This window comes from Pseudomonas mandelii (assembly GCF_006438925.1).
Taxonomy (GTDB): Bacteria; Pseudomonadota; Gammaproteobacteria; order Pseudomonadales; family Pseudomonadaceae; genus Aquipseudomonas; species Aquipseudomonas mandelii_C.
Genome location: NZ_RCZA01000024.1, coordinates 1 through 44,155, shown reverse-complemented (window position 1 = coordinate 44,155; position 44,155 = coordinate 1). Strand labels below are relative to the sequence as shown.

42 protein-coding genes, 2 rRNA genes and 1 pseudogene are annotated in these 44,155 nt (G+C 59.7%); 17 read left to right on the top strand and 28 right to left on the bottom strand.

Translation table 11 applies throughout. From position 1 onward, the window contains the following. The coding region (locus EAH74_RS31715) for a transposase domain-containing protein (protein WP_140683574.1) at positions 1 to 249 on the top strand (249 nt) is incomplete at its 5' end. A 186-nt stretch (positions 250 to 435) separates the two neighbouring features. Then, positions 436 to 771 carry a hypothetical protein gene (locus EAH74_RS31710; RefSeq protein ID WP_140684230.1) on the top strand — a complete coding sequence of 112 codons (336 nt, stop codon included), beginning with the start codon at positions 436 to 438 and terminating at the stop codon, positions 769 to 771. 485 nt (positions 772 to 1,256) lie between these two features. Here the strand turns inward: EAH74_RS31710 and EAH74_RS31705 are convergent. The 7 genes and pseudogenes from EAH74_RS31705 to EAH74_RS31680 form a co-directional block, all read right to left on the bottom strand. Further along, positions 1,257 to 1,715: pseudogene (locus EAH74_RS31705) on the bottom strand (VanW family protein); the annotation flags it as partial. 316 nt (positions 1,716 to 2,031) lie between these two features. Then, a complete protein-coding gene (locus EAH74_RS31700) occupies positions 2,032 to 2,610 on the bottom strand; it encodes a hypothetical protein (RefSeq protein ID WP_140684228.1) in 579 nt (192 codons plus the stop codon). An 87-nt stretch (positions 2,611 to 2,697) separates the two neighbouring features. Continuing rightward, positions 2,698 to 2,865, bottom strand: coding sequence for a hypothetical protein (locus EAH74_RS33165; protein ID WP_170206238.1), 168 nt, complete (start codon positions 2,863 to 2,865; stop codon positions 2,698 to 2,700). A gap of 11 nt (positions 2,866 to 2,876) precedes the next feature. Beyond that, positions 2,877 to 3,119: a hypothetical protein gene (locus EAH74_RS31695; protein WP_140684226.1), complete on the bottom strand. Its 243-nt coding sequence runs from the start codon at positions 3,117 to 3,119 to the stop codon at positions 2,877 to 2,879. Positions 3,120 to 3,181: 62 nt separating this feature from the next. Beyond that, positions 3,182 to 4,246 (bottom strand): lipocalin-like domain-containing protein, encoded by a 1,065-nt coding sequence (locus EAH74_RS31690; protein WP_140684224.1) that lies wholly within the window; start codon positions 4,244 to 4,246, stop codon positions 3,182 to 3,184. Further along, a complete protein-coding gene (locus EAH74_RS31685; protein ID WP_140684234.1) occupies positions 4,236 to 6,707 on the bottom strand; it encodes an ABC transporter permease in 2,472 nt (823 codons plus the stop codon). Before EAH74_RS31685 ends, EAH74_RS31690 begins: the two co-directional genes overlap by 11 nt. 1 nt (position 6,708) lies before the next feature. After that, entirely contained in the window at positions 6,709 to 7,377 is a 669-nt protein-coding gene (locus EAH74_RS31680) for an ABC transporter ATP-binding protein (protein WP_140684222.1), read from the bottom strand. Between the two features lie 165 nt (positions 7,378 to 7,542). Between EAH74_RS31680 and EAH74_RS31675 the strand changes: the two genes are divergently transcribed. Both EAH74_RS31675 and EAH74_RS31670 read left to right on the top strand, forming a co-directional pair. Continuing rightward, the gene (locus tag EAH74_RS31675; RefSeq protein ID WP_140684220.1) at positions 7,543 to 7,836 is read left to right on the top strand and encodes a type II toxin-antitoxin system RelE/ParE family toxin; all 294 of its coding nucleotides are present in this window, start codon (positions 7,543 to 7,545) and stop codon (positions 7,834 to 7,836) included. Positions 7,837 to 7,838: 2 nt separating this feature from the next. Then, entirely contained in the window at positions 7,839 to 8,147 is a 309-nt protein-coding gene (locus EAH74_RS31670) for an addiction module antidote protein (protein WP_008153842.1), read from the top strand. A 13-nt stretch (positions 8,148 to 8,160) separates the two neighbouring features. Here the strand turns inward: EAH74_RS31670 and EAH74_RS31665 are convergent, their stop codons facing one another. Then, on the bottom strand, positions 8,161 to 8,973 hold the full coding sequence (locus EAH74_RS31665) for a class I SAM-dependent methyltransferase (protein WP_140684218.1): 813 nt from the start codon (positions 8,971 to 8,973) through the stop codon (positions 8,161 to 8,163). A 56-nt stretch (positions 8,974 to 9,029) separates the two neighbouring features. Next, positions 9,030 to 9,926, bottom strand: coding sequence for a LysR family transcriptional regulator (locus tag EAH74_RS31660; RefSeq protein ID WP_140684216.1), 897 nt, complete (start codon positions 9,924 to 9,926; stop codon positions 9,030 to 9,032). A 158-nt stretch (positions 9,927 to 10,084) separates the two neighbouring features. Here EAH74_RS31660 and EAH74_RS31655 point away from each other — a divergent pair, with 158 nt between their 5' ends. Both EAH74_RS31655 and EAH74_RS31650 read left to right on the top strand, forming a co-directional pair. After that, positions 10,085 to 11,104 (top strand): alpha/beta hydrolase, encoded by a 1,020-nt coding sequence (locus EAH74_RS31655; RefSeq protein ID WP_140684214.1) that lies wholly within the window; start codon positions 10,085 to 10,087, stop codon positions 11,102 to 11,104. Positions 11,105 to 11,182: 78 nt separating this feature from the next. After that, on the top strand, positions 11,183 to 12,619 hold the full coding sequence (locus tag EAH74_RS31650) for a mechanosensitive ion channel family protein (protein ID WP_140684212.1): 1,437 nt from the start codon (positions 11,183 to 11,185) through the stop codon (positions 12,617 to 12,619). A gap of 90 nt (positions 12,620 to 12,709) precedes the next feature. Here the strand turns inward: EAH74_RS31650 and ycaC are convergent, their stop codons facing one another. From ycaC to EAH74_RS31610, 6 genes are all read right to left on the bottom strand, one after another. Next, the gene (ycaC, locus tag EAH74_RS31645) at positions 12,710 to 13,336 is read right to left on the bottom strand and encodes an isochorismate family cysteine hydrolase YcaC (protein ID WP_008032694.1); all 627 of its coding nucleotides are present in this window, start codon (positions 13,334 to 13,336) and stop codon (positions 12,710 to 12,712) included. A gap of 69 nt (positions 13,337 to 13,405) precedes the next feature. Further along, positions 13,406 to 15,244, bottom strand: coding sequence for an amidohydrolase (locus EAH74_RS31640; protein ID WP_140684210.1), 1,839 nt, complete (start codon positions 15,242 to 15,244; stop codon positions 13,406 to 13,408). After that, positions 15,244 to 15,834 carry an antibiotic biosynthesis monooxygenase gene (locus EAH74_RS31635; protein WP_140684208.1) on the bottom strand — a complete coding sequence of 197 codons (591 nt, stop codon included), beginning with the start codon at positions 15,832 to 15,834 and terminating at the stop codon, positions 15,244 to 15,246. Before EAH74_RS31635 ends, EAH74_RS31640 begins: the two co-directional genes overlap by 1 nt. Beyond that, positions 15,827 to 16,243, bottom strand: coding sequence for a DoxX family protein (locus EAH74_RS31630; RefSeq protein ID WP_140684206.1), 417 nt, complete (start codon positions 16,241 to 16,243; stop codon positions 15,827 to 15,829). Before EAH74_RS31630 ends, EAH74_RS31635 begins: the two co-directional genes overlap by 8 nt. 758 nt (positions 16,244 to 17,001) lie before the next feature. Beyond that, positions 17,002 to 17,922: a LysR family transcriptional regulator gene (locus EAH74_RS31615; protein WP_140684202.1), complete on the bottom strand. Its 921-nt coding sequence runs from the start codon at positions 17,920 to 17,922 to the stop codon at positions 17,002 to 17,004. A gap of 45 nt (positions 17,923 to 17,967) precedes the next feature. Further along, positions 17,968 to 18,951: an MBL fold metallo-hydrolase gene (locus tag EAH74_RS31610; RefSeq protein ID WP_140684200.1), complete on the bottom strand. Its 984-nt coding sequence runs from the start codon at positions 18,949 to 18,951 to the stop codon at positions 17,968 to 17,970. Positions 18,952 to 19,159: 208 nt separating this feature from the next. On the opposite strand from EAH74_RS31610, the gene EAH74_RS31605 reads away from it, so the two are divergent. After that, positions 19,160 to 19,600, top strand: coding sequence for a helix-turn-helix domain-containing protein (locus EAH74_RS31605; RefSeq protein ID WP_140684198.1), 441 nt, complete (start codon positions 19,160 to 19,162; stop codon positions 19,598 to 19,600). Between the two features lie 209 nt (positions 19,601 to 19,809). Here EAH74_RS31605 and EAH74_RS31600 read toward each other — a convergent pair whose 3' ends face one another. Together EAH74_RS31600 and EAH74_RS31595 are read right to left on the bottom strand one after the other, a co-directional pair. Continuing rightward, complete coding sequence (locus tag EAH74_RS31600; RefSeq protein ID WP_140684196.1) at positions 19,810 to 20,634, bottom strand: alpha/beta fold hydrolase; 825 nt, start codon at positions 20,632 to 20,634, stop codon at positions 19,810 to 19,812. A 31-nt stretch (positions 20,635 to 20,665) separates the two neighbouring features. Next, entirely contained in the window at positions 20,666 to 21,241 is a 576-nt protein-coding gene (locus tag EAH74_RS31595) for a flavodoxin family protein (protein WP_140684194.1), read from the bottom strand. 410 nt (positions 21,242 to 21,651) lie between these two features. Here EAH74_RS31595 and EAH74_RS31590 point away from each other — a divergent pair, with 410 nt between their 5' ends. Beyond that, the gene (locus tag EAH74_RS31590) at positions 21,652 to 24,456 is read left to right on the top strand and encodes an ATP-binding protein (protein WP_140684192.1); all 2,805 of its coding nucleotides are present in this window, start codon (positions 21,652 to 21,654) and stop codon (positions 24,454 to 24,456) included. Here EAH74_RS31590 and EAH74_RS31585 read toward each other — a convergent pair. Then, positions 24,421 to 25,905, bottom strand: coding sequence for an ATP-binding protein (locus EAH74_RS31585; RefSeq protein ID WP_140684189.1), 1,485 nt, complete (start codon positions 25,903 to 25,905; stop codon positions 24,421 to 24,423). The two genes, EAH74_RS31590 and EAH74_RS31585, sit on opposite strands and share 36 nt — an antisense overlap. Before the next feature lie 179 nt (positions 25,906 to 26,084). Next, entirely contained in the window at positions 26,085 to 27,035 is a 951-nt protein-coding gene (locus tag EAH74_RS31580) for a GlxA family transcriptional regulator (RefSeq protein WP_140684187.1), read from the bottom strand. A gap of 347 nt (positions 27,036 to 27,382) precedes the next feature. On the opposite strand from EAH74_RS31580, the gene EAH74_RS31570 reads away from it, so the two are divergent. Next, on the top strand, positions 27,383 to 28,105 hold the full coding sequence (locus tag EAH74_RS31570; RefSeq protein ID WP_140684185.1) for a pirin family protein: 723 nt from the start codon (positions 27,383 to 27,385) through the stop codon (positions 28,103 to 28,105). A gap of 99 nt (positions 28,106 to 28,204) precedes the next feature. Here the strand turns inward: EAH74_RS31570 and EAH74_RS31565 are convergent, their stop codons facing one another. After that, positions 28,205 to 29,080 (bottom strand): LysR family transcriptional regulator, encoded by an 876-nt coding sequence (locus EAH74_RS31565; RefSeq protein WP_140684182.1) that lies wholly within the window; start codon positions 29,078 to 29,080, stop codon positions 28,205 to 28,207. A 124-nt stretch (positions 29,081 to 29,204) separates the two neighbouring features. Between EAH74_RS31565 and EAH74_RS31560 the strand changes: the two genes are divergently transcribed. Both EAH74_RS31560 and EAH74_RS31555 read left to right on the top strand, forming a co-directional pair. Then, positions 29,205 to 30,404 (top strand): YbfB/YjiJ family MFS transporter, encoded by a 1,200-nt coding sequence (locus EAH74_RS31560; protein ID WP_140684180.1) that lies wholly within the window; start codon positions 29,205 to 29,207, stop codon positions 30,402 to 30,404. Positions 30,405 to 30,462: 58 nt separating this feature from the next. Continuing rightward, on the top strand, positions 30,463 to 31,461 hold the full coding sequence (locus EAH74_RS31555) for an NAD(P)H-quinone oxidoreductase (protein ID WP_140684178.1): 999 nt from the start codon (positions 30,463 to 30,465) through the stop codon (positions 31,459 to 31,461). Here the strand turns inward: EAH74_RS31555 and deoC are convergent, their stop codons facing one another. Continuing rightward, positions 31,462 to 32,145, bottom strand: coding sequence for a deoxyribose-phosphate aldolase (gene deoC, locus EAH74_RS31550; protein ID WP_140684176.1), 684 nt, complete (start codon positions 32,143 to 32,145; stop codon positions 31,462 to 31,464). A 121-nt stretch (positions 32,146 to 32,266) separates the two neighbouring features. Here deoC and deoR point away from each other — a divergent pair, with 121 nt between their 5' ends. Further along, entirely contained in the window at positions 32,267 to 33,037 is a 771-nt protein-coding gene (deoR, locus tag EAH74_RS31545) for a DNA-binding transcriptional repressor DeoR (RefSeq protein ID WP_193560165.1), read from the top strand. Here deoR and EAH74_RS31540 read toward each other — a convergent pair. The 3 genes from EAH74_RS31540 to rbsK are packed head-to-tail and all read right to left on the bottom strand — an operon-like array spanning position 33,030 to position 36,397. Continuing rightward, positions 33,030 to 34,088: an aldose 1-epimerase family protein gene (locus tag EAH74_RS31540; RefSeq protein WP_140684171.1), complete on the bottom strand. Its 1,059-nt coding sequence runs from the start codon at positions 34,086 to 34,088 to the stop codon at positions 33,030 to 33,032. The genes deoR and EAH74_RS31540 overlap by 8 nt on opposite strands. Further along, positions 34,085 to 35,416 carry an L-fucose:H+ symporter permease gene (gene fucP, locus EAH74_RS31535; RefSeq protein WP_140684169.1) on the bottom strand — a complete coding sequence of 444 codons (1,332 nt, stop codon included), beginning with the start codon at positions 35,414 to 35,416 and terminating at the stop codon, positions 34,085 to 34,087. Before fucP ends, EAH74_RS31540 begins: the two co-directional genes overlap by 4 nt. Before the next feature lie 54 nt (positions 35,417 to 35,470). Beyond that, positions 35,471 to 36,397, bottom strand: coding sequence for a ribokinase (rbsK, locus tag EAH74_RS31530; protein WP_140684167.1), 927 nt, complete (start codon positions 36,395 to 36,397; stop codon positions 35,471 to 35,473). A 554-nt stretch (positions 36,398 to 36,951) separates the two neighbouring features. Here rbsK and EAH74_RS31525 point away from each other — a divergent pair. After that, positions 36,952 to 37,908: an alpha/beta hydrolase gene (locus EAH74_RS31525; RefSeq protein ID WP_140684165.1), complete on the top strand. Its 957-nt coding sequence runs from the start codon at positions 36,952 to 36,954 to the stop codon at positions 37,906 to 37,908. 3 nt (positions 37,909 to 37,911) lie between these two features. Here the strand turns inward: EAH74_RS31525 and EAH74_RS31520 are convergent, their stop codons facing one another. Beyond that, on the bottom strand, positions 37,912 to 39,726 hold the full coding sequence (locus EAH74_RS31520) for an ABC transporter ATP-binding protein (protein WP_140684163.1): 1,815 nt from the start codon (positions 39,724 to 39,726) through the stop codon (positions 37,912 to 37,914). Beyond that, positions 39,723 to 40,742: an AraC family transcriptional regulator gene (locus tag EAH74_RS31515; protein ID WP_140684161.1), complete on the bottom strand. Its 1,020-nt coding sequence runs from the start codon at positions 40,740 to 40,742 to the stop codon at positions 39,723 to 39,725. The genes EAH74_RS31520 and EAH74_RS31515 overlap by 4 nt, the downstream gene beginning before the upstream one ends. 165 nt (positions 40,743 to 40,907) lie before the next feature. Here EAH74_RS31515 and EAH74_RS31510 point away from each other — a divergent pair, with 165 nt between their 5' ends. The 4 genes from EAH74_RS31510 to EAH74_RS31495 all read left to right on the top strand — a co-directional run bounded on the left by EAH74_RS31510 (position 40,908) and on the right by EAH74_RS31495 (position 43,515). Continuing rightward, the gene (locus EAH74_RS31510; RefSeq protein WP_076030546.1) at positions 40,908 to 41,759 is read left to right on the top strand and encodes a 3-hydroxybutyryl-CoA dehydrogenase; all 852 of its coding nucleotides are present in this window, start codon (positions 40,908 to 40,910) and stop codon (positions 41,757 to 41,759) included. Beyond that, entirely contained in the window at positions 41,746 to 42,348 is a 603-nt protein-coding gene (locus EAH74_RS31505; RefSeq protein WP_140684159.1) for a TetR/AcrR family transcriptional regulator, read from the top strand. Before EAH74_RS31510 ends, EAH74_RS31505 begins: the two co-directional genes overlap by 14 nt. Before the next feature lie 197 nt (positions 42,349 to 42,545). Beyond that, complete coding sequence (locus EAH74_RS31500; protein ID WP_140684157.1) at positions 42,546 to 42,959, top strand: VOC family protein; 414 nt, start codon at positions 42,546 to 42,548, stop codon at positions 42,957 to 42,959. Between the two features lie 127 nt (positions 42,960 to 43,086). Beyond that, complete coding sequence (locus EAH74_RS31495) at positions 43,087 to 43,515, top strand: hypothetical protein (protein ID WP_140684155.1); 429 nt, start codon at positions 43,087 to 43,089, stop codon at positions 43,513 to 43,515. Between the two features lie 73 nt (positions 43,516 to 43,588). On the opposite strand, the gene rrf is transcribed toward EAH74_RS31495, so the two are convergent. Next, positions 43,589 to 43,704 (bottom strand): 5S ribosomal RNA (gene rrf / locus EAH74_RS31490). Between the two features lie 156 nt (positions 43,705 to 43,860). After that, positions 43,861 to 44,155 (bottom strand): 23S ribosomal RNA (locus EAH74_RS31485); the annotation flags it as partial.

Below are 44,155 nucleotides of genomic sequence, written 5' to 3'. Positions count from 1 at the left end.
GATAACAACAAGGCCGAGCGAGCGGTAAAACCCTTTGTGATTGGTCGCAAAAATTGGATGTTCAGCGACACGCCCAAGGGCGCGACGGCCAGTGCGCAGATCTATAGCCTGGTCGAAACTGCCAAAGCCAACGGCCAAGAGCCCTATACGTGGCTGCGCCACGTACTTGAACGCCTGCCACAAGCTACTTCGGTAGAAGACTTCGAAGCCTTGCTGCCGTGGAACTGTTCCCCGACTATCTCGCGCTAAATGCACACATCGGTTTTTTGCCATGTGTGGTTTATGGGTCGCTTACGATATTCACGGCATTGGACGTGGAGTGGTTTCTGGACTTTATAGAAACGGAACGATTCACATCCGAAGAGGTATTTGTCCTGACGTTGAGCGCGAAAATTGGCTCGCTTGGCGTTCGTCGATATTAAATGAGAACTATACGTGAATAATCACTCGGTCAAAGCCTATGTCACCCAAGCAGATGGGGACTACGTCCTGTTAAAGCTACTTGATACCGAGTTGAAAAATACGTTGCTCGACCTTGGTTTTTTCCAAGAAACTAACGTTGATGAGTACAAAATTTCAAGTTCGGATGATGACATCAAGGCCAACATTTTTGCCAAACTGCGAACCTTGGAAATTTGCTTTGCTCATGGACGTGAGTGGTGCCCTGCTGAAGTTTTTAAACACCTCAGAGATATCGGGCTGCTGAGCGGTGGATTCAGAGTGATCATCTGGACCGGTCCCGGCCGTTACGAGGTGAGGGACGAAAAATAACTATTGGAGTTGCCTCAACGACTGGCAATCAGGCAAACATTAAAGGCTCAGCAGTTTTTGCCAGCACTACGTTCATAATTGCGTCGGCATCAGGCATTGCCACCCGCATCAAAGAAACCGGATACACACCCCCAAAGGAATGAACCCTTGTTTACCATCTCACGACCATTCGCCCTGCTTTTGGCTTTGAATCTTTCCCTTGACGCCGCCGCGCTGTCACTTCGACCAGAAAAGCGCGCACACGGACGGCTTGGGATATTCAACAATCAGGACACCATGTGAACAAACACAGGATCACCCTTTCAAACGGCTGGATCGCGGAATCTGAAAACCAAGGCGAATTCCGAATGTCAGCCGAAAGCTGGAATCTGGTTAACTTCAAGTCAGCAAACTTTCCTCAACCTCATACTTAACCACCACACGATTCTTATAAAGCCGCTCACTCTTCAACACCTGACTCTCCTGTCCCTTGCTCCTGACCTCTCGCACAACAACTCCCCTTCCAACTGTTGCTCGGCGACATTGAGCTTCAACTGAAAATGGCGATCGGTCGGGTTATGCAGCACCAGGTCAATGTAGTTGTAAAAGATCGCAGCCCCGGAGCCGAATGGCAGTACCCGCCCTTCGTCAGGAAAGGGATAGAAGCTGTGGTTCGACCGCTCAACCACGACCAATAGAGAGTGAATCGCCATCCAGTGAATCAGGTTGCTCAGTTGGCAGATTCCGCCGCCAATGCCGCTACGGGTTTCACCAAATGACAGCTCCATGCCTTCGACATAACCACGTTTGCAAAAATACTCGCCATGGCCGATGACGACGCCGTCCATCGAAGCGACGGTCAGTTTCAGGTTGATGACTTTGTTGTGTTGCAGGGCGAGATCGGAGTTGCCGAGTTTGCGGATCAGTTTGGAGGTGTGCTTGAGGTAGCGGAGTGGCAAACGGGAGGCGGTGTTCAGGGGAACAACGTATTGCTGCAAGTGTGTATCGCACGTCGATAAGGTGTTCGCCCAGTGTAATGGCCTGGCAATCCATGCACCGGTAAAGAGCCCTGACACTGGGCGAACGGGAAGTATTTTAATAGAAAGTTTCGAATATGTCCGCGTCTATGAACATGAAATTTATCGAAACAACATTGATTAAATGTCGGCTTAAATACTATTTAAAGACCGCCAAAACTCACCAGTTAGACCATTAAAACTGATTGTTCTTATACAGAAAAGTTGTACAAGAACAATCAACCTATAGAGCTAATACGCAACCTCAGTGCTTGCTGGTCACTGTCAATATGTCGGTATAGGTCACAACGACACTCTGTCCAACTTCCAGATCTTTCAATTTCGCTTGAACTTCGGGTCTTACGACGTCAACAGTCTTGGACTGGCCGGCGGGGTTTTCGAAGGTGACTTGGTTTTTCTTCACGTCGATTTTGGTGATTTTCAGTTGGACCTGCACCTGACGGTAGGCTTCGCCGCCCGGGTTGTCACTGCCGGGGGCTGCGCGGACTTCGCCAGCGCGTTCGACGGTGCCTGGCAGGCCTTTGTCGACATCGGTGTCGAGGTAGGCGGCGACAGCGCTAGTAACCTTGACATCGACTTGGTCGCCGACTTTCAAGTTGCCGAGGTTTTTGGCCTTGTCGGTCAATTGCACATGGACCTGACGACCTTCCGGCCCCTCCAGGACGACCCGGTGATTGGCAGCATCGACCGAGACAACTTTGGTGGTGACCTGATCCGCCTCCACAACGGCAGACAGCGGGATGTCCGCAGCCATGGCGCTAAGGCTGGCGGCAGACAGCAGGGTCGCAAGGGTGATGGCTTTGGTCAGTGCGTGAAGTTTCATAAGCGGTACATTCCCTGTGAATTGGGGGCAGCAACGAGCGCTGAACCACCGTCCAGCGCCCTCTGCGCAGATGAGCATAGACGCTGATCAGGGAGTCTTCGCAGTTTCTTGTGCGGTGGATTCACCGCTGTCTGTGCCCTTGCCGCTTTCCTTGCGCCGGGTCGGATCGGTCGGGCGCAGGGCGTCGTTGTCGCGCTCGACTTCACCCGGTGGCCGCGGTTCGTCAGGGTGCTCAGTGGGGGTCGTCGGTTTCATGTGGGTTCTCCTCAAGCCTCGGGATCGTCGACCTCTTGGGCGACGTTCACGGCAGGCGAATCTTTATGGGATTGATCGGCCTTGACCTTCAAGGTTTGCCACTGCTCCAGGTCAATGGCGCCCTGCCCCAGCAAGTCGTCGGCCACCCGCAACAGTTCGGCGTAATGGGCGTCGGGGGATTGTTGCCAGTAGGCTTTGTCTTCAAACAGGTGCTGCCACGAATCAAGGTCAGGCGGTTTCAAGTCTTCACTCATGGCGGTCTCCGGTGAACGGACTTCTAGAATTAGGAGGCCATCACTCTGGCGAGAGTTCCGACTCAATACCCGGTCATTTCCAGATAACCCTGCCCACCATGGCTGCCGCTCAATTGCACCGGCCCTTCCCAATAGGGAATGCGCAAAGCCATCCAAGCATTGGGGTTGAGCGCGCTGATGGTGATGTCGAGGTGTTTGTCGGGGATTTTGATCGACCAGCGCACCGGCATCGAACGTCCGGCGACGTTGGCGGTGTCTTGCGGCGTAAGGCTGATGTCGGCGGCGTGCAGTAGCTGCGTCTGGCCCTGAGCGTCGATCCAGGTGCCGGTGAGGTAAGGCGCGCCGTCCTTCTGCCGCATGCGGTAGAGCATCACCTGTTCGCCGCTGTCCAGGTGCAGGGAAAACCAGTCCCAGCCGGTCTGGTTGGCGGTCAAGGGTTGGCTGCTCCATTCCCGGTCGAGCCAGGCCGGGCCGCTGACTTGATACGTTTTGCCGTCGATTTCCAGCGTGCCGCTGGCCTGAAAAAATGGCTGGCTGTAGTAGTACGACGCCTGCCCTTGTTCGGATTTCTGACTGAAGCCTTTGTCGCCCTGAAGTACCAAAGGACGTGTGGAGGTCAGCCGCAGTTGATAGCCAAACTTCTTGTCCCGGGCGCTGAGTTGAAGATCCGCCATCGGGTCGGAACCCTGACTGCTGAAACGCCAATCATCAATCCACGCGTTGAAGGGCGCGAGACTCACACCCGCCTGACCAACACCACCCCGGGCGTAACGCTCGGCGGCGTGATGTTCCGTCGCCGACGTCACGGCTGCGTGGCCAAGCCAGATAATTTGATTACCCCAGCCAACTACTTCGGGCGTCGCTTTCAAGGCGCTGCGAAACAATGTCCACTGCGCGCCGAACTCGCGCCCCTGATCGTCCTTGAGGTTGGCGGTGACGTACCACCATTCAATGCGAAAACCGTCATGCGGACCGTGATCCGCCGGAAAGCTGAACACCCGACCGGGCACCACCGGCGTAAACGCGGCGGCCTGATGACCCAGCCCCGCAAAGCCTTTCTCAACGGGCGCCGAGTTATCGCACCCGCTCAATAGCGCCAATAGCAACACGCCGACCTTAATCTTCATGAGCAAACGTCCTCAGCAGATCCGCCGGTTGCGTGCGATACAGCGAGTACAGCGGCCACGCCGACGCCAATAAAGTCGCCAACAGCGCCAACCCCATCAACTGCAACAGCTGCAGCGGAAACACCCGCAGCGGCAAGCGCCAGCCGAAGGCCTGCACGTTGATCACCGTGTCCAGGCACCACGCCAGCGCGATCCCCAACGGCAACGCCAACACCAGGGTCAGCACCGCCAGCAACCAGGTCTGCCCGAGATTGAGCAGCATCAATTGCCGGCGAGTCACGCCGAGCGCCCACAGAGGGGCGAGTTGCCCGAGGCGGCTCTGACTTTGGGTCAACAGGCTGATGAACAGCGCCACGCCCGCCACACAGAGGGTCAGGCTGTTGAGCGCGGCGGTCGCGGCAAAGGTGCGTTCGAACACTTGCGTGGACCAACCCTTGAGCCGGGCCTGGTCGACGATGCGACTGTCCTCCAGCGCGAAGCGTGTTTGCAGTGCTGTCAGGAAATCCGGGATCAACGTCGGGTCGATGCGCAGGTTGAAACGGCTCGGTGTCAGCTGCGGCCAGCCGCGCAGCAGATGGTTGACGTTGACCAGAATGTGGCCATTGGGATTGCCGTAATCGGCGTAGATGCCGACGATCCGCGGCGACCAGGCGCCGTTCGGGGTGGGAATCGTCAAGTGATCGCCAACGCGCACCTTCAGCCGACGGGCCAGTTGTTCGCTGAGCATCAGTGCGTCGTCCTTGGCCAGTCGGTCCCAAGGGTTGTCGCCCAAGGCTTCCAGCAGCGGCCAATGCTGGCGATACGTCGGATGATCGATCACGCCGAAGACGTCCGCCGGCCAGCCTTGCAACTGGATCGACACTTGCCAGTTGGGCAGCACTGCCGTGAGTTCGGGTTGCTGCTTGAGCCAGGTTTGCAGCTCTCTGGCCTGGGCCGGATTTCGCGGATTGACGTACAGTTCGGCGGTCAGGCGTTGTTCGAGCCAATCGCTGAAGGTCTGACGAAAACCGGCCGTCATGCTGCCCGCTCCAATGTTCGCCGCCAGTGCCAACAACAGCGCCATCAGCGCCAGGCTCAGGGCCGGCAGTTGCTGACGGCAGTCGGCGAGAAACCATTGGCCGAGCACCGAGCGACTGCGATGCAGCACCCGGTTCAACACCCAGTTGAGCACCACCGGCAACGCCAGCGCAGCGCCGATCAACAGTGCCACCATCAGCACGAAGCCACTGCTCAGGCTGTCGCCGAAGATCAACGCCAGCACTGCGATCACCGCAGCGATCACGGCAACCCAACCCTGACGCCGCAACCAGCGCGCGTGAGCCTGATGCCAGGCTTGCGGGTCGGCCAGGGCCAGCAAAGGCAGGCGCGCGGCCCGCAACAAACTGTTGGCCCCCGCCAACAACGCGCCCAACAGACTCAGGCCGACGCCGCTGAGCCACCACCACGGACTGAGGCTCAATTGCCCCGCCACTTCAGCGCCGTACAACCCGCGCAGACTCGCGGCGACATCCGGCAACAGCACGCTGGCCAGCAGGTAGCCGCTGGCGACGCCGACCAGTCCGCCGATCAACGCCAGCCCACCCAGTTCAACCGCCAGACAGGCAATCAGCATCCGTGCGCTAACACCGCAGGCGCGCAGGGTTCTGAGCAAGCCACGACGTTGTTCCAGCGCCAGACCGATCGCGGCGTGGACGATAAACAGACCGACCACGAATGATAGAAAACCCAGCGCATCGAGGTTCAGGTGAAAGCTTTCGGTCAGGCGCGACAAATTGTTCTCTTCGCCGCTGGTCTTGAGCTGCAGTTGACCCTTGAATTGATCAGGCAGGGGCGCGGTGAAATCCTTCGGCAGCAGCAGGCGTGACAGCTGATCCGGCAGGCCGAGAATCTGCTGGGCGAAGCCGATGTCCACCAACAACACGCCCGGTGCCATATCGGACTGCGCATGCAGCGGCGGTAATGCCTGCCCACTCACACTCACCGGGCGCTCGCCCTCGTGCAACCCCAGGGCCTGCATCGTCTGCGGCGAAATCCAGGTACTGCCTGGAGGGCTGAAAAACTCGACAACCTGCTCAATCGGCAACGCCTGCCCGGCCACAGAGGAACCGGCGGGCAGCGACACCGGCTCGATGCCCATCAACTGCAAGCGCTGGTCTTCATGACCCTTGAGCGTCACCCGACCTTGCAGGACCGGCGACACCGGCCAACCCAATCGGCGCAGGTCGACAAACACGTGTTGGGAGAAGGTTGCGCCACTGGGTGAACTGAGGCTGGCCTGGGGTTCGCCGCCAATCAACTGACTGGCCCGGGCATAGCTTTCGCGCGCCTGGCTGTTCAGCGCCTGCACGCCGGTCAGCAGGCTGGTGGCGAGCCAGAGCCCGGTCAGCACACTGAAAAACTGCACCGGATGCTGTCGCCAATGACTGAGCAGCGCCCGCAGCGTCTCGCGAAAGACCCGCACTTCAGCGCTCGTCCGCGCCAGCCAGACGACCACCGTGGAGCACCACTTTTTCGGCCAGCCGCGCGGCAACCCGTGGGCTGTGGGTGACCATCAACAAGGTGGTGGGACTGTCGTCGAGCAACTCCAGCAACAACTTCAAGACCTCATCGCTGGTGGCTTCATCGAGGCTGCCGGTGGGTTCGTCAGCCAGCAACAGTTTGGGTTGCGACGCCAAGGCACGGCCCAGCGCAACCCGTTGCTGCTGGCCGCCGGACAGCTGTTCCGGATAACGCTGCAGCAAATCACCCAAGCCCAGACGTTGCACCAGATGCGCTTGCCAGCGCGGATCATGCCGCCCCGCCAGTCGTGCCTGGAACGCCAGATTGTCCTCCACGCGCAAACTGCCGATCAGGTTGAACTGCTGAAACACCAGGCCGATTTCGGTCCGCCGCCAGTTCGCCAGTTGCCCTTCGTTCATCTGCTCCAGCCGATGTTCGCCGCTGCGGATGCTGCCGCGATCGACCTTGTCCAGCCCGGCAATCAGGTGCAGCAAGGTGCTCTTGCCACTGCCCGACTCCCCCATCAACGCCAGGCTGCTGCCGGGTTTCAAGGTGAGGTCGACACCTTGCAGAACCGCTAATGGGCCCTGGGGAGTGGCGTAGCTTTTGAAGACGCCTTGGACCGAAAGCATGGGGAAAACCGTTCGATGTGCGTGGAGCAAGGATAGCGGACGGTAGCGGCACCGCGAATAGACCCGCTCGGATACCCCCATAGCCCACACGCTTAAGGGAAAAAACATACATAACGAAGGAATTGCCTGACTGGTCATTCGTATCCAGATGGATACATTTGAGTAATGAATTATCTTATTCAACAAACTATGATCTTCGCGGCATGGCATGCCTCAATTCGTGACTTGCGGGCGAAGTTAGCCATCGCTCGTCGCATTGATCGTGCCTCTGCGGGTAATCTGGGCGATATCAAACCGGTGGGTGATGGTGTTTCCGAAATGCGCGTGGACGTCGGTGCAGGCTATCGGGTCTACTTCACTATGCGAAATAGCGTCGTCATTGTGCTGTTGGCGGGTGGTGACAAATCTTCGCAAACCGCCGACATCAGGCGGGCGAAAAAATTGGCAAAGGAGGTTTAAACATGAGCCAGACTTTGACTACTTTCGATATGGCGGCTCTGCTGGACAGTGACGAAGCCATCAGCGAGTACCTTTCGCAAGTGCTCGCAGACGGCGACAACGAAGAGTTTCTTCGCGCTATCGGCTACGTGGTGAAAGCGCGTGGAATGACACAAATAGCCAAGGATTCGGGTATGGGCCGCGAAAGCCTGTACAAGGCCTTCGCACCAGGTGCAAAACCACGTTTCGATACGGTTTTAAAGGTCATTCACGCCCTTGGCATTGATCTCTGCGCGCAGCCGGGTCATTCGGTCAATCACTCAACGCTCTAAGAGACTCTTCTGACTAGACTGCTCGCTTCTGTGCAACCAACGTAAAACACAACGGCAGCTGCGCCGTTTGCTGTTCATACCGATCATAGAGCTCCTCGCGGTTGGAATGCGGGTACTCCTTGAAGTGGCTGATCTGCAATCCGGCGTCGATGGCGCCGGTGAAGATGGCGCCCAGGGTGTGGACGAACCAGTAGGACGAAGCGGCCTGCTGGTCGACTTTGCCTTCGTAGACGATCGGCTGGTCCTGCACGAAAGGTTCGCTGCGAAAGTATGAGCTGTCCGGCCGATACGGATCGGCGGACTCGGGGTCGAACATTTCGAGGAAGGGGTGGGTTTCGTACACCACCAGACTGCCACCCGGCTTGAGGGTTTGTGCGACATGTCGGAAGAATTCGCCGATGTCCGGCATCCAGTTCAATACGCCGATGGTTATCAGGGCTACGTCGAAGCGGCCATGAAGTTCAGTCGGCAAGTGATGAATGTCTGCCTCGATGAACTCAGGCGCATGGGGCGAGCGTGACGCCAGTTCCCACGCCTGATCGAGGAAAGCCTCGGACTGGTCGACGCCCACGACGCTGCGCGCACCCAGCGCAAACAACGACAGGCATTCGCGGCCGTTATTGCAGCCCAGTTGCACCACGTCTTTGCCGTCGACACCGACCTGCTCCAGCAAACCTCGGAGGGTGTCGTCCATGCAGCAAAAATCCCTACAACCAACCGCCGTCAAACGGGCCTGCCATTCGGGGGTGTCTTTGTGGTGTCGGGCGGAGTCATTCCAGGCATCGCGGTTGCTGGCGATGGCTTTTTCTTTTGTCGGCAGTTCCATTGCGCGCTCCAGACTGGGGTCTTTCATTAATTGCGTGGGCTGACACCATAACCCCTCTACAACCCATCCTGAGCCCGATCCAACCGTTCACGCAAAAACTCGATCAACGCCTGCACCGGTCGCGATGCTTGACGGTGCTGCGGATAGACCGCCGACAACGTCAGCGGCGGCGGACGAAACTCATCCAGCACCGGCACCAGCCTGCCGTCCTTTAATGCCGAACCCACAATGAAGGTCGGCAAGTAAGTAATCCCCATACCGGCAATCGCCGCGTCCCTGAGCAGTTCACCATTGTTCACCCGCATCCGCCCGGTGACATTGACCACCAACGGCTTGCCCTGCCCTTCAAAACGCCATTGCACCTGACGACCGTGGCCGTAAGGCAGGCAGTCATGGCTGTGCAAGTCTTCGGGTTTGAGCGGCGTGCCGCGCTCGGCCAGGTATGCCGGGCTGGCGCAGTACATCCGCTGGATGGAGGCGATGCGTCGGGCGATCAGCGTCGAGTCCTCCAGAATGCCGATGCGCAGCGCCAGGTCATAACCCTCACTGAGCAAATCCACCGGCCGATCACTGAGGTCGACCTCCACCGTGACATCGCGATAACGCTGCAAAAACACCGGCAGCAAACAGCCCAAATGCGCCACCGCAAACGACAATGGCGCGCTGATACGAATAGTGCCGCGGGGCTCAGTGGTCTGGCCGGCGATGCCCTGCTCGACTTGCTCGACTTCGCCCAGCAGGCGCAAGGCTGACTCGTAATAACTCTGCCCCAGTGGCGTCACGTCCAGTCGCCGCGTGGAGCGATTGAGCAGCCGCACACCCAGACGCTCTTCGAGCTGCATCAACCGCCGGCTGACGAATTGCTTGGACAGGCCTAATTGATCGGCCGCCGCGGTGAAGCTGCCGGAATCCATGACCTGGCAAAAAATACGCATATCTTCGAACGGGTTCATTGTCACGCCTTGGTTGACAGTCAAACATTTTATAGCCGCTTTTTCCTTTTTAGACACCCTATTAATCTGTGTCCACGGTGTTGCTGAGGCCTGAACCACAGTGCTGGCAGCAACCTGAACCTTAGGTAATCAACGTCTAATTAAAAAGGATTTATCCCATGAACATCGTCAAAAAATCCCTGACCGCTTCCCTCCTCGCCCTCGCCGTAGGCAACGCCTTTGCCGCCGGCAGCCCGGGCGTCGAACACAACACGCAAGCCTTCCTCGACGCGCTCGCTGCCGGCGGTGGCAAGCCGCTTGAGCAACTGAGCCCTGCAGATGCCCGTGCGGTACTGACCGGCGCGCAAAATTCGGTGAAGGTTGATCTGTCGGGTGTGGACGTCAGCGACCGTACGATCAAAGTCGATGGGCAAACCATCAACCTGAAAATCGTGCGGCCAGTTAAGGTCAAAGGTGAATTGCCGGTGTTTATGTTCTTCCACGGTGGTGGCTGGGTGTTGGGCGATTACCCGACTCACCAGCGTCTGATCCACGACCTGGTGATCGGCTCCGGTGCTGTCGCGGTGTATGTCGATTACACACCGTCGCCGGAAGCGCACTACCCGACCGCGATCAACCAGGCCTACGCCGCGACCCGTTGGGTGGCAGAGCATGGCAAGGACATCGGCGTCGATGGCAAACGCCTGGCCGTGGCCGGCAACAGCGTCGGCGGCAACATGGCGGCGGTCGTGGCCTTGATCGCCAAGGAGCAGAAAACTCCGGCCCTGCGCTTCCAGCTGTTGATGTGGCCAGTGACCAACGCACAGTTCGACACCGGGTCGTACCAGCAATTTGCTGAAGGCCACTTCCTGACCAAGGGCATGATGAACTGGTTCTGGGACAGCTACACCACCGACAAAGCCGAACGTATTCAGATCCATGCCTCGCCGTTGCAAGCCAGCGCCGAACAGCTCAAAGGCTTGCCTGCGGCCCTGGTACAAACCGCCGAGTTCGACGTGTTGCGTGACGAAGGCGAAGCCTATGCCCGCCACCTCGACGCGGCCGGTGTCCCGGTCACGGCCGTGCGCTACAACGGCATGATTCACGACTTCGGCCTGCTCAATCCGCTGAGCCAGATTCCGCAAGTGAAAGCGGCGGTTCGCCAGGCGGCACTGGAACTCAAGACGCATCTGAACTGAGTTCCCTCGCCTCGCCACACAGCAATGTGGGCGAGGCGGCTACGCGAATCGAAAGCAATCTTTAGCCGGAGTGTCCCCATGTCCTTTTTCCTTGCCCATCTGCTGTCGTGGAGTGCCCTGCTGCTGTTGATCGACGCAGTGCTCTGGCACCTCGCGCCGTTCAAGCATCGCATCACGCGGGTCGGTGTGCGCCTGACGCTGTTCATCATGTTCAGCGCACTCGTGATCAATGCCGGTGTGAGCCCGTTACAGGCGCCACTGTTCACCGAGGATCGCGTAGCGCAATCGGGCGCCACGGCACTGGGGATTCTCTGGTGGCTGTACGCCGCACGGGTGCTCACCGAAGTCATCGGTCTGGTGCTGATGCGCCGCATCGGTCACAGCGGTCGGTTGCTGCAGGATGTCATCGGCGCACTGGTGTTTCTGATCGCCATCGTCGCGGCGGCCGGTTATGTACTGGAGCTGCCGGTGAAAGGTTTGCTGGCGACTTCCGGCGTCGTGGCAATCGTCGTTGGCCTGGCGTTGCAAAGTACCTTGAGCGACGTGTTTTCCGGGATCGTGCTCAACACCACCAAGCCGTATCAGGTGGATGACTGGATCATGATCGACGGCGTCGAGGGCAAAGTGCTCGACATCGACTGGCGCGCTACCCACCTGCTGACCAGTGCCGGCAGTACCGCGGTGGTGCCGAACTCGGTGGCGGCCAAGGCAAAAATCGTCAACCTCAGTCGGCCCAACAACATGCACGGCGTGTCGATCAGCATTCAGGTGCCTAACCACATTCGCCCGCGTCGGGTGCTGGATGCACTGGACCGCACGCTTCAGGGCAGCAGCAGTTTGCTGCTCAACCCCGCACCGAAAGCAGTGCTGAAAGCGTCTGGCGAAACCATGTCCGAATACGTAGCCAGCGGGTTTATCGCCGAGCTGGGTAAAAAAAGCGAAGTGCGCAATCAACTGTTCGACCTGGTGCATCGGCACCTCGAAGCGGCGGGTATTTCCCGGCAGCTCGATGGCGTGATTGAACCAACGACCCGCGCACGGGCGTTGCTGGATGAAGTGAAAATCTTCCGTTCCTTGAGCGAAGATGAGCGTGATCAAATCGCCCAGTCGATGGTCCCGCAGCAGTACGCGGCAGGTCAGGTGGTGCTGGAATTGGGCGACGTGCCGGACAGCTTGATGGTGATCGCCACCGGGGTGGTCAGCGCCACCGTACCCAATGGCACAGGGCAAACCGAAGCCGGGCGTATGGGGCCGAGTGAAGTCATGGGCGAGCAAAGCATTCTCACCGATACACCCTCGCAGGCGACCTTCACCACCTTGACCTCGTGCATCATTTACCGGATCGACAAATCCCTGACCCGTGATTGCATGGAGCAACGCGTCGAAGTGGGTCAGGCGTTGAACAAGCTGCAAGCGGTCAGGCAGCAGAACAGTCGGTTGGCGTTGATGACCACACCGGTGCCGATCAGGAAAAGCGGATTCCTGAGTTGGCTGCAGAAACGCCAACCGGTGTAACGGGGCACACGGTCCAGCTAGCAAAAAGCTCATTCACCAGCCAAAAAAATGCCCGCACATTCGCGGGCATTTTTCTGTGTGATTGCAAACTTACTTCGAAGTCAGCACCGAGTAGCTGTTCATCAAATTGCGGTAGTTCGGAATGCGCGGCGACAGCAGGTTCGCCAGGCCTTCCATATCGTTGCGCCAGTCGCCCTGCAGCTCGCAGGCCACCGAGAACCAGTTCACCAGTTGAGCACCGGCCGCCGCCATGCGCGCCCAGGCCGCTTGTTGCACGGTTTCGTTGAAGGTACCCGAAGCGTCGGTCACGACGAACACTTCAAACCCTTCAGCCAGCGCCGACAGCGTCGGGAACGTCACGCAAACGTCGGTGACAACACCGGCGATGATCAGTTGCTTGCGGCCAGTAGCTTTAACGGCCTTGACGAAATCTTCGTTGTCCCAGGCGTTGATCTGGCCTGGACGCGGGATGTACGGCGCGTCCGGGAACTGCTCTTTCAACTCGGGAACCATCGGGCCGTTCGGGCCGTTTTCGAAGCTGGTGGTCAGGATGGTCGGCAGCTTGAAGAACTTGGCCACATCGCCCAGGGCCAGTACGTTGTTCTTGAATTCGTTCGGCGAGAAATCCTGAACCAGCGAGATCAGGCCCGTCTGGTGGTCAACCAACAGGACAACGGCGTCATCTTTGTTCAGGCGTTTGTACGGAACGTTGCTCATGTGAAACTCCTCGGTGGATGGGTATTACATACGGCGCCGACGCGCAGGGTCGGCGCTTTTTTGTGATCGTCAGAACGCGAAGCACGAGCAGCCGAACGCGCCCCAGAAACCCGCGAAATCACTGACCGGCGCATTCGACAAGCGCGCCTTTTCATGGCTATGGGAATGCACGCCGCACGGCCCGCTGCAATGGTGAACCTGCGCTTGCATCGGCGAAGTCGGACGCCAGTGCCCCGGCACTTTCACCACCGGCGACCAGTCCGGCAGCACCGGTACGCTGGCCGGTCCGAGTTTTTCGAAGTCACCGGCGGCGTACACCACCTTGCCGCCGACCACGGTCAACACCGACTCGATCCACTTGATCGCTTCTTCGTCGACGCTGAAAAAATCCGCGCTCAAGGCCGCGACGTCAGCCAGTTGGCCGACCTTGATCATGCCTTTCTTGCCCTGCTCGGAAGAGAACCAGGCGCTACCGTGGGTGAACAGCTCCAGTGCGGTTTGACGAGACAAGCCCTCGGCATGCAGTTCCAGGCCACCGACCGTGCGGCCGCTGACCATCCAGTACAGCGAAGTCCAGGGGTTGTAGCTGGACACTCGCGTGGCATCGGTGCCGGCGCCGACCGGTACACCTTCGGCCAGCATGCGTTTGATCGGCGGGGTCGCTTCGGCGGCTTTGGCGCCGTAACGCTCGACGAAATATTCGCCTTGAAACGCCATGCGATCCTGAATCGCGATACCGCCACCCAGCGCCCTCACCCGCTCAATGTTCTGCGGTGTAATGGTTTCGGCGTGGTCGAAAAACCATGGCAAACCGTTGAACGGAATGTCGCGGTTAACCTTCTCGAACACGTCGAGCATGCGGCTGATGGATTCGTTGTACGTGGCGTGCAAACGGAACGGCCAGCGCTGCTCGACCAAGTGGCGCACCACCGGCTCCAGCTCGTCTTCCATGGTTTGCGGCAGGTCCGGACGCGGCTCGAGGAAGTCCTCGAAATCCGCCGCCGAGAACACCAGCATTTCCCCGGCGCCGTTGTGCCGCAGATAGTCGTCACCCTGATGCAGGGTCACGCTGCTGGTCCAGTTCTTGAAGTCGGTCAGTTCTTCTTTCGGCTTCTGGGTGAACAGGTTGTAGGCGATGCGAACGGTCAACTGCTGGTCCTTGGCCAACTGCTCGATCACCTGATAATCGTCCGGATAATTCTGGAAACCGCCGCCGGCATCGATGGCGCTGGTCAGGCCGAGACGGTTGAGCTCGCGCATGAATTGGCGGGTCGAGTTGACCTGATATTCCAGCGGCAACTTCGGCCCCTTCGCCAGCGTCGAGTACAGAATCATCGCGTTGGGCCGTGCGACCAGCATGCCGGTCGGTTCACCGTTGGCATCGCGCACAATCTCGCCACCCGGCGGGTTCGGCGTGTTGCGGGTGTAACCGGCCACGCGCAACGCGGCACGGTTAAGCAAAGCGCGGTCGTACAAATGCAGGACAAATACCGGCGTATCCGGCGCGGCCTGATTGAGCTCTTCGAGGGTCGGCATGCGCTTTTCAGCGAACTGGAATTCGTTCCAGCCACCGACCACGCGCACCCATTGCGGCGTCGGCGTGCGGTCGGCCTGATCCTTGAGCATGCGTAGGGCATCGGCCAGCGACGGCACCCCTTCCCAGCGCAGTTCGAGGTTGTAGTTCAAACCGCCACGGATCAGGTGCAAGTGCGAGTCGTTGAGGCCGGGAATGACGCAGCGACCCTTGAGATCGATGACCTGCGTACCCGAACCGCGCAGGGCCATGGCTTCGGCGTCGGTGCCGACCGCGACGAAGCGTCCATTGCTGATCGCTACGGCGCTGGCGCGTGGGTTTTCACGGTCAACCGTATGAAATTGACCATTGAACAAAATCAGATCGGCGTTCATCACGTTTCCTTGGGCTGAGTGGAAGAGGACAGCCAGGGCGCGAACAAGCGCGTCGCCATCGGCATGAACAGGTACACCACCGAAACGACGATGGTTAGCGTGATCAGGAACGTCGCGACCACGTAATTGGACAGGAAGGTATTGAGCTGCAGCAACGGGCCCCAGATCAGCGGCACCAGCAAGGTGTGCGGCAAAATCACCAACAACGTCACCACGGCCTGCTTCCAGCGCGGCGGTGGCGGCGAAGCGGCGTCGGCTTGCGGCGCGAACCAGAATTCGTTGACCGGATTGACCTCGGTCTGGTCGCCGTCAGCGAGCATCGGTGTGGCTTCGTTGACCAGTTCCAGCCGTTGCGGTGAATCGAGCCAGCGTTGCATCGATTCGGTGGAGCAAAAGCGCAGCACGCAGGTGTACAGGTCAAGGCCGGCGCTCTTGCCGCGAATCACATCGACGCCCAAGTGCCCTTCCTGCTGCCCGGCAATGCTGACAATGTTGCGCAACCAGGCTTCATAGGGCGCTTCAAAACCCGCCTTGATTCTGTGCTTGATGACCAGGGTCACGACTTCCTCGAAACGATTGGATTCAGGCATAACGCAAAGCTCCAGGGAAACGGACATTGAGCGCCAGCCGTCCCGGCCCGGCGATAAGAAGGCTGGTGAACAGAATCAACAGCAGCCAACCGAACTGCCCTTCATCGAGGCTCCATTGCGCATGCACCACCAGCAGCGCGATCAGCAACACCGCCAAAATCGGCAGACACGCCAGACGCACCAGCACCCCGGCGATGATCAGCAGCGGACACAGCACCTCGGCAAAAATCGCCAGCATCAGCGTGACGTTCGCGCCCAAGTGAAACGGGTCTTCGATGACTTGCAGTTGAGCGTTGTAGTTAAGCAGTTTCGGCAAACCATGCACCCACAGCAGAAACAAACCACCGCTGACCCGCAAAAAAAACAGCCCGACATCCTGGGCTCGTTCATCCCATCGCGAAGCATTCATGGGCTACCTGCACTAATGAAAAACCACCGGCAGCGATGTGCCGGAACGTCATTCGATAGTGCCGCTGTGGGGAAGGGAAAAATTGGATGTACGTGCTCTTTTTGTGGATGAGCCCAGCGGTACGATCCACCGCAGATCCCTTGTGGGAGCGAGCCTGCTCGCGAAGGCGATGTGTCATTGAGCATTGATATTGCCTGACCCACCGCTATCGCGAGCAGGCTCGCTCCCACAGGGAATCGGCGCACGTCTTTCGCCCCTCACCACTCAACAGGCCGAGCGTTAGCTCGCCTGCAGCACTTGATCTTGATCCACCCGCCCCGTCGGGAGGCTGAGTGGAGGTGTTCATCTGGGGGGGTAGGCGCGCAGCGCCGTTCGACGAAGTCGAACACATCGAGAGGAGGTTGAAGCGAAGCCAACCGGAGGCGATGCCCCCAGATGAATGCCGGAGCGAGGGTACGCCGAGCCCAGGCGAGGGGCCGGACGCTGGGGCGAAGCCTTTTGGTTCCTTTTTGGCGTTTGAAAAAGGGACTCGCCGTAAGGGCGAAACCCTAGGTGGCCGTTACCGCAGGAATGGATATGTACACCTGAAAGAGATTGGTCGGCTACCAGGCCGCCTTCGCGAGCAGGCTCGCTCCCACAGTTGGACGGGGTACATCAGGATATAAACAGGTCGGCTGTCAGGCCGCCTTCGCGGGCAAGCCTCGCTCCTACAGGGAATCGGGCAGGCGGGAATGTGGTCGGCCCGGAGGCCGCCACGGTCAAGCCGAAATCGGCAAAGGCTTCGACATGAACTCACTGATCCGCGACCGCAACCACCGTTCCGCCGGATCGTTGTCATGCACCCCGCTCCAGGCCATCGAAAGCTGCGCCGCTTCAATCGGAAACGGCGGGTCTTCGGCCCGCAACGCACAACCCTCGACCAACGCACACGCGGCGTAATCCGGCACGGTGGCGATCATCTCGGTCCCGGCCAGCAATGCCCGCAACCCACTGAACTGCGGAACGCCTAACACCACTCGCCGACTTCGTCCGATCTTCGCGAGATCAAGATCAATGTTGCCGCTCAAATCCCCCGAAAACGACACCATCGCATGCGGTCGTTCACAGTATTCATCCAGCGACAGCGTCCCCGGTCGTTTGTCACCCCGCAGCACCTTGCACGGAATATCCCGCAACGTCTTGCGCTTGGCATTGGCCGGCAGATCCGTGGTGTAACTCACTCCCACCGAAATCTCCCCAGACGCCAGCAACGCCGGTATCAGCAGATAATTCGCCCGCCGCACGACCACAATGATCCCTGGTGCCTCCTCCCGGAGCTGGCTCAACAATGGCGGAAACAAGCCAAACTCGGCGTCGTCCGACAGCCCAATGCGAAACACATCGCAGCTTGTAGCGGGATCGAATTCTTTAGCTCGGCTCACGGCCCCGGAAATCACATCCATCGCCGGCTGCAGTTCCTTGAGAATTGCCAGTGCCCGCCCTGTCGGCTCCATTCCACGGCCGTTGCGCAACAGCAGCGGATCGTCGAACAGATCCCGCAACCGTCCCAGCGCCGCACTCACCGCCGGCTGCCCCATGAACAGTTTTTCAGCAACACGGGTGAGGTTCTTTTCGAACATCAACGCTTCGAAAATCACTAACAGGTTCATGTCGACGCGGCGCAGATCGTTACGGTTCACAGGCAGATTCCCTTGTGTGTTCAGCCAGGCACTTAGAGGCGGACTTTACTCGATCAGCGGTACGTTGGCCGCACGTTTGTAAGGACCGTACTCCACCGGTATCCATTGGAAATGCTTGCCCTCTGCCGCGATATGGCCGATGCCCGGAAACGGCAAATGCGCCGCTGTTACCCAGGTTTTGCTCGCCGCTGCATCACTGAAAACCCTGGCGCGGCTCTTGATCGCTTGCTGACTGTTGACGTCAAAGCCGATCGACACTTCAGGGTGCTCGAACTGCACCGCGAGGTTATGCACCAGATCACCCATGAACAGAATGCTCTGACCCTGCGAGGTAAAGCGGTACGTGGTGCTGCCCGGCGTGTGGCCAGTCTCGAGAACCGCCTCTACACCCGGTACGGGCGACTGACCGGCACCGAACGTCTTGAAGCGACCCGCCGCGACGTAGGGCGCGGTCGAGTCCTGGGCGATTTTGAAATACGGCTTGGCACCCTCCGGCGCCGTGGCGAGGGCCTGAGGATCAAGCCAGTAATCGGCTTCTGCCTTTGCCGCGTAAACAGTGGCGTTGGCGAAAATCGGTTTCTGCTGTCCGTCGACCAGTCCGCAGACATGGTCCAGATGCAGGTGGGTCAACAAAATCGTATCGACCTGCGCAGGCTCATAACCGGCGGCTTTCATATTGTCTGACAGCATCCCGGCTGTAGCACCAATGCACTGGCCGGCACCGGTATCGACGAGGATCAATTGCTTGCCAGTGTTGATCAGAAAGGCGTTGAACGCGGTTTGTACGCCCGGCGTTTCAATCGAACGGCGAGCCAGCAGCGCGCGGATCTGACTTTGGGTCAGGCCTTTGAGCAGTTTGGGCGACAGATCGTTGTAGCCATCGAACAACGCCGTTACCTCGTAATCGCCCACCGCCAACCGGTAATAACCCGGCACTTGTGTGCCGACTTGCGCCGGTGCCTGAGCCGAGGAAATGCCGGACGCCAGCGCGGCCGCGAGCCCCAGCGCGCAAACCAGAGAATGTTTCATGCCACCACCTTGGTCGAGTCAGAAGAGCGGCCACGTATACCGCCGCCAGATGACGTCGATTTTGCACGGCTCGCACCCGCAAAAATTGCAGCCATGTGCTGAGTTAGCGCTGTTGGTTACCCCCGCACACCGACGGAATTAACAACGTTTAACTCGCCTGCCAGAGCCCTGCGGCCAAAAATGAAGCTCACCGACAAGGACATCTGTCATGGCCCATTCTCAGCAAAACGTTGCCCGCGAGGCGACCACTGAAACGCGAAAGAAAAACACCGGCGGCCTGACTCCGTGGCGCGAAAGCCTGGTCAAACAACTGATCCTCGAGCGCCTTGGTGAGACCGTTGAAGTGAGCGAACTGGCCCGCGCCTGCGCCCTTTCGCGCAGTCATTTCTCCCGCGCGTTCAAGTGCAGCACCGGGCTCTCACCTCAGGACTGGATTCGCAACCAGCGCATCGCCCGCGCCAAGCAATTGATCCAAAGCACTGACTTGACGCTGACGCAAATCAGTCTCGAATGCGGCTTCTGCGATCAGGCACATTTCTGCCACATCTTCACTCGCAATGAAGGCATCACTCCATTTGCGTGGCGTTGCCGCACCGTACGGTCCCTGGCCCACCGCCCCGCCTGCACCGCTCAACTTCACGCGCCGTAAACCCGCTAACACATTTCTTGTAGCAGCTGTCGAGCCCCGGCGAGGCTGCGTTCGGCTGCAAAGCAGTCGTGAATTCAGCCCCCCGGTGTTTCAGGCAGGCCGCGCTCTCGCATTTTGCGACTGCTTCGCAGCCGAACGCAGCCTCGCCGGGGCTCGACAGCTGCTACAAAGCTTCCATGGCATAGGATCGAGGGGCTAGGGATTAACGCTTAGTCCTTCAAAAACGCCAGCAGATCAGCGTTGAGCTGATCCTTGTGGGTATCCGTCAAGCCATGGGGGGCGCCGGGGTAGATCTTCAACGTAGATCCTTTCACCAGTTTTGCCGACGCAATGCCCGCCGCTTCGATCGGCACCACCTGGTCAGCATCGCCATGCACCACCAGCGTCGGAATGTCGAACTTCTTCAGGTCTTCGGTGAAGTCGGTTTCGGAGAACGCCTTGATGCAGTCATAAGCGTTCTTGTGGCCGGAGGTCATGCCTTGCATCCAGAACCAGTCGATCATGCCCTGGGATGGCTTGGCGTCCGGTTTGTTGAAGCCGAAGAACGGACCGCTGGCGAGGTCGATGTAGAGCTGCGAACGGTCGGCCAGGGACGCCTCACGAATGCCATCGAACACTTCGATCGGCAGGCCTCCAGGGTTGGTTTCAGTCTTGAGCATCAGCGGCGGCACCGAAGAAATCAGCCCGGCCTTGGCCACGCGGTCGGTGCCGTGGCGACCAATGTAGCGCGCCACTTCGCCGCCGCCGGTGGAGAAGCCGAACAGCACGGCGTCTTTGAGGTCCAGCAACTCGATCAACTGCGCCAGATCATCGGCGTAGGTGTCCATGTCGTTGCCGGTCCACGGCTGGCTGGAGCGGCCATGACCGCGGCGATCATGGGCGATCACCCGGTAGCCTTTGGCAGCCAGGAAGATCATCTGCGATTCCCAGCTGTCGGCGTTCAATGGCCAGCCGTGGCTGAAGACGATGGGCTGACCGCTGCCCCAGTCCTTGTAATAAATCTCGGTGCCGTCTCGGGTCGTGAACGTACTCATGCGTTGTCTCCTTAGCGAGTGTTGGGGTGAATCAAACCGGTGAGTGGCTCATGCGTTCAGCCAGCCGCGCCACTCGCTCGCCCAGATGGGCGGCGGTGCAGCGGTCTTCGGGGGGCGGTGCGCGTTCGGGGGACTGTTCGACATTCGACTGCGCCATGGCGCCGAGCGAGCTACCCAGGCGATTCATTTGCCCATCGAACACGCCCGTGCTCGAACGCGCCGGTAGCAGGCCGAGGCCAACCCAGATCATTGAATGCTGCGCGGCGAACACTGCCATCTGCAGCAAAGTGTTGAGTTTGTCGCCGCACAGGCAACCGGAATTGGTGAAGCCGGCCGCCAGTTTGTCGCGCCAGGGTTGGGCCAGGTAGAACGCCGCCGTGGCGTCCATGAACCCCTTGAAGGGTGCCGAGGCGCTGCCCATGTAGGTCGGCGCGCCGAAGATGATCGCGTCGGCGTTGTGCAAATGGTCCCAGTGCCGGTCCACGTCCTCGACCGAAATCAGCCGGCAGGTACTGCCCAGGTGGCTTTCCACACCTTGGGCCACGGCGTCGGCCATGACACGGGTGTGCCCGTAGCCACTGTGATAGACCACCACCACGTTGCTCATTCCGGCGTCCTCATGACATGTTTAATCCCTTTGTTCCACGGCAGCCCCCTGTGGGAGCGAGCCTGCTCGCGAAAGCGTTGTATCAGTCACCAACGATGTTGAATGTGCCGCCGCCTTCGCGAGCAGGCTCGCTCCCACAGACCGGTGGCCGTTGAAGATGCAGAGTTTTGAGCGTAAACCGGACGCAGGACGAGTTAAACGTTGTTAATTTTCCCTGGCGCGCCAAAAGCCTCAGCGACACCTTTAAGACCGTCGCGCCCAATAATTACCGACCCCATGAACAAGGACGGGGAACCAGCCATCCAGGCGGACACCGCAGAGTCATCCGGCCAGCGCATTGCGTTGCCGTAAAAACCTGACGAATATGTTCGAAAACCGCGTACCAGACGGCGGCAAGCAGGAGTGACACGTTGACCCTTCCCCCCGAACAAGCCGTCCATTTCGGCCCCTACCGGATCTATCCCGGACAACGTCTGGTCATGGAGGCCGACCAGCCCTTGCGCCTGGGTCGGCGTGCCATGGACATTCTGTTGATCCTTTTGGAACACGCCGGGCAGGTGGTCAGCAAACAAACGCTGATCGCCGGGGTGTGGCCCAAAAGCGTGGTGGAAGACATCAACCTGCGGGTACACATGGCAGCGTTGCGCAAGGCCCTCGGCGACGGCCAGGCCGGCCAGCGTTACATCGTCACTGTGGCACAGCGCGGGTACAGCTTTGTGGCACCGTATTCGCTGGAGCACATCGAGCATCCTCCAGGGAGCGAAGCGCCCGCGCCGAGCGGCCACAACCTGCCCGTTCGTCGAACCCGCATGATCGGGCGCCAGTCCTTCGTCGATAGCCTGGTGGTCCAGCTGTCACGCCAGCGTTTCATCACCCTGGTCGGCCCCGGCGGGATCGGCAAAACCACCGTGGCCCTGCGTGTCGCCGAACAACTGATCGGGCGCTACCGGGATGGCATTCGTCTGCTGGACCTGGCGCCGATCAACGATCCGTCGATGATCACCGTTCACCTGGCGACATTGCTCGAACTGTCCTTGCACGACGCCGAGCCGATGAGCGGCCTCGCCGCGTTTTTGCGCGACCGGCAGATGCTGCTGGTGATCGACAACTGCGAACACCTGGTCGACGCGATTGCATTGCTGAGCGAGAACATCCTGCGCGCCGCGCCAGAGGTGCACATTCTGGCCACTAGCCGTGAGAGCCTGCGGGCCGAAGGTGAATGTGTCCAGCGCCTGGAGTCGCTGGACTGCCCTCCCCCCATCGCCGTACCAGACCGCGCTCAGGCCCTGACCTTTTCCGCCCTGCAGTTGTTCGTCGAACGGGCGATGGCCAGCCACGACAGCTTCGAACTGACCGATGACGACCTGCCGCTGGCGATTGAAATCTGCCGACGTCTGGACGGTATTCCATTGGCGATCGAATTGGCGGCCGCGCAAGTCAGCGGCCTCGGATTAAGCGGATTGCTGACCCAACTCCAAGGCAGTTTTCGCCTGTTCACCCAGGGTTGTCAGACCACGCTGGGCCGACACCAAACCCTGCGCGCCACACTGGACTGGAGCTTCGAGCTGCTCAATGCCTGCGAACAAACCTGCCTGCGCCGACTAAGTGTGTTCAGAGGCGGATTCACCCTGGAATCGGCGGCGGCGGTGATCGTCGGCGAACACATCGAACCGCAAGCAGTGTTTGGCTCGATCACGCAACTGGTGGCCAAATCGTTGCTGAACGTGGAGGTGGGTGACGAAGAGGTGTTCTACCGGTTGCTCGACACCACACGCAGCTATGCCCTGGAGAAACTCGACCAGGCCGCCGACCTGCCCGATACCCGGGAACGTCACGCCGAACGCTGTCTGGCGTTGATGAATCAGGCCCAGCACGACTGGGAGCTGATCCCGACGCGTACGTGGATCGAGCGTTATGCCCGCGGTCTGGAAGACATTCGTTCGGCCCTCGACTGGTGCTTTAACGCGCAAGGACCGCACGCATTGGCGATCCGCCTGACGGCAGCTTCCACGCCGCTGTGGCAGGAACTGTCGCTGCTCAAGGAGCACGGCCAGTACGTGCGCAAGGCGCTGTCACTACTCGATGCAACGTCCGATCCCTGCCCGCAGCTGAAGATAGCCCTCCATCTCGCCCTCGGCAGTTCTTGCTATCACACTCAGGTCGGCACGGCGGAAACCATCGAGGCTTTTGTCAGCGCCAGAACCCTGGCCAAGCAATGCAACGATTTGGCCGGTCAGTTGCGGGCGGTGTCCGGGCACATGGCGGTCAACCTCTGTAGCGCCAATTATCAAATGGCCCTGGAACAGAGCCGGCAATTCGATCGGTTGGGGCTGCACGGCGATGCAGTGTTGTCCCTCAGCATGCATCGCTTGCGGGTGCTGGCGTTGCACTTTGCCGGGGACCAGCAGCAGGCGCGGATCAATGCCGAACAGGTGCTTCAGCGCATGGCCCAGAGCGGTCACCTCAACCGCTTCACCTACGGTTTTGGCGTGCACTACGATCAGAGCGTCGCCTCCCTGACGATTCTGGCGCGCATCCTCTGGTTGCAAGGGCAACCGGAACAAGCCTGGCGCACCGCCCGACAAGCGCTGGACATTGCGACCCAGATCAACCACGGCACGTCCATCTGCTACACCCTGGCGCTGGCCGGTTGCCTGATCGCTCACTACAACGGCGATACCCCAACGGCTCGTGAACTCTTGCGCCTGCTGCTGGAACAAGCACAGAAACACTCGGTGCTGCTGTTCTACACCTGGGCCCGGCACTATGCGCAGGTAATCGACCGCGCCGAGGCGCGTACGCCTCTTCAACCAGGTGTGGGGCTGATCAAGGACATCATGGTCACGCTGGATGGCAGTTTCGTCGATGACGCCCTGTTGCAACGGGCCGACACCGGTACGGCCGGCTGGAGCACCGCGGAAGTTCTGCGGGCCCGGGCTGATGCGCTGCTGGCCGAGAATTGCCCACTGAAAACCGAAGCGGCCGAGGCCGTGCTGATCAGGGCGTTGAACGTGGCAAAACATCAGGGCGCCCTGGCTTGGGAACTGCGCAGCGCCACCTCGCTGGCGCAACTTTGGCAGCGTCAGGGCCTGTATCAGCAAGCTCATGAGCTGCTGGCACCGATCTACCATCGGTTCACCGAGGGATTTTCTACACCGGACCTGAGCAAAGTCCGTCGATTACTCGACGAGCTCCATGGGCAACTGCATGCCTGAGACCCAGCGCGCCCGGCTGATGTAATGCGAATAGCGCTGCTCAAACGCCCGCAGGTGGCCGCTGTGTTCGAGCTTCTCAAGGGCATAGGAGCGCGTGGTGTTGAGAAAGCGATAACGGGTCGTGCCGTTGACCTGATCCATCGAGAGCAACGATTTGGCGACCAATCGCGTCACCAGTGTCGCCAGTTGATCGGGCTTCAGCGCCACGCAACTGCACACGCCAATCGCGGCATCGAGGGTGAAGGACATTTTGAACACCGACAGGCGCTGCAACACGGTTTGTTCCAGCAGGCCCAGCCGTTCATAGCTCCAGTCCAGCGCAGCTTTGAGCGTCTGATGTCGGGGCACCGCCGTGCGCCGGCCTTGGGTCAGCAGCTGAAGACAGTTATCCAGCTGAGCTTGCAAACCGACCAACGCCAGCGCGTGGATCTGCGCCGCTGCCAGTTCAATGGCCAATGGCAAACCATCGAGCCGCCGGCAGATTTCACGGACCGCCTTGAGGTCTTGTTCGCGCAAGGCAAACCCTTGTTGACGGGCTCGGGCACGACTGACGAACAGCTGCACCGCCGAATACCCCATGGTTTCGGCGACACTGTGCAACGCCGACGCCGGCGGCACCGCCAGAGACGGCACACGCTGGACCGTTTCCCCTGCTGCCTGCAAAGGCTCGCGGCTGGTCACCAGAATGGACAGCCGAGGCGCCGACCTCAGCAAATCCTCGACCAGGGTTCGACAGCGTTCCAGCAGGTGTTCGCAGTTGTCCAGCACCAGCAACGCGTGCCAGTTTGCAAGCACCTCCAGCGTCGTGCCGATCTCCCGTTCAAGGGTCTGGATCAGATGATCGACCCCTCGCGCGGGGTCATCGATCGCTGCAAAATCAACCAGCCACACACCCTCTTCATAGTGCTGCAACAGCAGTTCGGCGACACGCAACGCCATCGTGGTCTTGCCGATGCCGCCGGGGCCGACCAGCGTCATGAGACGCCGGACCGGCAACTGCCGGACCAGACTGCCGACCAGCGAATCCCGACCGGTCACCGGCGTGAGTCGTGCGGGCAGGTTGTGCTGATGTTTTTGCACGGTCTCGATCAAGCCCCGCGTGCCTGCGGACGCATGCTGCACAGGGGCGATAAAACTGTAACCGCGCTGGGGAATGTTGACGATGTAGCGCTGGCCATTCTGCCCGTCGCCAAGCGCCCGACGCAGGGCCGCAATGTGCACGCGCAGGTTGATTTCCTCGACCACGGACGTCGGCCAGACGTGAGCAATCAGTTCATCCTTGCTGACCACGTTGCCGGCGCGCTCGACCAGCACCTGGAGGATATCCAGTGCCCGACCGCCCATGCGCAGCGGTCGATCACCCTCAAGGATCAGCCGTTGCCGCAGGTGGAATGCATAGGGGCCGAATCGCAGCACCGCATCGCTGTTTAAATCTCTGAGGCTGTTCATGCACATTCGCTGAAACCTGGCCCGGCTCACAGTGCAGCAACATCCCTTGCACCCACCTTCCAGGCTCCCGCACCTCCATTGCAAAGCGTTCAGGATATCTTGGCAGGCATCAGTGACAGAACAACTGCCACGGTGGGAGCGTCACAGCCATCACGGTGCGCATAACGGACAAGAAGGCTCTAGCTGAACTGTTCGCGGTATTGGGTCGGCGTCAAACCAAGCTTTTCACTGAACAGAAAACGCATGTGCCGTACGCTGCCGAAGCCACTTTTGAACGCCACTGTCTTGAGTGGCAAGTCGCTGGTTTCCAGCAGATTCCTGGCGCTGTCGATACGCGCACTTTGCAGAAATTCCATGGGCGTCATGTTCACTTCCCGAGCAAACGTCCGGGCAAAGTGCCGCGCACTCATGTTCGCGAGGCTGGCCATGCGTTCGATGCTGAAAGCTTCATCGAGGTGTTCGAGCACATAGTTCTGCACGCGAGTGATCGGCGTTTCCTGCGGTGCGACAGTGGCCATCAACGGGCTGAATTGCGCCTGCCCACCCTGCCGCTTCGTTACCACCAGCAATACCTTGGCGACGTCCTGGGCGACTTTCTTGCCATGGTCTTCGGCGACCACCGACAGTGCCAGGTCGATGCCGGCAGTGACGCCGCCGGAGGTAATGAGGTTGCGGTCCTGCACGTAAATCTGATCGGTCTCGACGGTCGCCTTCGGGAAGCCTTTGATCAGTCGTTCGGTGTAATGCCAGTGGGTGGTCACGCGATAACCGTCCAGCAAACCGGCATGCCCCAGCACGAACGCGCCGGTGCAGATCGAGCCGTATCGCTCGGTGCGACCAACCGCGGCTTTGAGCCAACACAACAACGGTGGATGTTTTTCGTTGTAGGCACCCGGACCGCCCGGCACCAGCAACAGGTCAAACGCCTGATCCGCCTGATCGATGTGCAAATCGGCCTGGACGCTGACGCCGTTGGAGGCACGCAGTGCGCCATGTTCGGTGCCGATGGTCGACAGTTCGTAACGATCATCCGGTGCCAGATATCGATTGGCGATGGAAAACACTTCCATCGGGCCTGCCATGTCCAGCAGGAGAAAGTCCGGGAACAACACCATAGCCACGGTTTTCATGGGTTCAAAATCACTGAAGTCAAAAGAAAATCCATCTGCCAAACACCAACCCTCAGTGGGAGCGAGCCTGCTCGCGAAAGCGGTGTATCGGTCACCAACAGTGTTGGATGTGACGCCGCCTTCGCGAGCAGGCTCGCTCCCACAGGTCTCGTGCCCGGCATCAGAGGAATGCTGTGCATTATGGCCAAATGTGGCATCGGCGTCGGAGAAGAATACGTGATCGCCTGCCGATTATTGTCAACCTCAACGGGACAGTATTTCAATTTCCACCTACTTATTGCACCAGCCAGTAACCATTAACCTTCTCCTCACTCGGACGAATCAACGTCCCCACAGGAGATTTCATCATGCTGACCCTTCGCAAAGCTTCGGATCGCGGCGCGGCCAATCACGGTTGGTTGAAGTCGTTCCATACCTTTTCCTTCGCCAACTATCGCAACCCGAAAGAGCAGGGTTTTTCCGACCTGCTGGTGATCAACGATGACCGGGTTGCCGCCGGTAAAGGCTTCGGCCAGCACCCGCACCGCGACATGGAGATTTTCTCTTATGTGCTCGAAGGTGCTCTGGAACACAAAGACACCCTGGGCACCGGCTCGGTGATCCGCCCTGGCGACGTGCAGTTGATGAGCGCCGGCAGCGGCGTGGCGCATAGCGAATTCAACCACTCGACCACCCGGCCGGTGCACTTCCTGCAAATCTGGATCGTGCCGCAAGTTAGCGGCGCCACACCGCGTTATCAGCAAGAGCACTTCAGCACGCAAAAGAAACGCGGCCGTCTGCAACTGATCATCTCCCCCAATGGGGCGAAGGGTTCGCTGAAGGTGCGTCAGGATGCACGGGTGTATGCCGCGTTGATCGACGGCAAGGAAAGCGCAACGCTGGAGTTGGCCGCCAATCGCTATGCCTATGTGCATGTGGCCCGCGGCAGTGTTGAACTCAACGGCGTGCCGTTGCAGGAAGGCGATGGCGTGCGGGTTCGCGATGAACAGGTGCTGACGTTAAGCAATGGCGTGGATGCCGAAGTATTGGTGTTCGATTTGCGCCCGCAAGAACTGCCTGAAATGCCATAAAGATCAAGAGATCGCAGCCTCGTTTCACTCGACAGCTCCTACAGGTGTACGCAAATCCCTGTAGGAGCTGTCGAGTGAAACGAGGCTGCGATCTTTCCTTTACTCCCCAGAGCCAGAAAACACCGCGACAATTTCATCAATTACTACACGGACTCTGGCGGTGTGCCGCAGGTCCGCGTGGGTCACCAGCCACACGTCATACGGCACCGGTCGCGTGCGCTCCGGCCACAACCTGACCAGCCCGTCCCTCTCCCCCATGTACACCGGAACTTCCCCGATCCCGATCCCCGCGGCAATGGATCGACGCACCAGCAGACTGGAACTCAGGCTCGAGACAATGCGCCCGCGAGTCAGCGGTTCCGACACCAGGGTCATGTCCTTTTGGCTTTGCAGATACGGCTGATACACCACCAGATCATGCCCTTCAAACGCCGAGCCCGGCGTCGGCACGCCGTTCGCGTCCACGTACGCCTGGGACGCAAAAAGCCCCACCGGCCAGCGAGCGACTCGTCGCGCGATCAGGTCCGGGTTATCCGGCCGGGTATTGCGCACGGCGATGTCGGCTTCACGTTTGGCCAGGCTGAGAAACTGCGTCGAGGCGTCCAGTTGCACGCGCACGTCGGGGTGCTGCTGATGCAGGCGCGCAATGGCCGGGATCAGGAAGTCGATGGCCATGGAATCGGTGGTGCTGACCCGAACGAGCCCGGTCAACCGGTCGTCCAGCCCCTGGATCTGCCGCTCAAGCTCCAGTGCCGAGCGCTCCATTTTTTCCACGGCCGCCAGCGCCGCCTCGCCGACCGCGGTCAGTGCGTAGCCTTCGGAGGTGCGCAGGAACAACGTGGCACTCAATGACTTTTCCAGCGCAGTAATACGCCGGCCCACCGTGGCCTGATCAACCCCGAGCACCCGCGCTGCACCGCGCAGTGTCGACTCTCGGCAAACCGCGAGAAATACCCGTGCGTCATCCCAATTCATGCGGTCCTCCTACTGATGCATATTCGCATCACAGTAACGCAAAATAGCTGCGTTATTGCATCAAACAATCACGGTAGGCTGAAGGCCAGCGAACACCTCTCAGGATCCTGCTCATGCACAGCTCATCGCCCCCTCGCGTAGCGCCCTCTGGCTGCCGATCTTCGCCGGCCTCAGCGCCAGCCTGGTCAGCATTGGCCTGGCGCGATTTGCGTACACGCCGTTGATTCCATCGTTGATCCAGGCGCACTGGTTTTCCGCCAGCGACGTGGTTTATCTCGGTGCCGCCAACCTCGTCGGCTATTTGATTGGCGCCCTGATTGGCCGCCCTGTCGCGCAACGCACCTCCAACAAAACCGCGCTGCGGCTGATGATGTTTGCCGTGACCTTGTCGTTCTTTGCCTGTGGCTTTCCCTTGTCAGTGAGCTGGTTTTTCGGCTGGCGTCTGCTGTCGGGCATTGCCGGTGGCGCGATCATGGTGCTGGTGGCCGCGACTGTGTTGCCCCACGTGCCGGTGTCGCGCAGAGGGTTGGCCAGCGGCGCGATTTTTCTGGGTATTGGCCTGGGCATTGCCGGTTCGGGGACGATTGTTCCGCCGTTGTTGAGCCTTGGCTTGCAACAGACCTGGTTCGGCCTTGGCTTGCTGTCCCTGGTGCTCACCGCTGCCAGTTGGTTTGGATGGCCGTCAGACGCTCACCACGTGGCCGTCACGCCAGCAGTCGAAGAACCTGTGACAACCACGGATCCTCGGGTTTACCTGCTGTTCGCTCAATACGCCTTCATGGCCGCCGGGCTGGTACCCGCCATGGTGTTCCTGGTGGATTACGTGGCCCGAGGGCTCGGTGCCGGGCCGCACGTCGGTGCGCTGATTTGGGTGATGTATGGCCTTGGCGCGATTATCGGGCCGGTCAGTTATGGCTTTCTGGCCGATCAGTTCGGCGCGAAGGTCAGTATTCGTACGGTACTGGTGGTGCAGGCGATTGCCGTTGGTCTGTTGTCGGTCTCGAGCTCTTTTACGGTGCTGGCCTTGCTGGCAGTGATTCTCGGCTCGTTCCCGCCGGGCATCGTCCCGTTGGCGCTGGCACGGGTTCACGAACTGATCCCGCAGCATCACCAGCAGCAAGTGGCCTGGAGTCGCGCGACGGTTTCGTTCGCGACGTTTCAAGCCATCGCAGGCTTTGCCTATTCCGCGCTGTTCAACGCCAGCGGCGGTCATCACGCCTTGTTGTTTGTCATTGCGGCTGGTGCGATTGTGGTTGCACTGCTGCTGGAACAGGGCATGCGTTTGCTCAACCGTCGTGATGATTTGTTGCCTGCCTTGAACTGAATCACCGCCGCCTGGATGCGGTCCCACTTTTATGACTTCTCTACCCCAGGACTTCGACATGACATTGCCTCAAACCATGACCCTGATTGAAATTACCGAGCCCGGCGGCCCCGAGGTTTTAAAGCCACGCCAGGAACCGGTGCCCACCCCGGCTGCAGGCGAAGTACTGATTCGCGTGCACGCCGCCGGGGTCAACCGCCCCGACGTGATTCAACGCGCCGGCAAGTACCCGATGAAACCCGGCATGAGCCCGATCCCGGGGCTGGAAGTGGCTGGTGAAGTGGTGGCCATCGGCGCAGGCGTCAGCGAATTTATCGTTGGCGATAAGGTTTGTGCGCTGACCAACGGCGGCGGCTATGCGCAGTATTGCGTAGCACCGGCCGGCCAGACGCTGCCAATTCCTGCCGGGATGGATTGGGTGCACGCGGCGGTGGTCCCGGAAACCTTCTTCACGGTGTGGGCCAATCTGTTCGACATGGGCGGCGCCAGCAAAGGCCAGCGCGCACTGATTCACGGCGGCACCAGTGGCATCGGCACCACCGCGCTGATGTTGTGTCGCGAGTTCGGCGTCAAGGCATTCGCCACGGCGGGCAGTGAGGACAAGTGTGCGGTGATCCGTCAGTTGGGGGCCGAGGCGATCAACTACCGCGACCAGGATTTCGCCGAAGTCATCGCGCAAAAAACCGCCGGCAAAGGCGTGAACGTGATCCTCGACATCATGGGCGGTTCGTACCTGAATCCGAACATCGCGGCGCTGGGCATGGAGGGTCGACTGGTGATGCTGGGCTTTCTCGGCGGCGCTCACGCCAAAGATGTCGACCTGCTGGCGATCATGGCCAAGCGCGCAATCATCACCGGTTCCCTATTGCGCTCACGTACTCGCGAAGAAAAGGCCTCGATCGCTGAACAGTTGCGCGAGTATGTCTGGCCGGTGCTCGCCGCCGGGCGTTGCCTGCCGATGATCGATAAGGTCTATCCATTGACCGACGCGTCGCTGGCTCATGCCCGGATGGAAGCGGGTGATCACATCGGCAAGATTGTCTTGCGGGTGGACTGATCAGTACCCCTCACCCGCCGCCAGCGCGCCGCTGATGATCGCGATGCCCGAACTGGTGCCCAGTCGCGTGGCGCCGGCTTCGATCATCGCCAGCGCGGTCGGGTAATCGCGTACGCCACCGGAAGCCTTGACCCCGATGACCGCGCCGACGGTGCGGCGCATCAGGGCGACATCTTCCACGGTGGCGCCGCTGCGGCTGAAGCCGGTCGATGTCTTGACGAAAGCGACATTCAGCTCACGGCAAATCTCGCAGGCCTGAACTTTTTCGGCGTCGCTGAGCAGGCAGTTTTCCAGAATGACCTTCAGCGGCACACTGCCGCAGGCCTGTTTGACCTGGGCGATGTCGTCCCGCACCTGATCGAACAAACCGTCTTTCAACCCGCCGATGTTCAACACCATGTCGACCTCCCCGGCACCGGCGGCAATCGCTCGCTCGGCTTCGAAGGCTTTGGTGTCGCTCAGACCGGCACCCAGCGGGAAGCCGACCACTGCGCAGATATTGACGCGTTGCCCGGCGAGGCATTGGGCCGCATGAGGGACCTGCCCCGAGTTCACGCACACCGAATAGAAGCCGTGTTCTACGGCTTCGCGGCACAACGTGGCGATTTGCTCGCGGGTAGCATCGGGCGCCAGCAAGGTATGATCGATGTACTGCGCCAACGCTTGGGGTTCGAGGTGTGCCATCGCAAAAACTCCTGTTTGTATATTCAAATGCCCCTGCGCCACAATCGAGGGTGATTCGCGCAAAAACGTTACAAATCTAACAAATAATGTTACTTAAATAACACAAACAATCAACCCCGGAATGCCTGTGGACAGTAAAAAAGCCGAGCGTCTCAAGCTGATTCAACAAGCCCTGCAGGACCAGAGCGCCATTCATCTGCGCGAGATGGCGGCGTTGCTGGACGTGTCCGAGATGACCCTGCGCCGCGACCTGAGCAAGTACACCGACCACCTGCGGCTGCTCGGTGGCTACATCACCAGAATTCACGACGGCAGCGAGCCCGGCGATTACCGCGTGGCCGAACAAGACACCCGCCACGTCGAAGAAAAACGCCGTATCGGCAAACTCGCCGCCGGGTTTATTCAACCGGGCGACACGGTGTTCTTCGACTGCGGCACCACCACGCCTTTTGTGGTCGACTTCATCCCCGACGAACTCGAATTCACTGCGGTGTGCAACTCCCTGAACGTGCTGCTCAAACTCTCGCAAAAGCCCAACTGCCACATTGTTGTGTGCGGCGGCACATTCCACCGCAAGAACCAGGTGTTCGAGAATCAGACCGAAACCGGCATCCTCGACAGTGTGCGCCTGACCTGGGCCTTCGTTTCCGCTGCCGGCATCAGCCAGGACTTCGGGGTGACCTGCTTCAACTTCAATGAAGTGGAGGTCAAGCAGAAAGTCTTGCGTCAGGCGCAACAACGGCTGCTGCTGGCCGACCACAGCAAGTTCGACACGGTGCGCACCGCGCACTTCGCCAACCTTGAGGACTTTCAGTTCGTGGTCAGCGACAAGAAAATCCCCAAGGCCTACCGCGACGCCATTACCGCCAGCGGCGCGCAGTTGATCATCTGATCAGAGCCTGTTGTTCCGCTGCACTGAGGTAACCAGTGGTGACGCTGAAATCAGCCGTCGCCCCCGCCGCCAGCGAACGCACATGGCCCTTGGCAGACTCGGCGCGATAGCCTTCCGGCTCGCACGTGGCCGGCAGCACGAACGCCGCCACGTGTTGATCGGCATTGTGCAAAATCCAGCGCGCGGCATGCTCGAATTGATCGGGACGATAGCGGGTGTAGAACGCCGCACCGCCAGGGTGGCTCAGTAGAAAGTGCGCGTAGCCGCTGTCGTCCGCCCGCACACCGTCGAAGAAAAACACGATCTCGGGATCGTAGAGCGCGGGTTGATCCAGGCACTGGAGCTGTTCCGGTGCTGACGCCAACGCTTCCATGTAACGACTCCAGGCCGGTGTCGGTTTCACATGGGCCGGCACGCTTGTGCGCAGGCGCACACGTTCAAAACCCAAGGGCTCGATGAAACGAGCCCCTTCGACATAGGCGTAATTCATGTGCGCCATGTACATCAGGTCCATCGGTTTGCCCGCGAGATTGGTCACCTGCATGGCGATGTCGAACAACCCTGAGTCAGCCCGTAAAGTCACGCTCGGGCTGGCCCGATAACGGTCACCAAAACCCTGCACGTATTCGTACTCGCCACCCAATCGCAGGTATTGACCGACACTGTCTTCACCGACCTCCAGCCAGGCGCGATCCATCGCCGCGCAAGGCATCTCGCCGTGTAGCGGATGATCATCCTCGGGGCTCGGGCAACCGTTGCGCAGCAGGCCGCTGTGAAACATGAAACAGCCGTAAGTGCCGATCACCGTCGGGCTGGGTTTGGGCTGGCTGAACAGGTTGCGCATGGTCAGGTCGCAATCGTCGAACACGGCGGACCATATCATCTGCCCCTGATACGGCAGCACCACGAGACTGCCGCGATGGTTGGCCAATTCCACGGCCAGCACGCCACTGGGATAGACCCAGGCGCTGACGGTGAAAGCCTCGGATTCCAGCAAGGTTTTGCGCGCCTCGCCGAACTGCGACGGATGAAGATTGATCCGCGTATTCATGACGCGACCACCGCACCCACCGGTGCCCGCTCGCTGTCGGAATGACGCAGGCAGCGTACCGCGTACATCACGATCACGATGAAGCACAGCAGCGGCACGCTATAGGCCAGTTGCATGTTGCCGCCGCTGTAATCGGACAGCAGGCCCTGGAAGATCGGAATCACCCCGCCACCGACGATGCTCATCACCAGCAGCGAACCGCCGACACCGGTGTCTTCACCCAAGCCGTCAATCGTCAGGCCGTAGATGGTCGGCCAGCACGGACCGAGGAACACGCTCACGCCAACGGCTGCGTATACCGCGGTGATGTTCGGCACCAGAATGGTGTAGGCCAGCAACGCGATGCACAGCACGCCGTACACCGCCAGCACCTTGGCCGGGTGCAGTTTGCGCATCAGCACGTTGGCGATCAGCTTGCCGACAAAGTACGCGGCAAATGTGGTCAGCAAAAACCACGAGGCACTGCGCTCGTTCATGCCGCCCAACTGCATCGCCAGGCGGATGGTGAAACTCCAGACACCGACCTGGGCCCCCACATACAGAAACTGCGCCAACACACCAAAGGTAAACCGCTTGTTACGCCACAGCCGCGACAGGCTCTGGCCGAGGCTGGCGGTTTTCTTGCTGCTCGGTTGATTGCCTTTGCACGCGGGAAACCGGGTGATGGCGATCAGGATGAACATCAACACCAGCACCGCGATCATCCATTTGTACGGCAGCAACGTGGACTGGATCATTTGCAGTTGCTGGACCGCCGCGTCAGAGGCGCTCATTTGCGTGAGCTGCTCGCGCGTGGCGTCAGTGTCCTTGAACATCACGAAACTGCCGACATACACCCCGGCCATCGCACCGAACGGGTGGAACGTCTGGGAAATATTCAGGCGACGGGTGCCGGTTTCACGCGGGCCCATCAACGTCGAATAAGTGTTGCACGCGGTTTCGAGAAACGACAGGCCGGCCGCGATTACGAACAGCGCCAACAGGAACATGCCGTACTTGGCGGTCGATGCCGCCGGGAAGAACAACAGGCAACCGAACATGTACAGCATCAGGCCGATCAGGATGGTGGTCTTGTAGCTGAAACGCCGGACCACCAGTGCGGCCGGAATCGCCACGAAGAAATAGCCCAGATAAAACGCCGATTGCACGAACGCGGTCTGGAAATCGCTAAGCAGGAAAGCCTTCTTGAAATGCGCGATGAGCACGTCGTTCATGCTCGCGGCCGCCGCCCATAACGCAAAGATGCTGCACAGCAAAATGAAGGCGAACCAAGGCGTGCGGTTCAGGTAGAAACCATCGGGCGTCTGTTGGAGCGGAGGCTTTGTCATTGTTGTTCTCCGTGGTGATCTTGGGGATGGTGGAGCGGTTGAATCACCTCAACGTCAGGCGTCGAGGCTGCGCTGGAATTCAGCGAATGCGTGGGCGTCCGGGTAGGACGTCTGAGTACCCAGGCCGGTGACCGAGCAGGCGGAATACGCCACGGCCAGGGTCATGGCGGCGCGGATGTCTCGGTCGCGACTCCAGTGATGAATGAAGCAGCCGATGAAGGCGTCCCCTGCGCCGGTGGTGTCGCGCGCGGCAACAGCCAGGCCGGGAATCTGAAACTCGCCCTCCTCGCCGACATACAGCGCGCCTTGCTGGCCCAGGGTCACGATGACGTGACGAATGCCGCTGGCAACCAATGTCTGGGCAGCCTTGTGGGCCGACTCCGGCGAGTCCACGGTCCGGCCCGTAATCAACGCCAGCTCGGACTCGTTGGGCACCAGGAAATCCAGTTGCGCCAGGTGTTCACGGCTCAGGCCTGACAAGGCCGGCGCAGGGTTGAGCAGCACCGGAATGTTGTGTTCGCGGCCGAACTCGATGGCGTGGTAAACGGTGTCGACGTTGATCTCGAGCTGCAGAACGATCAGCGAGCACTCGCGCAACGCCTGCGCGGCCACGTCAATATCTGCCGGGGCGAGATGCGCGTTGGCGCCTTTGACGATGAGGATGCTGTTGTGGGAATCGGCCTGAACGAAGATCGGCGCCACCCCGCTGGACACGCCGGGCACGCGCTGCACGTAACGGGTGTCGATGCCAAAGCGCTGGAAGTTGGCCAGGGTGTTGTCAGCAAACAGGTCATCGCCAACCTTGGTCAGCATCAACACATCCGCCCCAAGCTTGGCGGCGGCAACCGCCTGATTGGCGCCCTTGCCGCCACACCCGAGGGCAAACCCCGGCGCTTCGAGCGTCTCGCCCCGGGCCGGCATGCGGTCGATGTAGGTGATCAGGTCCACCATGTTGCTGCCGATGACTGCGATCTTGCTCATTGCTATCCCACCTTGATACGGCTTGCCAGGCTGACGCTGGCGTTGTTGTTTTGTTATTTAAATAACATTTTATGTGATTATTCAATCTTTTTGTTGAATAGGTTCTGAAGCAAAGACGAGTGGCTTTGCGCACGGCTTCGAAGATGTATGGGCAGGAATGACCTCATCGCGAGCAAGCTCGCTCCCACATAGGAATGCGCTCCCCTGTGGGAGCGAGCTTGCTCGCGATGAGGACCGAAGCCTAAACGTCGAAATCGGAACGAAGTGATATCATTGCGACACCACGCGTCGTGGCCATCACGGAGGATCCATGAACAAACTATCTCTGCTTGCCCTGCTCGTTATTCTTTGCGCTAGTCCATTCATGGCCCAGGCATGCCCAAAAGGCACGCACCCTGTCGGCGGCAGCGGCTCGCACCATAAAGGTGGCAGTTGCCAGTAAGTCATCGCCCGGCACCGCGCCGGGCTCTTCATACGACTGTCGAATTTATCCCCACCTTTCCCCACGCTTCTGTTAAAACCCGAGCTTTCCTTTTCATCCTCCGGACCCCTGCATGTTTTCGAATTTGATGAGCCGCTTGGGCCGACGCTGGCTGCCTCTGCTGTGCATGGCCGTGCTAATCGTCGGCTTGCCGGTGAGCTGCGGCGTGCTCAAGTACACAGAGCGCGAGCTGCTGTTTCGTATCGAGCCGGGCAACGCAGGTTGGTATCGCGGCCTGCCGCAGGATGTTCAGGAATTCGACATCAAACCCGCCAGCTTCAAGGCTGGGCAAAGCCTGCATGCCTGGTGGTGGCCGGCCGCGCGTCGCGATGCGCCGTCGATCCTCTACCTGCATGGCGTGCGCTGGAACCTGACGGGCCAGGCGTTCCGCATCGAGCAATTACGCGCCATGGGCTATTCGGTGCTGGCCATCGACTACCGCGGGTTTGGCCAGAGCAAGGGTGATCTGCCATCGGAAGCCAGTGTTTACGAGGACGCGCGAGTCGCCTGGGAGCGCTTCACCAAGATGCAACCGGACGCCAACAAGCGCCTGATCTACGGTCACTCCCTGGGTGGCGCGGTGGCTATCGACCTGGCGGCAGACCTGGCCGCACAGGCGAAAAAGGACCATGGCGTGGTGCCGGTGCGTGGTTTGGTGATTGAGTCCACCTTCACCTCGCTGGGCGATGCCGTGGCGCAAGTGGCCGACAGCAACCTGCCAGTGAAATGGTTGCCGGTGCGCTGGCTGCTGTCGCAGAAATTCGATTCCATCGACAAGATCGTCGACATCAACATGCCGTTGCTGGTGGTCCATGGCCTGGCCGACCCATTCATGCCCTCGCGGTTCAGCCAACAGTTGTTCAATGCCGCCAACGAACCCAAGCACCTGTTATTGGTGCCCGGTGGTACGCACAACAACAGCATGAGCCAGGGCGGTACCCAGTATCGCCAGGCACTCGACGGCTTGATGAAAACAAAACCAACACAAATGGCCGGGCCAGCGGTGACGCGGGTTTCTCGGGAGTCTTGAGATCTATCGGTAACCGCGGGCCTGCAAATCAAACAACTGCGCATAGCGCCCGCCCGCTGCGACGAGACTGTCGTGATCGCCCCGCTCAAGGATCGCTCCCTGATCCAGCACGATGATGTGGTCCGCATTGCGCACGCTGGAAAACCGGTGAGAGATCAGCAACGTCATCCGTCCTTCGGTGTGCTCACTGAAATGCTCGAATACCGCCGCTTCCGCCGCCGGGTCGAGTGCAGAGGTCGGCTCATCCAGAATCAGGATATCGGCGTTACGCCGCATGTAGGCGCGCGACAACGCGATCTTCTGCCATTGCCCGCCAGACAGCTCCTGGCCCCCGGCGAACCACCGCCCCAATTGCGTGGCATACCCTCGATCCAGCCCCTCGATGAAGGGCGCGGCCATGCCCTCGGCGGCGGCGGCCTGCCAGCGCTGTTCATCGTTGAACGCCAGGGTATCACCCACGCCGATGTTCTCGCCGACGGAGAATTGATAGCGGATGTAGTCCTGAAAAATCACCCCGATGCGCCGCCGCAGCGCGTCTTCTTCCCACGCTTGCAGATCGCTGCCGTCCAGCAGGATGCGGCCCTGATCAGGACGGTATAGCCGCGTCAGTAATTTGATCAGTGTGGTCTTGCCCGAACCGTTCTCCCCCACCAACGCCACACTGTGCCCAGGTACAAGGTGAAGATCGATGCCCTCCAACGCGGCGCGACTGGCCCCCGGATAACAGAAACCGACGTTTTCGAAACGCAGGCCATCGCCGGGTACCGCACCCACGGTGAGATTGCCGATATCCGCTACAACAGGCTCGGCCAGGTATTCATAGAGACTGGAGAGGTAAAGACCATCCTCGTAGAGACCGCTGATAGCACTCAAGCTGCTGCTCACCGCCGTCTGCCCCTGTTTGAACAACACCAGGTACATGGTCATCTGACCGAGGCTGATGTTGCCGTGGACGGTATCGACCACCACCCAGGCATACGCCAGATAAAACGCGCCCGTGCCCAGAAGACCGAGGATAAACCCCCAACCATCCCGACGTAGTGTCAGGCGCCGGTCTTCGGCATAGAGGCGCGCGAACGTCTCGCGATAACGCTTCAATAGCAGCGGCGCGAAGCCGAACAGTTTGACCTCTTTGATGTAGCCCTCGTGGGAGAGCAGCGTCTCGATGTAATTCTGTTGTCGACTCTCCGGCGCGCGACGGGTGAACAACCGAAAAGCGTCCCCAGAGAAATGCGCTTCAGCAAAGAACACCGGCAATGCGCCGACCACCAGCAGCACGAGCGCCCAGGGCGAAAAATGCACCAACAACACGCCGAAGCTGAGTAACACGATCAGGTTCTGGATCAGCCCCAACGACTTCATCACCAGCGCCAACGGCCGAGTCGATGCTTCGCGCCGCACCCGAACCAGTTTGTCGTAGAATTCGGAATTCTCGAACTGCACCAGCGATAACGTCTGGGCCTTCTCCAGAATCATCGTGTTGACCTTCTGCCCCAACTGCACCCGCAACAGCGATTGCTGGACCGACAGCGCCCGCTGAGTCCCGGACAGCAATGCGAGCACGCCTGCTTCAAACAGCACATAACGCACGACCGGCCACAACGGGGCACTGCCCTGTTGCGCGTGCAACTGCATGGCGGTGACGACCGCATCGACGATACGTTGGCCTAACCAGGCGGCCAGCGCCGGGAGTACACCGGCAATCAGCGTCGCCAGCACCAATCCCAGAAACAGTCCGCGAGACGTTGCCCAGACCAGCAGCAAGGCGCGTCTCGCCTGGTCGAGCAGCGAGGTGAAACGATCAAGAACAGGGTTCACTCCGCGAGCTCCCCCTGATACCTCGCCCGATACCGTCCCGGACTTTCCCCTGTCCACTTCTTGAACGCCCGGTGAAACGCGCTCGGCTCCTGAAAGCCAAGCTGCTCGGCAATATCGCTGATGCTCGCCTTGCTCTGGCGCAGTTGCTCAAACGCAACGCCACGCCGCACCTCGTCCTTGATCTCCTGATACGAACACCCTTCGCGCTCCAGTTTTCGGCGAAAGGTGCTCGGGCTCAGGTGCTGTTCCAGGGCGAAGGCCTGCAAGGTCGGCCATTGGCTGTAATGGCTGTTACGCAGGCGCTGATGGACCTGCGACGCCAGGCCGTGCTGATTACGAAAACGGATTACCAGCCATTGCGGCGCGGTGCGCAAAAACACTTTCAGTGAGGTCAGATCCTGAACCACCGGCAGACGCAGGTAGTGGCTGGCGAACTCGATTTCGGTGCGCTCTGCGCCAAAGGTCAGGTTGGGTCCCCAGAGTAAACGGTCATCGCTGAGCGACACACGCTCATGGCGAAAATCTGCGCGGTCGATGGGGATGCGCCGTCCACCCAACCAGCAGAGCAGACTGATCATCAACACCAGAAACGTCTCCTCGCCCAAACGACTGACGTCGCTGTTTGGCGAGTGGTTTTGCAAGCTGATCACCGCACGCTTTCCGCGCACCGTCAGCGTGCCGCGAAAGTCCTGGAGGAACAGCGCGAAATTGGCCAGGCACTGGCGCATGGCTTTGTGCAGGTCAGGTTCCTGAATCAATGCCCGGCAGATCAGGGCGAAACTGCCCGGCGGCATCCCATGGGAGTCGAGCCCGAAGAACTCATCGTTGAGTTCGCGGATCTGAATCAACCACAACGCGGCAAACGCACTCGCCGGCACGCGCGCAGTGGGCTGCGTCGTCAACGCCGGGTCGATGCCAGCCTGTTCAAGCGCAGCCCTCAGACGTTGCGGATTGTTCCCCAGCCCATGGATCATTGCCTGCACGAAGTAGGCGGAAACCGAGTCCTTTTCCCGCATGTGAACGCTTCTCTCCCCATCACCCGAATGGCAAAAAACACCAGTGCCGTTGAACAGTTTCGGCATAGGACAACCGCCCTGCCGGCTCTAGACTCGCGGCCAATAGTACGCCTTCGGCCACTATGGCGGCCAAGGTATCGCGGGATTTGATCGGAAGGACAGAACATGAATCTGCAAAACATTGGCGTGATCGGCGCAGGCACCATGGGCAATGGCATTGCGCAAGTCTGCGCCTTGGCCGGTTTTAACGTGACCTTGCTCGACATCTCCGAGAGCGCCTTGCAAAAGGCCGTCGCAACCGTCGGTAAAAACCTCGATCGGCAGGTTGCCAAGGAAACGCTGACGCAAGAGCAAAAGCTCGCCGCCCTCGACAAGATCCGCACCAGCACCGACTACAGCAACCTGCAGAACGTGCAACTGGTGATCGAAGCCGCGACCGAAAACCTCGAGCTGAAACTGCGCGTGCTGCAACAGATCGCCGCGCAGGTCAGCGACGATTGCGTGATTGCCTCCAACACGTCTTCGCTGTCCATCACCCAACTCGCTGCCAGCGTGAGCCAGCCTGAGCGCTTCATCGGTCTGCACTTCTTCAACCCCGTGCCGGTGATGGGTCTGATCGAGGTGATTCGCGGTTTGCAAACCAGCGACGCCACCCACGCCCTGGCGCTGGACATGGCGACAACGCTCGGCAAAACCGCGATCACCGCGGGCAACCGTCCGGGTTTCGTGGTCAACCGGATTCTGGTGCCGATGATCAACGAAGCGATCCTGGTGTTTCAGGAAGGCCTGGCCAGCGCCGAAGACATCGACGCCGGCATGCGCCTGGGCTGCAATCAGCCGATCGGGCCACTGGCGTTGGCGGACCTGATCGGCCTGGACACCGTGCTGGCCATTCTCGAAGCCTTCTACGATGGCTTCAACGATAGCAAGTACCGTCCTGCTCCACTGCTCAAGGAAATGGTCGCCGCCGGTTACCTGGGGCGCAAAACGGGGCGTGGCTTCCATGCCTATGCCTGAGCGTTGCTCGCGCTTTGCCGAGTACCGGGACAAGGTGCTGGAGCTGTTCGCCTGCAAAGGTTTCGGACAGGTCGGCATGCGTGAGCTCGCGACCTGCCTGGGACTCGCCCCGGGCTCGTTGTATCACCACTACCCCAGCAAGCAGCACTTGCTGCTCGACTTGATCGAGGAGTTTTACGAAGAGCTGCTGGCCACCTTGGGGCGAGTCGAGCAACAGGCGCCGGCAAAACGTGACAAACTCCATGCCCTTATCCGAGCGCATTTGAATCTGCATCAGGAGATGCCCTGGCATTTTCGTCTGGCAGAGCGTGACAGCGGCTGCCTGAATGAAGAGCAACAGGAACGGGTTCGGCAGCTGCGCGAGCAATACGAGCGCAAATTGTTGCTGATGCTCGGGGCCCGGTCCCGCTTCAGTGAACACGGTCTGCAGGCCGCTGGACATGCCATCGCAAACTTACTCAACAGCGCGCCCGGCTGGTTGGCGCAACATTCGCTGGATGAGCGAGAGCGCGTTGAGCTGTTGGAAAGTCTGGTGAGTGGAGCCATCGAACGTTTGCTGCGCCCCTCGGTTCCACGCGCAGCAGCTTGAGGGTCCAGGACGATACCCCCGTGACCGTGGATCGACACAGGCACCGGAAGCCATAAGCCACGCTGCTTCAATAGAAAAAACATCTAAACGATTCCTGCCAATCACGACATCTAACGCTTTGCTAATGGGAGCCCAATCACTGCGGAGCCGGAGGTGAATTCAGCCTCCCTCCGCTTCTTCGTTACCGGGAGCAAAGCATGAAAATCAATCCCTACCTGATCTTCAACGGCGACTGCAAAGCCGCCTTCACCTTCTATGCCCAAAGCCTGCCAGGCCAGATCGAAGTCATGATGACCTTCGGCGAAAGCCCCGCGCGCGAGCACTTTCCGGCGGACTACCACAACCTGATCATCCACACCCGCCTGCTCGTGGGCGATCAGGCGATCATGGGCTCGGACACAACACCTGATCGCCCCACTGACGAAATGAGCGGCTGTTCGGTTTCACTGAATGTCGACAGCATTGCGGAGGCTGAACGGGTGTTTTCTGCGTTGTCGGACGGCGGCAAGGTTGAAATGCCACTGGAAACCACGTTCTGGGCGGCTCGCTTCGGCATGTTGGTTGACCAGTTTGGTGTGTCGTGGATGGTGAACTGCGAAAAGGATCAGTGAAACTCACTTTCTCAAGGCATGAAAAAAGCCCAACCTGAAAAGGTTGGGCTTCTGGCAACTGCCGAACTGTCTGCTACCGTCAACACGCTACCTCGTATAGCAGCAGATTGTTCGGAGGAACCCCACTATGCCTGCCCATGACGCGCCTTGGTCCACTCGTTTCAAACTGTCACTGCTGGCTGGAGGGCTCACCGCTACTCTGCTCGCGCTGAGTGGGTGCTCCACTGTCGACGCCCAGACCACTGCCTATGTGGGCGTGGAGCATCCCGCGCCGACGCTCGCCAGCGAGGTCGTGGTGCTGCGCACCGAGCCTCTTCGCCCTCACGTCCGATTGGGTGAGGTGCTCATCGATGCCAGTGTCGAGCCTGCTCCTCCCATCACACAGGTAGAACAAAAACTACGCGAAGAGTCCGCCAAGCTCGGCGGCGATGCCGTTGTAGTGGTCTACGACCATATCCAACCGGTGGGCGCCTATGTCAACGGTCCACTGTGGGCCCGCGACGTAAAAACCATCGAGGGTCGGAAACTCAAAGGGATTGTGATCAAGTACCGGTAATATCCGCGCGTATTTTCCTGCGGACAAAACAAAACCCCTACCTGCATACGCAGATAGGGGTTTCGGAATTTAATCTTGACGATGACCTACTCTCACATGGGGAAACCCCACACTACCATCGGCGATGCATCGTTTCACTGCTGAGTTCGGGATGGGATCAGGTGGTTCCAATGCTCTATGGTCGTCAAGAAATTCGGTAGCCAGGTCGTGGGCCTTTTCAGGTTCACGCTCCAGCGAATGGGTATGCGATAGATTTGTGTGTTTCGTTTCGAATTTTCGACTTRTRTCGTCTTCACACACCGCAATCTGGTGCCTTTTCAGGTCAGCAAATTGCTTGGGTGTTATATGGTCAAGCCTCACGGGCAATTAGTATTGGTTAGCTCAACGCCTCACAGCGCTTACACACCCAACCTATCAACGTCGTAGTCTTCGACGGCCCTTCAGGGGACTCAAGGTCCCAGTGAGATCTCATCTTGAGGCTAGTTTCCCGCTTAGATGCTTTCAGCGGTTATCTATTCCGAACATAGCTACCCGGCAATGCCACTGGCGTGACAACCGGAACACCAGAGGTTCGTCCACTCCGGTCCTCTCGTACTAGGAGCAGCCCCTCTCAAATCTCAAACGTCCACGGCAGATAGGG

Excerpts from the sequence above, each read along its gene's own strand:
- EAH74_RS31605 (WP_140684198.1), top strand. The coding sequence starts at position 19,160 with ATGGCCCATTCTCAGCAAAACGTTGCCCGCGAGGCGACCACTGAAACG.
- EAH74_RS31580 (WP_140684187.1), bottom strand. The coding sequence starts at position 27,035 with ATGAAAACCGTGGCTATGGTGTTGTTCCCGGACTTTCTCCTGCTGGAC.
- EAH74_RS31670 (WP_008153842.1), top strand. The coding sequence starts at position 7,839 with ATGAGCCAGACTTTGACTACTTTCGATATGGCGGCTCTGCTGGACAGT.
- fucP (WP_140684169.1), bottom strand. The coding sequence starts at position 35,416 with ATGACAAAGCCTCCGCTCCAACAGACGCCCGATGGTTTCTACCTGAAC.
- EAH74_RS31680 (WP_140684222.1), bottom strand. The coding sequence starts at position 7,377 with ATGCTTTCGGTCCAAGGCGTCTTCAAAAGCTACGCCACTCCCCAGGGC.
- EAH74_RS31665 (WP_140684218.1), bottom strand. The coding sequence starts at position 8,973 with ATGGAACTGCCGACAAAAGAAAAAGCCATCGCCAGCAACCGCGATGCC.
- EAH74_RS31640 (WP_140684210.1), bottom strand. The coding sequence starts at position 15,244 with ATGAACGCCGATCTGATTTTGTTCAATGGTCAATTTCATACGGTTGAC.
- EAH74_RS31495 (WP_140684155.1), top strand. The coding sequence starts at position 43,087 with ATGCCTGCCCATGACGCGCCTTGGTCCACTCGTTTCAAACTGTCACTG.
- EAH74_RS31515 (WP_140684161.1), bottom strand. The coding sequence starts at position 40,742 with ATGCGGGAAAAGGACTCGGTTTCCGCCTACTTCGTGCAGGCAATGATC.
- EAH74_RS31555 (WP_140684178.1), top strand. The coding sequence starts at position 30,463 with ATGACATTGCCTCAAACCATGACCCTGATTGAAATTACCGAGCCCGGC.
- EAH74_RS31500 (WP_140684157.1), top strand. The coding sequence starts at position 42,546 with ATGAAAATCAATCCCTACCTGATCTTCAACGGCGACTGCAAAGCCGCC.
- EAH74_RS31525 (WP_140684165.1), top strand. The coding sequence starts at position 36,952 with ATGTTTTCGAATTTGATGAGCCGCTTGGGCCGACGCTGGCTGCCTCTG.
- ycaC (WP_008032694.1), bottom strand. The coding sequence starts at position 13,336 with ATGAGCAACGTTCCGTACAAACGCCTGAACAAAGATGACGCCGTTGTC.
- EAH74_RS31595 (WP_140684194.1), bottom strand. The coding sequence starts at position 21,241 with ATGAGCAACGTGGTGGTGGTCTATCACAGTGGCTACGGGCACACCCGT.
- EAH74_RS31690 (WP_140684224.1), bottom strand. The coding sequence starts at position 4,246 with ATGAAGATTAAGGTCGGCGTGTTGCTATTGGCGCTATTGAGCGGGTGC.
- EAH74_RS31630 (WP_140684206.1), bottom strand. The coding sequence starts at position 16,243 with ATGAATGCTTCGCGATGGGATGAACGAGCCCAGGATGTCGGGCTGTTT.
- EAH74_RS31585 (WP_140684189.1), bottom strand. The coding sequence starts at position 25,905 with ATGAACAGCCTCAGAGATTTAAACAGCGATGCGGTGCTGCGATTCGGC.
- EAH74_RS31600 (WP_140684196.1), bottom strand. The coding sequence starts at position 20,634 with ATGAGTACGTTCACGACCCGAGACGGCACCGAGATTTATTACAAGGAC.
- EAH74_RS33165 (WP_170206238.1), bottom strand. The coding sequence starts at position 2,865 with ATGAAACCGACGACCCCCACTGAGCACCCTGACGAACCGCGGCCACCG.
- EAH74_RS31650 (WP_140684212.1), top strand. The coding sequence starts at position 11,183 with ATGTCCTTTTTCCTTGCCCATCTGCTGTCGTGGAGTGCCCTGCTGCTG.
- EAH74_RS31570 (WP_140684185.1), top strand. The coding sequence starts at position 27,383 with ATGCTGACCCTTCGCAAAGCTTCGGATCGCGGCGCGGCCAATCACGGT.
- EAH74_RS31510 (WP_076030546.1), top strand. The coding sequence starts at position 40,908 with ATGAATCTGCAAAACATTGGCGTGATCGGCGCAGGCACCATGGGCAAT.
- EAH74_RS31635 (WP_140684208.1), bottom strand. The coding sequence starts at position 15,834 with ATGCCTGAATCCAATCGTTTCGAGGAAGTCGTGACCCTGGTCATCAAG.
- EAH74_RS31655 (WP_140684214.1), top strand. The coding sequence starts at position 10,085 with ATGAACATCGTCAAAAAATCCCTGACCGCTTCCCTCCTCGCCCTCGCC.
- EAH74_RS31700 (WP_140684228.1), bottom strand. The coding sequence starts at position 2,610 with ATGAAACTTCACGCACTGACCAAAGCCATCACCCTTGCGACCCTGCTG.
- EAH74_RS31695 (WP_140684226.1), bottom strand. The coding sequence starts at position 3,119 with ATGAGTGAAGACTTGAAACCGCCTGACCTTGATTCGTGGCAGCACCTG.
- EAH74_RS31660 (WP_140684216.1), bottom strand. The coding sequence starts at position 9,926 with ATGAACCCGTTCGAAGATATGCGTATTTTTTGCCAGGTCATGGATTCC.
- rbsK (WP_140684167.1), bottom strand. The coding sequence starts at position 36,397 with ATGAGCAAGATCGCAGTCATCGGCAGCAACATGGTGGACCTGATCACC.
- EAH74_RS31505 (WP_140684159.1), top strand. The coding sequence starts at position 41,746 with ATGCCTATGCCTGAGCGTTGCTCGCGCTTTGCCGAGTACCGGGACAAG.
- EAH74_RS31610 (WP_140684200.1), bottom strand. The coding sequence starts at position 18,951 with ATGAAACATTCTCTGGTTTGCGCGCTGGGGCTCGCGGCCGCGCTGGCG.
- deoC (WP_140684176.1), bottom strand. The coding sequence starts at position 32,145 with ATGGCACACCTCGAACCCCAAGCGTTGGCGCAGTACATCGATCATACC.
- EAH74_RS31540 (WP_140684171.1), bottom strand. The coding sequence starts at position 34,088 with ATGAATACGCGGATCAATCTTCATCCGTCGCAGTTCGGCGAGGCGCGC.
- EAH74_RS31565 (WP_140684182.1), bottom strand. The coding sequence starts at position 29,080 with ATGAATTGGGATGACGCACGGGTATTTCTCGCGGTTTGCCGAGAGTCG.
- EAH74_RS31675 (WP_140684220.1), top strand. The coding sequence starts at position 7,543 with ATGAATTATCTTATTCAACAAACTATGATCTTCGCGGCATGGCATGCC.
- deoR (WP_193560165.1), top strand. The coding sequence starts at position 32,267 with ATGCCTGTGGACAGTAAAAAAGCCGAGCGTCTCAAGCTGATTCAACAA.